Source organism: Streptomyces sp. NPDC006134, from assembly GCF_040628835.1.
Taxonomy (GTDB): domain Bacteria; phylum Actinomycetota; class Actinomycetes; order Streptomycetales; family Streptomycetaceae; genus Streptomyces.
In genome coordinates this window covers 1-55803 of sequence record NZ_JBEXTV010000041.1, presented here as the reverse complement: position 1 = coordinate 55803, position 55803 = coordinate 1, and the positions used below count along the sequence as shown (strand labels likewise).

Genomic DNA, 55803 nt, shown 5'->3' with positions numbered 1-55803 from the left:
GGGTGAGCGTGCCGAGATTTCCGATGACGCCGAACCCTGGGGCACTCACAGAACGTCACAACTGGTCGGGGGCGTGTAGAACCCGCCCACGTGCGCGCAGAAACGCTCTGCCGGAACGGGTGGCCGGCCCGGAACGCCGGATTGCGGCTGGAAGGGCCCGGGACCAGCCTCTATGATCGGCACACTTTCCTGCACGGACAGAGATCGAGTGCACTGCGGGAGCGAGCGGTGAGCGGAACGTCCGAAGGGCCGACGCCCGCGGCAGACCTCATCCGGTCAGCCGTCACAGAGAGTGACTTCAGTGCGGCTCCGGGTGCCGAGCCGCCGCCGGCGTACGAGAGTCCCGGCGCCGAGCCACTCCCCTACGGCACCCTCGGCACGGACCTGCCGGCGCTCGACGCCGCCACCACCACCGTCACCGCCGTCACCGCCGCCGTCGGGTCACCGGCCCTCGGTCTCCCCACCGCCGAACCGCCGGTGGCCGACACCCCCACCACCGAACCGCCGGTCTCCGGCTCCCCGGCCACCGAACCACCGCCGCCTCTCGGCGCCCCCGCCTCCCTCGGCGCCCCCGGCGCCCCCGGCGCCCCCGAAGCCCTCGTCCCCGAAGCCCCCGCCTCCGCCCCCACCTCCCTCGCCGACGAGCCGCTCCCCTACCGCTCCGCCTTCACGGCCGCCCCGCTCGCCATGGCCCTCGTCGACTCCGAGGGGCTGGTCGTCAGCGCCAACGAGACGCTCACCGCGCTGCTCGGCGCCGCCCCGGGAACGCTCACCGGCTGCGCCGCCGCCGACCTGGTGGACCTCGCCTCCGACGCGCGCACCTGGCACGCCTACCGCGAGGTGCTGTGCGGCGGGCGGAACAGGCTGCGCTGCACCCGGCGCCTGAAACGCCCCGACGGCCAGGTGCTGTGGGCGCAGATCACTGTGGCGCCGCTGGCGGAAGAAGGAACCCCCGGACTGCTGCTGTCCGTCGCCGACATCAGCGCCCGGCGCGAACTCCAGGACCGGCTGCGCCACCTGCGGATGCACGACCCGGTGACCCGGCTGCCCAACCGCACCCTGTTCTTCGAGCGCCTGACGGCCGCGCTGGAGGCGGAGTCGTACGAGCGGGGCGGCACCGGCCGGATCGGCCTGTGCTACCTGGACCTGGACGGCTTCAAGGCGATCAACGACACCCTCGGGCACCGCGTCGGGGACCGGCTGCTGGCCGCCGTCGCCGAACGCCTCACGCGCTGCGCCGAGGAGGCCGGCGGTGTCCGGGCCGCCGGGGCCCCGCTGGTGGCCCGGCTCGGCGGCGACGAGTTCGCCCTGCTGGTCGAGAACTCCACCGGCACCGACCAGCTCGCCGACCTCGCCGAGTCGGTGCTGACGGCCCTTCAGGAGCCGTTCGACCTCGCGGACCGGCGGCTGTCGGTCTCGGCGTCGATCGGCGTCGTGGAACGCCACGCCGCCGGGACGACCGCCACCGCGCTGATGCAGGCCGCCGACACGACCCTGTACTGGGCGAAGGCCGACGGCAAGGCGCGCTGGACGCTGTTCGACCCCGAGCGCAACGCCCACCGCATGACCCGGCAGGCGCTCGCCTCCACCCTCCGCCCGGCCATCGAGCGGGGCGAGTTCGCCCTGGAGTACCAGCCGCTGGTGGGCATGGAGGACGGCCGGGTGCACGGCGTGGAGGCGCTGATCCGCTGGAAACATCCTCAGTTCGGCGTACTGGCGCCGAATCGGTTCATCACATTGGCCGAGGAGGACGGGTCGATCGTCCCGCTGGGCCGCTGGGTGCTGCGCACGGCCTGCCGGCAGGCCCGCCGCTGGCAGCTGGACCACCCGGACGAGGCGCCGATCTTCGTCAGCGTGAACGTGGCGGTGCGCCAGGTCTGGGACTCCGACCTGGTGGCCGACGTGGCCGCCGTGCTCGCCGAGACGGGCCTCGCGCCGCACCTGCTCCAGCTGGAGCTGACGGAGTCGGCGGTGATGGGCTCGGCGGGCCGCCCGCTCCAGGCGCTGAAGGCGCTCAGCGACATGGGCGTGCGCATCGCCATCGACGACTTCGGCACCGGCTACTCCAACCTCGCCTACCTCAGCCGCCTGCCGGTGTCCGTCCTGAAGCTGGACGGCTCCTTCGTCCGCGGCTTCCAGTACGACAAGCGCGAGGCGTACGAGGAAGGGGACGCCGCCGCCGACGAGGTGATCGTCGAGGCGATGGTGCAGCTCGCCCACCGGCTCGGCCTGACCGTCACCGCCGAGTGCGTGGAGACGTCGGCGCAGGCCACGCGCCTGCGCCGGATCGGCTGCGACACCGGTCAGGGCTGGCTGTACTCCCGTCCGGTGTCGCCGGACCGCATCTCCGAGCTGCTGGGCTCGCCCGGGGCCGGGGTTCAGGCGGGCGTCGGGAACCCGTAGGCGTCGGCGATCAGCTCGTAGGAGCGCAGGCGCACGTCGCCGCCGTGCGCGTTGGCGGTGATCATCAGCTCGTCGGCGCCGGTGCGCTTCTGCAGGTCGTCGAGGCCGGTGCGGACCGCGTCGGCGGTGCCGTGGATGACGTTGGCGTTCCAGGAGTCGACGAACTCCCGCTCCATGGGGCTGAAGTCGTACGCCTCCGCCTCCTGTGGCGTCGGCACGAGACCGGGGCGGCCGGTGCGCAGCCGCACCATGTTCAGCGCGGCGGCCATGACCTGCCGCCGGGCCTCCTTCTCCTCGTCGGCGGCGAGGGCGGAGACGCCGATGAGGGCGTACGGCTCGTCGAGGACCTCGCTGGGCCGGAAGGACTCCCGGTACAGGTCGAGGGCCGGGAGGGTGTTCTGCGCCGAGAAGTGGTGGGCGAAGGCGAAGGGCAGGCCGAGCGCGCCGGCGAGGCGTGCGCTGAACCCGGAGGAGCCCAGCAGCCAGATCGGCGGGCGGTGCGGCGACTGCACGCCGCCCGGCGAGGTCGCCTGCACCGGGCCGGGGACGGCGTGGATACGGCGGTAGGGGTGCCCGTCGGGGAACTCGTCGTCCAGGAACCGGGTCAGCTCCACCAGCTGCTGCGGGAAGTCGTCGGCGCCCTCGTGGAGCCGTTCGGTGCGGCGCAGGGCGGCGGCGGTGGCGCCGTCCGTGCCGGGAGCCCGGCCGAGGCCGAGGTCGATCCGCCCGGGAGCCATCGCCTCCAGCGTGCCGAACTGCTCCGCGATGACGAGCGGGGCGTGGTTGGGCAGCATCACGCCGCCGGAGCCGAGCCGGATGCGCTCGGTGTGCGCGGCGAGGTACGCCAGGATCACGGCCGGTGAGGACGAGGCCACACCGGGCATGGAGTGGTGCTCGGCGACCCAGTACCGGTGGAAGCCGCGCGCCTCGGCGAGGCGGGCCATGTCCACGCTGGTGCGCAGCGCGTCGGTGGCGGTCCGGCCGGCACCTACGGTGACCAGGTCCAGGACGGACAGCGGGACGGGAGCGGTGCCCTGGGTCGTCCCCCGGATCTCGTCTACGGCGTCTGCGGCCACGGTGGGGTGCCTCCTGATTCGTACGACGTTCGCCGAGCGGTCAACAGGAGACGGTCTCCGGTTATTCCCCGGGGCCGGGGAACCCGCCGGGGCCGACGGGGCGGATCTTCAGCGCGGCGACGAAGGCGGTGAAGGCGGGGGCGGAGAGGGTGAGGGGGCCGTGGGCGGGGCGCTTGGAGTCGCGGACGGCTATGCGAGTGCCGAGGTCCGCGATCTCCACGCAATCGTTGCCCTCGCCGCCGCCGGAGTAGGACGACTTTCGCCATCGGGTGGGGATGGTCATGGGCTTCCTCACAGCTCCTTGGCCAACTCGTGAATCAAGTCACGGGAACGTTCCGGAGAGAGCGACCTCTCCCTCACCCTACGGAAGAGTTTTCGAAAGTGTTCCAATTGGGCTTCGGAGTCGAGGAACGCGGTCCCGTGGGGCGCGTCGCGCACCACGGTGTCCAAGCGAGGCACCGTTCCCCCCAGGTGCACCATGGTGCTTCCGGCTCCCGCGAAGTCGTCCAGGGCGAAGGGGATGACTCGGACGGTGACATGGTCCGCATCAGACGCCTCCAGGATTCGGGCGAGCTGGGTCCGGGCCGCAGCTCGCCCGGCCACCTTGATGCGGAGAGCCGCCTCGTGGATCACCGTCTCGTACGGGATGGGCTCCGGTCCTTCGATGATGACCTTGCGTCGCATCCTGTGGTCGACCCGGTGCTCGATCTCCCCGCCAGGGAACTCAGGATTCATGTAGGCGAAGAGGGCGCGAGCATAGTCCTCCGTCTGAAAGAGCCCCGGCACATGGATGACCGCCACATCACGGCGGAACGTCGCATGGTGTTCCAGCTCGGCCAGGTCCTGGTATGCGGCGGGCAGCACCCCCCGGTACTCCTCCCACCACCCCCGGGTCCGGTCGGTCGCCATGCGCACCAACGCGTCGATCAGCTCCGCGTCCGTACAGGCGTAGTTCGCGGCGAGACGACGCAGCCGTTCCTCACTCACTCCCGCGAGAGCCGACTCGATGTGGCTGATCTGGACGGGGCTCACCCCCAGCAGCGCCGCCGCCTCCCGCGCGGCAAGGCCCGCCGCTTCCCGGAGTCTGCGCAGCTCAGTCGCCAGGCGAAGCTGACGTGCCGTTGGCTCGCGCCTCAAGGCCATTGACCGCTCCCCGCTCCAACGCGCCCGAGAGCGCGACCCGTTCGGGGACAGATTACGCGACCGGCTTGCGGGACATGAAGAATTAGACCTACCGTCGGTGACGCGACGCACACGCTGCGCACCCGGGCCACCGGAAGCGCACCGCTCCGTCCTGCCACGACGGCTGCGGCATTGACACCGGGCCCCCTCCGACACCCCCACCCCGGACTGGAGTTAGCCATGCCCGAAACCGAATCCTGGGAGTACTCCCTCTCCATCCCGCACGACCCGCGCGCCGTCACCGTCTGCCGCCGCACCCTCCGCCTGATCCTCACGGTGCACGGCCTGATCCGCCTGGTGGACACGGCGGAGCTGCTCGCGACGGAGCTGGTCTCCAACGCCGTACTCCACACCAAGGGCCCGGCCGCCCTGCGCGTGCGCTGGCCGGGGAACGGCACGCTGTGGATCGGCGCCTGGGACGCGGACCCGTCGCCGCCGGAGCCGCCGCAGCCGTTCGACCAGGCCGCCGAGGCGGAGGGCGGGCGGGGGCCGGCGCTGGTGCGGGCCTGCGCCGACGTGTGGGGCTGGCAGCCGCGGGCCCGCGAGGGCAGCCGGGGCAAGTACGTGTGGTGCGAACTGGGCACCGCGCAGGGGGCCGTACGGCATACGGCGTGAGTGGCGAACCCCGCCGGAGGGGCCGCCCCGGCCGCTCCAGGCTCTCGCCCCGGCCACCTGCCTGCGGCAACTCGTCGAGCACAGAGCCCTCGGCCGACACCGGGGAAGGGGCGTGACGGCACGCCTCCGCCAGAGGCAGGCCGGGCGCCCCTGCGCGGGCACGGACGACACCGCACCTGCTCCAGCGGCCGACTCGTTGCACCGGAGGTGACCGTACGAGGCGGTACCAGTCAGCAGAGGGAGTGGCATTCGTGATCCAGGTCTCCGTCGAGAACGTGGACATCGCCCCGGGACACGCCGTCGAGTGGACGGTGGTCTCCCCGTCATCGGCCGGCTCGGCCGACGGGACGCACCAGGGCGGGAGCACCACCTACAACCAGGCGAAACACTTCGCCGTCGCCCGCAGCGCCCGCGAGGCCGACGACACCGTCTGCGCCTACGTCGCCGGTACGTTCGACCTGCCCGGACCTGTCGACCAGGACGCGCTGGAAGCCGCGTTGCTGCACCTCGTCCGGCGGCACGAAGTGCTGCGCTGCACCTTCCGGCAGCTCGCCGGCGACGTGAGCTGTGATGCCATCGCGCCGAAGGACGTGGAGCTCAAGAGGGAGGACCGGGGGTTCATCGGCTCATCCGCCGGGGTCCGGGAATATCTGCATCAGGCGTTCCAGCGGATCGACCCGCTGTCCTGGCCGCTGATCGTCATGGGCGCCGTGCTCAGGGAGGACGGTGCGACGGTCTGGTTCGCCTGCGACCACCTGGTGACCGACGGGCTGACCACCCCTGTCGTCGTGCGTGACATCGCCACCGCCTACGAGGCGTACGCTACCGGCCGCGCTCCCGACCTCCCGGAGGTCGGCAGCTACCTGGAGTACAGCCGCAGGCAGCGCGACCGCAACGCGTCCCTGCACATCGACGACCCGCGGCTGGAGCACTGGAAGAAGTTCGTGGCGGACGGCGGCAGCTTCTTCCCTTCGTTCCCCCTGGACATCGGGGTGGAACAGGGCCGCCTGTATCCGGCGGTCAACGAGACCGAGCAGCTCCTCGACGCCGACCGGACCAGGGACCTGGAGGCTGCCTGCCGCGACGCCGGCGGAAAGCTCTTCATGGGGCTCCTGGGCGCCGTCGGTGTGGCACTCAGGAAGGAGGGCGGCCCGGACGTCTACCGCGGCATCATGCCGGTCAGCGAACGCGGCGACGGCCGCTACGAACACACCATGGGGTGGTTCATCAACACCATGCCCATCACCTTCTCCGTCGCCGACGGCCAGGATCTCCCCGCCGTCCTGCGCAACGTGGCCGCCGCCTGGGCCGAGGTCCGGCTCCACCTCGACGTGCCGTTCGTGAAGGCTTGGGAGTTGCTGGCCCCGGTGGAGTACAGAACGATCCGTACCTGGCCGTATGCCGTCAACTTCTTCTCCTACCTCGACTTCCGCCGCTCCCCCGGAGCGGAGCACCACCTGACGCGCAACGCCAGGAAGCACGTATGGCTGGCGCGCAGCAACGGCTTCTGCTTCTGGCTGCACCGCTGCGACACCGGCCTCTACATGAACACCATCTACGCCGGCACGCCCCGGGCGCAGGCCACCAAAGCCTCACTCGCGGCGACGCTCGGACGCACGGTGGGGAATCTGGCGCAGAGCGGCACTTTCTGACGGGGTCCCACCGCGCCGCAACGCCCCATGCCGGATGCCGGATGTCGGAGCCGGACGTGCGCCCCGGCGACGTTCTTGCGGAACGCCGAGGAGGTGGCCCGGGGGGCGGCCGACACCGTCCACAGCGTCCGGTCCCCGGCCGGGGAGAGGTTTTGCCGAACGGTCGACCAATGAACGCCCCCGCCCGGATAGCTTCCTGGCATCCACGGAAGGTGACGGACGGGTTGCCCGCGCCCTGGCGGAAGCAGCCCGTGGGGAGGCATGTGATGAGTTCGATCGACCTCGCGGGGACGGCAGCCGCGCTGCCGGCCGCCTGGAGCTCCCGCCCCCTGGGGCGGGTGGGGACGGCCTGCGTGAAAGTCCTGCGCATGGACGGCAGCCCGGTCCGGGAAGAGTCTCACGGGGCCGACGAGGTGCTGCTGGTGCTCGACGGGCGGCTGGAACTGGTGGTGGAAGGAACCGAAGTCACCGTGGAGGCGGGCGAGATGTACCGGGTGCCGGCAGGCGCGCGGCACGCCGTCCGCCCCGGCAGCCGCGGCACGCTGGTGATCGTGGAGGAACCCGGGGCATGAAGGCGCGCGCCTTGAGCTCCGGCCGCCCGATGTGCGCCCCGGCCACCGCTGCGGTACGATCATCATGCGCTGGTCGACGGAACAACTCCGGAAAACCGGCACTGCGTTGGTGGTCCAAGGAAAGACGCCCCGCTTCCTGCGGGGAGATGCAGGTGCAAGGCCTGCCCGGCGCTCGGTGAGGAACCCCGGTCCCGCTTCGGCGGGGCCGGGGTTCTTCTGCTTTCTCCTCTTCTGCGGGCGGGGGCGCGGACGTCCTCGCCTCTCCCACGGAAGAGAGCCGGATCAGCCGAGCTCGGCCGCCTGCGCGTCGGTGATCGCGGCCGGCCGGACGGACGCCTCGCCCCGGCCGTCCGCCGCGATGTCGAAGGACGAGAACCCGGCGAGCGTGGCGTCCTGCCGGAAGACGACGGCCTTCGTCCCGGCCGAGGAGTCGTCGATCTTCGTCCCGGCCGTCCAGGCGACGGCCTCCTCACCGGCGGTGACCTTCTCCTCGGTGACCTTGGTGACCTGCGGTTTCTCTCGCCCGGGGCGGGCGGTGGGTCCAGCGCCGCCGGGCCCCGCGCCTCACACCTGCACGACCGGCTCCCGGGTGAACAGCGCCCCCAGCTCGGGCGCGTTCACCCGGCGGTCCGCCAGGCGCAGCGCCTCCCAGACGGTGACCTGGTTGGCGGTGAGGACCGGCTTGCCGAGCTCCTTCTCCAGGACGGGGATGTGGGCCGCGGTGTGCAGGGCCGTGCCGGGCAGGAGGACCGCCTGGGCATCGGGGTGATCGGCGGCACGGGCCAGGGACAGGACCTCGGGCTCGCCCCAGGCGCCGGTCTCGGCGGCGGTGGCGACACCCGCGCCGTGGACGCCGGTGACCTCGATGCCGTCGGCGCGGAGGAAGCCGGCGAAGAGGGCGGCGACGTCCTGCGGATAGGTGGCGCCGACCGCGACCCGGCGTACGCCGATCTCCCGGATCGCGTGCACGAAGGCGAAGGAGGTGGAGGAGGCCGGCATGCCCGCCGTACGGGCCAGGGTGCGGACCTGCTCGTGGGCTCCCTCCCAGCCGTGTACGAAGCCGCCGCTGGTGCACGCCCACACCACGGCCTCCGCGCCCGCGTGCCGCAGTTCCTGCACGCCCGCCGCGAGCCGTTCCGGTGCGCCGATCTGACGCAGCACGTCCACCCGGTGCGCGTCCTCGCCGAGGTCGGTGTGCACCAGGTCCACCCGGATGTCGCTGCCCAGCAGCTGCTCGATGCGGGGATAGTCGTCCTCGGCGGAGTGGCCCGGGTAGAGGAATCCCAGTGCTGTCATGTCCACCCTTCCTGCTGCTGTTCCTCGTCCGGAACGTCCGGCACCACTGGCGCGTCCCAGTCTGTCCGGTCCGCCCGGTCCGTCCGGCAGTGGAGGGCCGCGGCGCACCACGGGATGCCCCGGCGTCCGGCACGGCCCCACGGCACGGGTACCCCGTCGGCGCCGTGCTGCCCACATCGTCACTTGGTTGGCCGAGATCACCGGGGCGCGGACCGGAGCGTGTGGGCGAAGCCGCCCCGCATGATCGGGGACACCATGGGACGGAGGGACGAACCGGCCGTCCAGTTCGTGGAGTTGTTCCAGCGGCGGCGCAGCCGAGGCCACCCGGATGGCACACAGGTCCGAAAAGAATCCGCATAACTCGCGTGCCTTCGGGTAGCCGCGCGCCCATGGCTGCACCACACAGAACGTCACCGGACCTCATAGGCGGTCCCCGCTCCCGGTCCGGGCCGCCGGGGGCCGGGCCCACCCGCCGGTCGCTGCTCGCGGGGGTCGCGGCGCTCGGCGCGCTGGGCGCCGCGGGCTGCTCCCGCGTGGCCACGGCGGGCACGGACGGCGGTGACCTGCTGGACCGGCTGCGCGCGCAGGGCGTCGTACGGCTCGGGATCGCCGGTGAGGTCCCCTTCGGGTACATCGACAAGGACGGCGAGCTGACCGGCGAGGCGCCCGAGCTGGCCAAGGTGATCTTCAAGCGGCTCGGGGTGGACCGCGTGCAGCCGGTGCCGACGGAGTTCGGCTCCCTGATCCCGGGTCTGGCCTCGCAGCAGTTCGACGTCGTGGCCGCCGGGATGTACATCAACCCCGAGCGCTGTGAGCAGGTCGTCTTCTCCGACCCGGACTACCAGATGCTCGACGCGTTCATCGTGCGCAAGGGCAACCCTCTGGGGCTGCACAGCTACCAGGACGTCGTCGAGAAGAAGGCGAAGTTCGCGACCGGGACCGGGTACGCCGAGATCCAGTACGCGATCGAGGCCGGGTACAGGCGGGGCGACATCCTCATCGTCCCCGACCAGGTGGCGGGGCTGAACGCCGTGGAGGCCGGGCGCGTCGACGTCTTCGCCGGTACGGCGGTGACCACCCGCGAGGTGGTGAAGAAGTCGCGCAAGGCGGAGGTCACCAAGCCGTTCGCGCCGCTCGTCGGCGGCAAGCCGCACATCGACGGGGGCGGCTTCGCCTTCCGGCCGACCGAGACGAGGCTGCGGGACGCCTTCAACGCCGAGCTGCACGAGCTGAAGAAGAGCGGGGAGCTGCTCCGCATCCTCAAGCCGTTCGGGTTCACCGAGGCCGAGATGACCGATCTGACCGCGAAGGAGCTGTGCGGCGGATGACCTCGGGACTGTGGGAACTGGTACTCCAGGGCGTCTGGGTCACGATCCAGCTGCTCGTCCTCAGCGGGCTGCTGGCGACGGCGGTCGCCTTCGTGGCGGGCGTCGCGCGCACCCACCGGCTGTGGATCGTCCGCTTCCTCGCGGGCCTCTACACCGAGGTGTTCCGCGGCACCTCCGCCCTGGTCATGATCTTCTGGGTGTTCTTCGTGCTGCCCCCGGCCTTCGGCTGGCAGCTGGTGCCGCTGTGGGCGGGCACGCTGGCCCTGGGGCTGACCTACGGGGCGTACGGCGCGGAGATCGTACGCGGGGCGCTCGGTGCGGTCGATCCGGCGCAGAAGGAGGGCGGCATCGCGCTCAGCTTCACGCCCTGGCAGCGGATGCGGCTGATCCTGCTGCCGCAGGCGGTGCCGGAGATGATCCCGCCCTTCTCCAACCTGCTGATCGAACTGCTCAAGGGCACCGCCCTGGTGTCGGTCATGGGCATGGGCGACCTGGCGTTCAGCGGCAACCTGGTGCGCCTGGCGCTCCAGGAGAGCGCGGAGATCTACACGTACGTCCTGCTCATCTACTTCGTGATCGCGTTCCTGCTGACGCGGGTGATGCGGGGTCTTGAGAAGCGGCTGAAGGCGGGGGTCGGGAAGGCGCCCGCGCCCAAGGCGGAGACGGTCGCGGCGGAGCCCGCCGGTGCCGGGGGTGGTCTGCGGTGAACTGGGACTGGAACGCGGTGGCCGAGTTCATGCCGCACTTCTGGGACGGCCTGCTGGTCACCCTGGAGATCCTGGTGCTCGGCTCGCTGATCTCGTTCGTGCTGGGCCTGGTGTGGGCGCTGCTGATGCGGCTGCCGACCCGCTGGGTGCGGTGGCCGGTCGGCGCGGTCACGGAGTTCGTGCGGAACACACCGCTGCTGGTGCAGCTCTTCTTCCTCTTCTACGTGCTGCCCGAGTGGGGCCTGACCTTCTCGGCGCTGGCCACCGGCGTGGCCGGCATCGGCCTGCACTACTCGACGTACACGATGCAGGTCTACCGGGCCGGCATCGAGGCGGTGCCGGCCGGCCAGTGGGAGGCCGCGACGGCGCTGAACCTGCCGCGCCGCCGGACCTGGACGGCCGTCGTCCTGCCGCAGGCCGTGCGCCGGGTCGTGCCGGCCCTCGGCAACTACGTGATCTCCATGCTGAAGGACACGCCGATGCTGATGGCGATCACCGTGCTGGAGATGCTCGGCGAGGCCCGGCTGTTCTCCCAGCAGAACTTCCACTTCACCGAGCCGCTGACGGTGATCGGCGTGGCCTTCATCGTCATCTCCTACCTCGCCTCCCTTCTTCTGCGCACCCTGGAGCGACGCCTTGTCCACTGACACCCACCCTCACCCCCATCCCCACCCCGGAACCGGCCCCGAGCGGCACACGAACGAACTGGTGCGGCTGGAGCAGGTCAGCAAGCGGTTCGGGGACAAGACGGTCCTCGACCGGCTGGACTTCTCCGTGGACGCCGGCAAGCACGTCACCCTCATCGGGCCGTCCGGGTCGGGCAAGACCACGATCCTGCGGCTGCTGATGACGCTGACCAAGCCCGACGAGGGCACCATCACCGTCGACGGGGAGCAGCTGTTCCCGGCGCCCGAGAAGCGGGTCCGCGAGATCCGCAAGAAGATCGGGATGGTGTTCCAGCAGTTCAACCTGTTCCCGAACATGACGGTCCTCAGGAACATCACCGAGGCGCCGGTCACCGTCCTCGGCATGTCCAAGGACGCCGCCGAGGAACGGGCACGGGAGCTGCTGGAGCTGGTCGGGCTGACCGAGCACCTGGACAAGCACCCCGGGCAGCTCTCCGGCGGGCAGCAGCAGCGGGTGGCGATCGCCCGGGCGCTGGCGATGCGCCCGCAGGTGCTGCTGCTGGACGAGGTGACCTCGGCGCTGGACCCGGAGCTGGTGGCCGGTGTCCTGGACGTGCTGCGGGACATCGCCCGCTCCACCGACATCACCATGCTCTGCGTGACCCACGAGATGAACTTCGCCCGGGACATCTCCGACCAGGTCCTGATGTTCGACTCGGGGCGGGTCATCGAGTCCGGCCCGCCGGAGAAGATCTTCGGCGATCCGGAGCACGACCGGACCCGGGAATTCCTCGGCGCGGTGCTCTGACCCCGGGGGCGCGCCCGTGCGCCAACGACCGAGGTCCAGGTTCCGGTGCATGCTGGTGGCATATACCAAGGGATCAGCGTCCCAGTCGAGGGGCGCCGATCTCGCCGACCACCGCCCCTCGCGGGCCCGCCGGCGGCTATCGTGAAGAAGGATTCGCCGTCCGGACTACGGCCCTACGAGCGAGCGCGAGGGGACACCACCGTGGCGCTGAAGCACGAGCCGACCACGCCGCACCACTCGGCCCAGGACGCCCTGCGCGTCCTGGAGACGGTGGCGCGGCACAGCACCGGAGTCACCGACACCGAGCTCGCCCGGCACACCGGCCTCGGCCCCGAGCGGCTGACCGCGCTGCTGCGGATGCTGCGCCGCGAGGGGTACGTCGAGCAGGTCGGCGACGGGGCCTACGTCACCGGTGAGACGCTGGCCCGGCTCGGCTCCGCGCACGGCCGGGAGGACGCCCTGCGCGACAGGCTCCAGCGCACCCTGGACCGGCTGCGCGACTCGGTCGGCGCCGCGGTGTACATCAGCCGGTACCTCGACGGCGAGGTCCGCGTCACCCAGTACGCCGACGGCCCGGCCACGCCCCGGGTGCACGAGTGGGTCGACTTCCGCTCCTCGGCCCACGCCACCGCCGTCGGCAAGAGCCTGCTGGCCCAGCTCGACCACGCCGCCCGGCGCGACCACCTCGCCCGGCACAAGATGGCCCGCCTCACCTCCCGCACCATCACCAGCCGCCGGGTCCTGCTGTCCCGCCTGGAGGCCCAGCCGCCCACGGCGCCCGTGCTCGACCTCCAGGAGTACGCCGTCGGCACGGTCTGCGCGGCCGTCCCGATCACGGCCGGCTCCGCCGCGGGCTGCCTCGCGCTGTCCCTCCCCGTCGAGCACGCCCACCGCCTGCGCCAGGCCGCGGACACCCTGAACCGGAACGCCGCCCCCGTGCTGCTCTCCCTGGCGATCTAGGGCCCACCGCCCGGATCACGCCCGGATCATGCCCGGAACGCGCCCGGGCCACGTGCAGGCCGCACCCGGGTTCCGCACGGTGGTCGGAAGCACCCCTGGGGACCAGGTAGTATTTACCTCGTCGCCGACCGCGGAAAGCGGAAGGCGGGAGTCATGCGCCGCTAGCTCAGTTGGTTAGAGCAGCTGACTCTTAATCAGCGGGTCCGGGGTTCGAGTCCCTGGCGGCGCACAGAAGAGGGGCCCTCGCTTCGAGCGAGGGCCCCTTTTTTTCGTCGTCCGTGCCCGGCCCGCCGGTCAGAAGGTGACGTCCGAGCAGGCGTAGAACGCGTTGCCCGTGTCGGCGATCGTCCACACCGCGAGGATCACGTGGCGCCCGCTCAGCCCGGTCGGCAGCGTGCCGCTGTGGGAGAGCGTGGACGGCGGGCGCTGCCCGTTGTACGGCACCGTCAGGAACGGGGTCAGGTTGAGGTCGGACCGGGCCAGGTTGTGGTTCTGGTTCCAGCCCGGCTTGGTCACGTAGTACTTGAAGTCGGTCGTGGCGTGCATGGCGGTGAACTGCCAGCGGAAGGTGTAGCTCTGGCCGCCGGTGACCTTGGTGGCCGGCCAGGCGCCGCCCGAGGGGGTGCGCGGGCTGTCGAGCGGGGCGAAGCCGGTGTTGCCGGCGGAACAGATCCGCCCGTCCGCCGGTCCCGCGGCCGGGAAGCCCTTCGGGCCCTCGACGCTCTGCGGCTCCCACTGGATGGCGCCGCAGTTGGTGACCGTGCCGTTCTGGCAGAGCTTCTGCCGGCTGATGGGGAGGTCGGTGTAGCCGTGGCCGCTGGCACCGCCGGAGGAGAGCGCGAGGGCTCCGGTGGTCGCCAGGCCCACCACGGCGGCGGACAACTTGGTCCTGGTACGCATGCTGCCGCTCCTGGAGAACGTGGGGGTTCGTGAGCCGTGCAGGTCTAGACCAAGTCTCAGATTATGAGCAGTAGTTGAACATGTCCATACCAATAGCGGAGCGGATTTCACCGTCCGTTCGCCCGCTCCGGGCCGCCGCCGGCCCCGGGAGATCCACCTTCAGGAAACCCGCCCCCAGGGCCCCTCGGGTCCCTGGCCCGCCCTCAGGGACCGGCCTCCCCCCGCCCCACGCAGAACGCCACCGTCAGGTCCCTCACCAGGACCTTCCGCTCGTAGTCGTCGAGCTCGACCAGCCCGCGCATGGTCAGCCGGGTCACCGTGTCCTCCACCGAGTCCACGACCGAGGTGAGCACGCTCGCCCGCCGCTGGGCGTCCAGCGCGGCGATCCGGCGGCGGTGCATCGCCGCGGCGACCTCCGGGGCGTACTCCACCCGTACCGCCCGCACCGAGAACACCTCCAGTCCCACCGGCTCCGCGTCCGCCGCCACCAGCCGGGTCAGCGCCTCACCGGTCGCCTCCGCCGAGCCCCGCGCGCCGCCCGGCATCTCCACCGGCACCCGGGCCAGCGCCGCCTCGACGCACTCGCGCAGGTACCGCTCGTGGTCCTCGACCGCGAGCGTCGCCCGCGCGGTGTCCCGCACCCGCCACACCACCAGCGTCACCACCCGGAGCGCGACCCCGCTGCCGTCGACCGCGGGCATCGGCTCACTGCGCCAGTGCCGCAGCCGCACGTCGACCCGGCGGCGCAGCACCAGCGGGTTGACCCACATCAGGCCGGTGCGCCGGACCGTCCCCCGGTAGCGGCCGAACAGGCCGAGCACCCAGGCCCGCCCGGTCCGCCCCCGGGCCAGTCCGCCGAACCCGAACAGCCCGAGCGCGCCCGCCGCCGCGTACGCCGCCCACTGCGCCGGGCCCAGCCCGGCGCCCGGGTACGCCGGCAGCCGCAGCACCGCCGCCGCGAGGGACGGCAGGACCCCCGCCCACCAGGACGTGACCAGGCAGCCGGCCACGCCGCAGACCCCGGCGAGCACGCCCGCCGCGCCGGGCAGCACCCGGGCCGGATGCTCCACCAGGTCCGGGTCGGCCCGCACGGCGGGCTCCGGCCGCGCCGCCGGCGGGTGGCACAGCCGCGGCTGCTCCCCCGTGCCCTGCCGCCGGCCCACCACCGCGGGCCGCAGCGGCACCGGCGCCGGGTCGGGGTCGTCGCGGAACAGCAGGTGGACGGGGATCTCGGTGGTGGCCTCGTTCCGGATGAGCCGATCGGGCCGGACCGCCCCCTCCGCGGGGCCGCCGGACTCGGGCGTGTGTGACGTGGTCGTACTCATGCGTGCTCCAGCCTCCGCGCCAGATGCGCCATGAACGGGTGAACGACGTGGGGGGCCGCGCGGCGCCGGCGAGTGGCTGCGCGCGGGCGGTCCGGGTGACCTTCGAGTGATACAGGTGATCTTCGGGTGGTTCAGGTGACCTTCGGGTGGTTCAGGTGATCTTTTAGCGATTCAGGTGGTTTTCAGTGGCTTCAGGTGGCCTTCGGGGGCCTCAGGAGAAGAGCCGCCGCCAGGTCTCCGGCCCCGGATAGCCGTCCGCCGCGCCGCCCCGCCAGCCCTGGGCGCGCTGGAACGCCTGGACGCTCCGCCGGTCCGCCTCGCCCCAGCGCGGTCCGGGCCCGGTCCTGTAGTACGCGCCGAACCCCTTCTTCACCAGCTGCTCCCCCAGCCGGGTGACGTGCGCGTTGCGCGCGCCCGGGCGGAACATCGCCCGGCCCGGGTAGCGGGGCACCCCGTGCGAGACGTGCCCCGTGGCGGGCCTCGCGGCGGGCCCTGCGGCGGGCCGCTCGGCGCGCGCGCCCGGTGCGCCGTGGTGGACGGTGGCGGGCAGCTCGTCCGCCGTGCCGGTCACGAGGCCCTTGTAGCGGTAGGGGAGGTAGCGGGAGGAGTTGGTCCAGTAGGCGTAGGGGGTGGTCTGCCGGCGAGTGTGCGGGCGGGTCTGCTCGTAGGCGACGTAGGAGGTGTACGTGGAGTCCGTCCAGCCGCCGAAGATCACCACGTGGGACCCCTTCTCGGGGTCCGCCGGATTGTGGAACAGCAGGATGTCGCCGGGCTGGAGCTCCTCTTTGGTGATCCGGTCCGCGTACTGGCCGAGGCTGCCCGTCCATTCGTTCCTGGGCAGGCTCCAGGCCATGGACACATACCCCGAGCAGTCCTGCCGGTAGCCGTCGGTCCAGTAGGCGCTCATGCTGTACGGCACCTTCGCGGCGACCCACTTCTGCGCCCGGTCGATGATCTCCGCGCGGGTCGTCGCGCGGATCTTCGTGCCGACCGCCGAGGTGGCGGGTCCGGCGTTGGGGCCATAGAGCGGGGCCTTGCCGCCCTGGGGGGTGTCGGGCTCGTCACCTGCGGAAACGCCCGGGTGGTGAGAGGCGTGGGCGGTGTCCGGGGCCGCTGCCGCGGGGCTCGCGGCGAGCGCGGCGCCGGTGGTGGCGGCCGCGGTCGCCACGATCAGCGCGCGGTGGGCGGCCGGGCGGCCCGGAGCGCGGCCCGCCGGGGACCGGGGGGAAAGCGGCAGAACGTGCCGCCGGTGCCGGCAACCCGGGCAGTCGCAGTCGCTCGCGGGATCGAATTCTTCGAATACCGGAGTATCCATGCGACCTACCTCACACTTCAGGTGGACATGTCCGCGTCTGTGCACGAGCGCCAGTTTTCCAACTGTCTTCCGGACGCGCATGTTGACGGTCCGAATGATGTACGGAGGGGTGGTCCGGGCCCCGGGGTGGCGCGGGCGGTGGTCGGGAGCACCCCGCGGCGTCGGGTAAAGTTAATGACGTCAGCAGGCGCCGCTAGCTCAGTTGGTTAGAGCAGCTGACTCTTAATCAGCGGGTCCGGGGTTCGAGTCCCTGGCGGCGCACCGACAGCCGAAGGCCCCTCGCACACGCGAGGGGCCTTCGGCGCATTCGGGCGAACGTTCGATGCGTGGTCCGGTCCCCGCACCTCGTGCGGCCCGGTCCGTCCACAGCCGCTCCACACGGCCCTCACATGCGCCACAATGAACGCGTATGACCGGTAAACACCGCGTTTCGTGTCTTGCGATCATGACGGACGACGTAGAACCCTGTGTTCTGGTTTTTCAAGTTGCTGCGTTTTCGCGGCAGTTGGGGGGCAAGGAACCGGTTGCCGAGCCACGGGGAGAGGGGCCCCGTTCGTGAGCGGATGCCGAGGGGGGCATCATGCAACCGGAAGGTCGCCGAACCGTGTCTATAGGGTGTGGATGGCGTGGTGACAGCGACCCACCACCGATTGCGCCTGTGAACGTCTAGGGGGACCGCAGCAGGCGGAGGAAGCGACACGACACGCGACGCGCCGCGTGTGGGGGGATGACTCATGACGTCGACGCCGACGGGCGCCCGGCAGGACTTCGACCCGTCACAGACCACCCAGCTCAGGGTGCCAGCGCACCGGAACTGGAACACGGGTGCGTTCCGCCGCATCAAGAAGACCCTGCCGAAGTACGACTACGAGCACTACAGCCGGCTGGCCGGCCCCCTCACCCAGCCCGATCCTGACAAGCCGTACAAGGTCCGCTACCGCTCGCTGATATCCCAGGAGCCGCACCGCATCCGGGTCGCCCTGATGCTGGCCGCCGCGCCCCTGCTCTCCCTGGTCCTGCTGGTCTGGCTGCTCCAGCCGCAGCACTGGACCGAGCGCGACTACCCGGCCTTCGACTGGCTGCCCGCGCTCGACGTCGTGATGCTCGTCTCGATCGGCCTGATCGAGTTCTTCCGCTGCATGAACGTGCTGTCGAACGCGCACGCCACCCTGGTCGCCCGCGACCCGATCCCGGTGGTGCCCGAGTCCGGCACCAAGGTCGCCTTCCTCACCTCCTTCGTGCCCGGCAAGGAGCCGCTGGAGATGGTGACGAAGACCCTGGAGGCGGCGGTGAAGATCCGCCACCGCGGGGTCATGCACGTCTGGCTGCTGGACGAGGGCGACGACCCGGAGGTCAAGGCGGTCTGCGAGCGCCTCGGCGTGCACCACTTCTCCCGCAAGGGCGTCGCCAAGTGGAACCAGCCCAAGGGCCCGCACCGCGCCAAGACCAAGCACGGCAACTACAACGCCTGGCTGGAGGCGCACGGCGACGACTACGACTTCTTCGCCTCCGTCGACACCGACCACGTGCCGCTGCCCAACTACCTGGAGCGGATGCTCGGCTTCTTCCGCGACCCGGACGTCGGCTTCGTCATCGGCCCGCAGGTCTACGGCAACTACGACACGTTCGTCACCAAGGCCGCCGAGTCGCAGCAGTTCCTCTTCCACGCCCTGATCCAGCGCGCGGGCAACGCCTACGGCGCGCCGATGTTCGTCGGCACCTCCAACGCGGTGCGCATCAAGGCGCTCAAGCAGATCGGCGGCCTGTACGACTCGATCACCGAGGACATGGCGACCGGGTTCGAGATGCACCGCGCCAAGAACCCGGCCACCGGGAAGAAGTGGAAGTCGGTCTACACCCCGGACGTGCTCGCCGTCGGTGAGGGCCCGAGCGCCTGGACGGACTTCTTCACCCAGCAGATGCGCTGGTCCCGGGGTACGTACGAGACGATCCTCAAGCAGTACTGGAAGGGCTGGTACTCGCTGCCGCCGAGCAAGCTCTTCAACTACACGATGATGATCATCTTCTACCCGATGTCGGCCCTGAACTGGATCCTGGCGGCGCTGAGCTGCGCGCTGTTCCTGGGCCTGGGCGCCTCGGGTGTGAACATCGACCCGGCGGTCTGGCTGATGCTCTACGGCAACGCCTCCGCGCTCCAGATCGGCCTGTACGTCTGGAACCGCCGCCACAACGTCTCCCCGCACGAGCCGGAGGGCTCCGGCGGCGTCGCCGGCATGGTGATGTCCGCGCTGTCGGCGCCGCTGTACGCCAAGGCGCTGACCGACTCCGTACTGCGTCGCAAGAGCAAGTTCGTGGTCACGCCCAAGGGCGACTCGGCCAGCCCGGACACGCTATTCGGAACCTTCCGCTACCACTGGTACTTCATCCTGATCTTCGGCGCGTCGATCGCCGCCGGGTTCGCCTTCGGCCACTCCCACCCCGCGATGATCATTTGGGCGACGTTCGCCATGCTGATCACCGCCACGCCGCTCTTCGTCTGGTGGCACTCGCTGCGGGAGGCGAAGAAGAGGCCCGCCGCCGCTGCCGCGGAGACCGAGCAGCAGGAGCGGCCTCAGGATCGGCCTCAGGGCCGGTCTCAGGACGCGCCGCTCTCGGTGCCGTACCAGCCGCAGCCGCTGCCGGCGCAGCAGACGCCGCCGGGGGCGCACGGGGCGCACGCGCCCCAGCAGAAGCCCCGTTGGGCGGCCTCCGGCGAGGGTGACGGAGGCAGTGACCAGACCATGCAGATCGCCCTGGGCGGACTTGGGGGACGTAAGGAATGAAGGACCGTGCCGGCCGCCGTCGTGCCCGTCGCCTCGCGATAGGCACGGCGGTGGTAGTCGCGCTGGCCGGGATGAACGGGCCGTGGCTCTACCGCTTCGGGACCGAGAAATACCACCAGTACAAGATCAATCAGCCCGAGTACAAGGCCGCGAACGGCAAGTGGGAGATCGTCGAGTTCCCCGAGGAGCTGCGCCTCAACACCATCCACGCCGCGCTGCTGCACACCGGCAAGGTGCTGCTGGTGGCGGGCTCGGGCAACAACCAGGACAACTTCGACGCCAAGAAGTACGACACCCGGATCTGGGACCCGGTCAAGGGCACCGTCAAGAAGGTACCGACGCCGACCGACCTGTTCTGCACCGGCCACACGCAGCTGGCCAACGGCAATCTGCTGATCGCGGGCGGCACCAAGCGGTACGAGAAGCTCAAGGGTGACGTGAAGAAGGCCGGCGGCCTGATGATCGTCCACAACGAGAACCCGGACAAGCCGATCACCCTGCCCGCGGGCACCAAGTTCACCGGCAAGGAGAACGGCAAGACCTTCGTGTCGAAGGACCCCGTCCTGGTGCCGCGCGCGAAGAAGAACTTCGACCCGCAGACCGGCCGGTTCCTCGGCAACACCCCGGGCTACGGCCGGGTCTACGTCGAGGCGCAGAAGGAGGGCCGGCAGTACGAGACGGGAACGCAGGACAACTACCGCATCCAGGGCCTGACGGGCGCCGACGCCCGCAACACTTACGGCATCGCGGAGAAACTCGCCCTGGACAAGAAGGACTTCCAGGGCATCCGCGACACCTACGAGTTCGATCCGGTCGCCGAGAAGTACATCAAGGTCGACCCGATGCACGAGGCCCGCTGGTACCCGACGCTCACCACCCTGAGCGACGGCAGGATCCTCAGCGTCTCCGGCCTGGACGACATCGGCCAGCTCGTGCCGGGCAAGAACGAGGTCTACGATCCGAAGACCAAGAAGTGGACGTACACGGAGAAGGTCCGCCAGTTCCCGACCTATCCGGCGCTGTTCCTGATGCAGAACGGCAAGGTCTTCTACTCGGGGTCGAACGCGGGCTACGGGCCCGACGACGTGGGCCGCGACCCGGGCGTCTGGGACGTGGAGACCAACAAGTTCACCAAGATCCCCGGCATGAGCGACCCGAAGCTGCTGGAGACGTCCGGCACGGTGCTGCTGCCGCCCGCGCAGGACGAGAAGTACATGGTGATCGGCGGCGGCGGGGTCGGCGAGTCCAAGGAGTCCAGCAAGCGGACCCGGATCGTCGACCTGAAGGACGCCGACCCGCGCTTCGTGGACGGGCCCACGCTGGAGAAGGGCACCCGCTACCCGCAGGCGTCCGTCCTGCCCGACGACAGCGTGCTGGTCTCCGGCGGCTCGGAGGACTACCGGGGCCGCGGCGCCTCCAACATCCTCCAGGCGCGGCTGTACCACCCGGAGACGAACGCGTTCGAGCGGGTCGCCGACCCGCTGGTGGGCCGCAACTACCACTCCGGGTCGATCCTGCTGCCCGACGGCCGGGTGATGTTCTTCGGCTCCGACTCGCTCTTCGCCGACAAGGCCAACACCAAGCCGGGCAAGTTCGAGCAGCGCATCGAGATCTACACCCCGCCGTACCTGTACCGGGACGGCGCGCGGCCGGACCTGGGCGGCGGGCCGCAGACCATCGAGCGCGGCGGATCGGGGACCTTCACCTCCACGACGGCCTCGTCCGTCAAGAAGGTCCGGCTGATCCGCCCGAGCGCCTCCACGCACGTCACGGACGTCGACCAGCGGTCCATCGCGCTGGACTTCGAGGCGTCCGGTGACAGGCTCACGGTGACCGTGCCCGAGAACAAGAACCTGGTCCAGTCGGGCTGGTACATGCTGTTCGTGACGGACGCCGAGGGCACGCCGAGCAAGGCGCAGTGGGTGCGGGTGCCGTAAGGTCCGCTGCCGTCGTCCGTCCCGTATGTGCCCGGGGGCGCCCTCCGTCGTGGAGGGCGCCCCCGGTCGTGTGCGGGACGGCAGGTGCTAGCGGCCGGCCCGGGCCAGTTTCAGCGCGTACTCCTCCCACCACTGCCCGGCCTTGGGGCCGCCCTTGCACTCGCCGTCCGACTCGCCCGGGCGCTTGATCCACAGGTAGGCGTCGACCAGCGGGTCGGCCGTCTTCGTCGTCGGTGTCTCGCCCAGCGCGCGGCCCGGCGGGTTGCACCAGCGCTCGCCCGGGTCTCCCTCGGTGTAGGGGCCGTTGCCGTTGCGGCTGGTGTCGATGACGAAGTGCTTGCCGCCCACCTTGGCGGAGAGCTCCTTGCCGTAGGCGATGGAGTCCTCGGTGGTGTAGAAGTTCGAGACGTTGACCGAGAAGCCGTCGGCCTGGTCGATGCCCGCCCGCTTCAGCGGCTCGAAGATCTGGCCGGGCTCGCCCCAGCCGGCGTTGCCGGCGTCGAGGTAGACCTTCGTGTTCTCCAGCGCCGTCAGCTTGGCGACGGCGCCCTTGAGGAGGTCGTAGCGCTCCTCGTGGAACTCCTGGGGCGTGCAGCCGTCCACCAGGTGCAGCACGGCGTCCGGTTCCAGGATCACCGTGGCGGAGCGGTCGCCGATGCCCCGGGCCACCCCGTCGATCCAGGCACGGTAGGTGTCGCCGTCGGCGGCGCCGCCCTGCGAGTACTGGCCGCAGTCGCGGTGCGGGATGTTGTAGAGGACGAGCAGCGCGGTGCGGCCCGCCTTCTCGGCGGCCTCGGTCAGGCCGCGCACCTGCCGCTCCGGGTCGTCCGGGGTGACCCACTCGGCGACCGGGTACTCGGCGATCCGGCGGATCAGCCGGGCCTCCTCCTTCTTGCCGGCCTTCTCCAGGGCCGCGACCTGCCGGGCCGCGGTGCCGTCGGGGTTGACCCAGAACGGGTCGGCCTCCTTGGGCTGCTGGGTGATCCGGGCCCCCCGGTCCTCGCCCTCCTCCCCTCCCCCGGAGGAAGAACAGCCCGCGATCAGCAGTGCCGCCCCCAGCACCATCGCGGACAGCCGCGCCGCGGCCGACGGTCCGGCCCCCCTGCTGCCGTACATCCAACCCCCCCTTGGGTGTACCGTTCCAAGTCTCAATCCTGACATACGCCGTGGGTGCCCACGAGGTTCCAGGGCTTCCGGTCCCCCCGGCGGGTGGGCGGTTCCCGCGGTTCGTGCGGTGGTTCGTGCGGTGGTTCATGCGACGGTTCGTGCGGTTCCCGCGGTTCACCGGCCGGTCCCGGTCAGGTTCACCGGCCGGTCCCGGTCAGGTACGCGGAGACGACCACGTTCGCCGTGTAGGCGCCCGCCGTCCGGTCGAAGGTGCCGCCGCAGGTGATCAGCCGCAGTTCGGCCCGTCCCGAGGCGCGCGGCCCGTAGGCCTGATGGGCGTCGAAGCGGTCGCGGGCGAGGACCTGGACGTCGTCGACGGTGAACTCGGCGACCTCGCGGTCGGCCCGGAGCACCCGGATCGTGTCACCGGGCTTCAGCGTGCTCACCTTGTAGAAGACGGCGGGCCGGGTGTCGGTGTCGACGTGTCCCACCATCAGCGCGGTGCCGGCCGCGCCGGGCGTCGCGCCGGCGGCGTACCAGCCGACGGAGCCCGCCTGGCCGAAGGGCGGCGGGTCGAGGGCGCCCCGGGCGTCGAGGCCGCGGGCCACCACCGGCGCCTGGATGCCGAGGCCGGGGATGTCCAGGCGTTGCGGGAGCGCCGTGCCGAGCGGCCGGTGCGGCGGCGGCAGGGTCACGTCGGGCGGGCGGCCGGCCGCCGCCATGTCGCCGGTGGCCGGCCCGAGGGCGCGGTCTTCCGGTCCGTCGGTGGTGGCCCGGCCCCACAGCCACAGCCCGAGCAGCAGCACCGCCCAGGCGACGCCGGTCACCAGCCGGCCGGTGCCGCGGGAGGATTCCTGACCGGACACCGGTCACTCCGTTCCGGAGCGCCGGCGGGCACCGCGCAGGGCGACGGCCACCGCGGCGGCCCCCGCGAGGAGCAGGCCGGTCACGGTGTGCGCCGTGCCGGGGCCGGTCGTGCGGCCGTCGTCGTCGGTGGCGGTGGTGAGGCGGGCGGTGCCGCCGCCGCCCGCGTCGACGGGGGCGACGGGTGAGGCGGGGGCGGCGGGGCGGGCCGACGGGGGTGTCCGTCCGGCCACGGTCAGGGTGCCCGTCCGCCGGTCGGCGCCGCAGTGGACCTTCACCTCGTGCGCCCCGGCCGTGGCCGTGGAGCGGACGCGACCGGAGCCGACGAGGGTGCCGTCCGTGCTCACCAGGGCGAGCCGTACGTCCGAGACGAAGGCGGCGGAGGTGGCGACGGCCGCCTTCCCGGCGCAGTCGGCGGCGCGGAGCGTGATGTCGGTGCCGGGGGCGGGGGTGGCCGGGGACACCGAGACTCCGCCTCCGTCCCCCGCGTCTGCCGCATCCGCCGCGTGTGCCGCCGGGGTGAGCAGTGCGGCGAGTGCGGCTCCGGCGCAGAGAGTGACGCTGAGTGAACCCATCGTGTACCTCCCGTTGTCCGGAGACTCCCCCGTCGGCCCCGTTCCCGCATCCGGGGCGGGGCGGGGTTGCTCCGAACGGGTGGTGGCGGGGGGTGGCACGTTTCAGGTTCGACAGGTCTCGCCAGATCCCACCAAAATCGGCCAAAACCGGTCAGGTGCGACCGGTCCGGGTCAGATCCGGTCGACGAGGTCCGCGATGGAGTCCACGACCTGGGACGGCCGGTAGGGGAAGTCCTCGATCTGCGCGGGGCCGGTCAGGCCGGTGAGGACCAGGAACGTCTGCATCCCGGCCTCGATGCCCGCCAGGACGTCGGTGTCCATGCGGTCGCCGATCATCGCGCTGGTCTCGGAGTGGGCGCCGATGGCGTTGAGGCCGGTGCGCATCATCAGCGGGTTGGGCTTGCCCGCGAAGTACGGCTTCTTGCCGGTCGCCTTGGTGATCAGTGCGGCCACCGCGCCGGTCGCGGGGAGCGGGCCCTCGGTGGAGGGGCCGGTCTCGTCGGGGTTGGTGCAGATGAAGCGGGCGCCGCCGTTGATGAGCCGGACCGCCTTGGTCATGGCCTCGAAGGAGTAGGTGCGGGTCTCGCCGAGGACGACGTAGTCGGGGTCGTGGTCGGTGAGGACGTACCCGATGTCGTGCAGGGCGGTGGTCAGGCCCGCCTCGCCGATGACGTACGCCGAGCCGCCGGGCCGCTGGTCGTCGAGGAACTTGGCGGTGGCCAGCGCCGAGGTCCAGATCGACTCGATCGGCACGTCCAGGCCCATGCGGCGCAGCCGGGCGTGCAGGTCGCGCGGGGTGTACATGGAGTTGTTGGTCAGGACCAGGAAGGGCTTGCCGGACTCCCGCAGCTTCTTGAGGAAGGCGTCGGCTCCGGGGATCGGCACTCCCTCGTGGATGAGGACGCCGTCCATGTCGGTGAGCCACGATTCGATGGGCTTGCGGTCTGCCATGTGCTGCGAACTCCTGGCGTGCGTACGGACAAGGACAGGGGCGCCGGGACCACGGCGTACCGACGCCCCCAGCCTAGTCAGGAGAGCACGGCGACCTTGATCCCGTCGATCGCCCAGTACCAGTTGTTCGCCCCGGTGTACCGGAAACGGAAGCTCACGTTCGAAGCTCCGGCGGGGACGGGGACGGTCAGCGACTGGGGCTGCGAGACGACGTCGGAGGTGTAGCTCTTGACGACGGTGGGCGTACCGCCGTTGAAGGAGGCGAGGACCTGGGCGGTCTGGCTGCCCTCCTGCCGGTAGTGGGTGGTGAAGTCCAGCCGGACCGCCGACGCGCCGGTGACGGCGTACGCCGGGGTCACCAGGGTCGAGTCGTACGTGCCGGAGAAGGACTTGTCGGCCCACTCGTCGGAGTCGGCGACTGCGAACACGCCGCGCGAGCGGACGTTCAGCTCCCGGGACTGGTCGCGCTGGGCGCGGGACCAGAACTCGTCGGTGGTGAACGCCCAGCCGCGCCACTCGGTGATCCCGCCGGTGCCCATGGCGTTGCCGATCACCGACCAGCCGCTGGGCGGGGTGTGGGTGAAGCCGAGGACGGAGGCCGGGATGCCGGTCTCGTCGACGCGGGGCGCCAGGGAGCCGTACAGCGTGTCGAACGGGTCGGCGGAGCGCTCCTGGATCGGCTTGCCGTCCAGGCCCCACGCCGGGTCGACGGGGATGCCGAGCTGCTTCAGGACGGTGGGGACGACGTCGACGAGCCGGGTGTCGATCGGGCGGGCGCCGGCGGCGATGCCGGGGCCGGTGGCGAGGACGAAGGTGCGGCGCTCCTCGATCGCGGACCCGCCGTGGCCGCCCGCGTCCAGGTGGCCGTGGTCGGTGGTGACGATGACGGTCCAGCGCTCGGTGGCGTAGGTGGGCCGGGCCTGGATGGCGGCGCGCAGGCGGCCGACGTAGGCGTCCTGCGTCGCGATCACGTTCAGGTACGCCTGACTGGCCGCGCCCTGGTTGTGGCCGACGATGTCGGACTGGCCGAAGTAGACGAACAGCACGTCCGGGTTCTGGTCGCGCAGGACGGCCTCGGCCTCGGCGGCGATGGTGGCGTCGTGCGCGGCGTAACCGTCGGCGTCGCCGTCCAGGACCAGCTTGGCGTCGGCGCCGGGGGTGACGGTGCCCTGGGTGTCCAGGGCCTTCCAGTCGACGGCGGCGTACGTGGACAGTCCGGGCCGCACCTGGGCCAGGCGGGCCAGCAGGCCCGGGTACTGGTCGTAGTTCTTGCCCGTGAAGCTGTTGTCCTTGACGCCGTGCTTGTCGGGCCAGACGCCGGTGGAGATGGTGGACCAGCCGGGCCCGGAGGAGGTGGCGGCCATCGGGTTGGCGTACAGCAGGGAGGTGCCGTACGTCCCTTCGCGCATCATGGCCTTCAGGTGCGGCGCGTTCGCCGCGTCGATGCGGTCGTGGCGCAGGCCGTCCATGCCGATGACCAGGACCTTGTCCTTGCTGATGCCGTTCGGCAGGGTGGGCGCGGCGTACGCCGGGGCGGCGCCGACCGCGGGGACCATGCCGAGGGCGGCGGTGGCGGCCGTGACGGTCGTGACGGTCGTGGCGGAGAGGACGGTACGGCGGGTGAGGTGACGGGACGACACGTGATACTCCGGTGGCGTAGGGGTATGCGGTGGTCGTGCTGGGGCGGTGCGGTGGTGCGGTGGTCGTGCTGGGGTGGCGCGGTGGTCGTGCTGAGGTGGCGCGGTGGTCGTGCTGAGGTGGCGCGGTACCGGTGCTGGGGTGGTGCGGGTGGTCGTGCTGGGGTGATGCGGTGGCCGCGCTGGGCGGTGCGGGTGGTCCGGAAGGGTCTCAGCTGCCGGTGGCCGACTTCCAGGCCTCGATGTGGGACGAGAGGTTCTTGTCGATGGCGGCCCAGTCGGGTTCGAAGACCTCCACACCGTCCATCAGCTTGGCGAGCGCGATCGCGTTGGCGTCGGTGCCCTTGACGTCCCGGCGGGCCGCGAAGCCGCCGCCGATCTCGCTGACCTGCGCCTGTGCCTTCTGTCCGAGCAGGTAGTCCAGGAGCTTCCTGCCGTTCTCGCCGTGCGGTGCCTTGGTGACCAGGCCGGCCGCGTACGGCAGGGCGAAGGTGGTGGGCTTGCCGCCCTCGCGGGCCGGGAACCAGATGCCGAGGTTCGGCATGGTCTTGGACTGGGCGTAGTTCATCTGGACGTCGCCGTTGGCGACGAGCAGTTCGCCCTTGTCGACCTTGGGGGCGAGCTTGCCGGTGGACGCGGACGGGCCGACGTTGTTGGCCTGGAGCTTCTTGAGGTACTCCATGGCCTGCTTCTCGCCGCCGAAGTCGTGCATGGCCTTGATGAGGACGGCGGTGCCGTCGCCGGCGACGCCCGGGGTGGAGTACTGGAGCTTGTTCTCGTACTTCCCGTCGAGCAGTTCCTCCCAGGTGGTGGGGGGCTGCTTGAGCTCCTTCTTGTTGTAGATGAACCCGAAGTAGTTGTTGACGACGGCGGTCCAGGTGCCGTTCGCGGCCTTGTCGGCGCCGTCGACCTGGTCGGCGCCCTTCGGGGTGTACTTCTGCAGCAGGCCCTTGCCGTCGGCCTGCTGGATGAACGGCGGGAGGGTGACGAGGACGTCGGCCTGCGGGTTGGCCTTCTCGCGGGCGGCGCGCTGCACCATCTCGCCGGAGCCGCCTTCGACGTACTCGACCTTGATGCCGGTCTCCTTCTCGAAGTCCTTGAAGACCTGGTCGTACCAGCCGTCGCCGTTCTCGCCCTTGAGGCCGTCGGCGCTGTAGACGGTGACGACCTTCTCGTCGGAGGCGGCGGAGTTGCCGCCGCAGGCGGTGAGGGGGAGGGCGAGGACGCAGAGGGCGGCGAGCGGCTTGAGGGCGTTTCTGGGCATGGCGAGGTGAACTCCTGGGAGGGGAGGGGTGTTGTCGGTGGCTCGTCGTGGTCGGCGGTACGCCGCGATCGGCGGTGTGCCGCGGCGCGGTACGTCGTGGTCGCGGTACGCCGTGGTCAGCGGTACGCCGTGGTCAGCGGTACGCCGTGGTCAGCGGTACGCCGTGGTCAGCGGTACGCCGTGGTCAGCGGTACGAGGCTCTGGTGCGGATGCGGGAGACCGCGAGCAGCACCAGCAGGGTCGCTGCCATCAGGACCACGGCGACGGCGGAGCCGGTGAACAGGGCGCCGCGGTCGGTGGCCGCGTAGATGAGGACCGGCAGCGGGGTCCAGTCAGGCGGATACAGCATCATCGTGGCGCTCAGCTCGCCCATCGACAGGGCGAAGCACAGGCCGGCCGCGGCGGTCAGGGACGGCAGCAGCAGCGGCAGCTTCACGCGCCACAGGACGTGGGCGGGACTGGCACCGAGGGACGCGGCGGCCTGTTCGTAGGCCGGGTCCAGGCGGGCCAGCGCCGCGGACACCGACTGGTGGGCGAAGGCGGTGACCAGCACCGCGTGGGCGGTGATCACGATCCAGCGGGTGCCGTTGAGCAGGAACGGCGGCTGGGAGAAGGCGACCAGGATCGCCAGGCCCACGACGACGGAGGGCACGGCGACCGGCAGCACGAACAGGGCGTCCATCACCTTGCGGTACCGCTTCTTCAGCGCGGCGGCGGCGAGCGCGGCCCAGGTGCCGGCGGCCAGCGCGAGCAGGCTGGCGGTGAGGGCGGTGACCAGGCTGGTGGTGAGCGCCTGGAGGGCCTCGCCGCGGGTGGCGGCCTGATAGTGGGCGGTGGTGAAACCGGAGGGCAGGACGCTGGACCAGTGGGTGGCGAAGGAGGCGCCGAGGACGACGAGGAGGGGAAGGGCGAACAGGGGCAGGAAGAGGACGAGGAAGACCGCCCACACGGCCCACCTCGCGCTGCGGCTATGCACCAGCACGGCGGCTCACCACCCGGTACAGGCCGTACAGGCCCACGGAGATCAGGACGTTGACGACGGCGACGACACAGGCGCCCGGGTAGTCGGACTCCAGGATCGCCTTGCCGTAGACGAGCATCGGCAGGGTCGTGACGCCCTTGGCGCCGGTGAAGAGGACGATGCCGAACTCGTTGAGGCACAGGACCAGGACGAGGCTGCCGCCGGCGGCGAGCGCGGGCAGCGCCTCGGGCAGGATGATCTGCCGGATGATGCGGGGCGCGCGGGCGCCGAGCGAACTGGCCGCCTCCAGCTGGGCGGTGTCCAGCTGGGAGAACGCGGCGAGCAGCGGGCGCATCACGAACGGCGTGAAGTACGTGATCTCGGCGAGCAGGACGCCCCAGGGCGTGGTGAGGAACCGGAAGGGCCCCTCGGCGGCCCCGGTGACGTCCGTCCACAGGCCGTTGGCCATGCCGACCGATCCGTAGATGAACAGCAGGGCCAGCGTGATCAGGAAGGACGGGAAGGAGAGGAAGACGTCGATGAACCGGGACACCGCCCGCGCCCCCGGGAACGGCACGAACGCGATGACCAGCGCGAGGACGAACCCGAGGACCAGGCAGCCGGCGGTCGATCCCGCCGCCAGCCACACGGTGGTCCACAGCGCCTCCCGGAACGCCTCGGAGGCGAACACGTCGGCGTACGGCTGGACGGAGGTGCCGCCGGTGTCGGGCTGGAAGGACTGCCGGACGACCAGGGCGAGGGGGTAGAGGAAGGCGAGGGCGAGGAGGGCGACCGGGGGCAGGGCCCACACCCACGCCGGGACCGTCGCCCGCTTGCTCTGGGCGGGGAGACCGAGGGTCGCGCTAGCCATGGCTGACCGCCTTGGCGGGCTTGGCGGCCGGCTCGGTGGATTCCCCGGCGGCCTTGGCGGGCTTGGCGGGCTTGTCGGGCTTGGCGGCCGGGCCGGTGGGTTCCCCAGTCGGGCCGGTGGGCTCCCCGGTCATTTCGGCGGACAGCAGGACCGCGTCCTCGGGGGCAAAGTGCAGGGTCACCGTCTCGCCGAGAGCGGGAGGGTTCCGCAGTTCGCGCAGGTCGGCCATGATCTTGTGGCCGGCGATGTCCACGTACAGCCGGTGGGTGGCGCCGCGCCACTGGATCTCGGCGACCGTGCCGGTGAGCCGGTTGGGTCCGTCGCCGAGCCCGATGAGGTGCGGCCGGACGCACAGGGTGGCCCGCGCGCCGGGCGCGGCGCCCGCGGTGCCGACGGTCAGCCCGGTGCCGCCGAAGGTCACTTTCCCGGTGTCACCGACCGTCACCGGCAGCAGGTTGGCGTTGCCGACGAAGGACGCGGTGAACGCGTCGGCCGGGGCCCGGTACAGCTCCTGCGGGGTGCCGCAGGACCGGAGGCGGGCCTTGTCCATCACCGCGATCCGGTCGGCGAGGGTGAGCGCCTCGAGCTGGTCGTGGGTGACGTACAGGATCGACACGTCGGGCAGTTCGCGGTGGAGGCGGGCCAGTTCGGCGAGCATCCCGGAGCGCAGCTGCGCGTCGAGCGCGGACAGCGGCTCGTCCAGGAGGAGGACGCCGGGGCGGATGGCGAGGGCGCGGGCGATGGCGACGCGCTGCTGCTGGCCGCCGGACAGCTCGCGCGGGTGGCGGCGGGCGTAGGCGGCCATGCCGGTCATCTCCAGCGCCTCGGCGACGCGCGTGCGGATCTCGGACTTGTCCGCCTTGCGGGCCTTGAGCCCGAACGCCACGTTGTCCTCGACCCGCAGGTGCGGGAAGAGGGCGTACTGCTGGACGACCATGCCGATGCCGCGCCGGTGCGGCGGCAGGTCGGTGACGTCCCGGTCGCCGAGGTAGACCCGCCCCGAGGCGGGCCGGACGAACCCGGCGACCGCCCGCAGCGCGGTGGTCTTGCCGGATCCGGACGGCCCGAGCAGCGCCATGACCTCGCCGGGGGCGACGGTCAGGTCGAGGGCGTCGAGGACGACGTTGCCGCCGTAGGCGACGGTGACCGCGTCGAAGCGGATGCCGCCGGCCGTGCTGGTGGCCATCAGCCGGCTCCCTGGAGGAGGGCGGGCAGGTCCGCGACGGAGTCGAGGACGTGGGTGGCGCCCGCCGCGCGGAAGGCGTCGTCCCCGTGCGCCCCGGTGCGCACGCCGGCGACCAGGCCGGCCCCGGCGCGCACTCCGCTGAGCACGTCGTAGGAGGTGTCGCCGACGACGGCGACCTGCGCCACGCTCTCGGCGGCCTTGGTGCGCAGGAACGCCTCCAGCACCATGTCGGGGTACGGCCGTCCGCGCCCGCCCGCGTCGGCGGGGCACAGCGTGAGCGGCACCAGGCCCTGCCAGCCGAGGGCGCCGAGGATGGCGTCCTGCGTGACGCGGGCGAACCCGGTGGTCAGGACGACGGTCCGGCCCTGGGCGGTCAGTTCCTCGATGGTCTCGCGGGCGCCGGGGACGGGGGCGATCAGGCCGCCGTCGACGAGTTCGCCGTACGCCTTCTCGAAGGCGGCGTTGGCGCGCTGGGCGCGGTCCTCGTCGCCGAACAGGTGCCGGAAGACGGAGATCTTGGACTCGCCCATGGTGGCGCGGACGTAGGCGAGCTTCTCGGCGTGGTCGTCGGTGCCGGGCTCGACGCCCAGTTCGCGGGCGGCGGTGTCGAAGGCGCGCTCGACGAGGCCGCCGTCGGCGACGGTGGTGCCGGCCATGTCGAGGACGACGAGGCGGATGTCGGTCGTGGTCGTGGTCATGGAGGTGGTCACCAGCCCAGTTCGTTCGCGGTGGTCTCGGCTATCGCGGGCGAGCAGGTCATGCCGCGCCCGCCGGGCCCGGTGACCAGCCACACGCCGTCGCGTACCTGCTGCCGGTGCACGACCCGGCTCGGGTCGGTGCACTGGGCGTACACCCCGGCCCAGCGGCGCCGGATCTTCGGCAGGGGGCGGCCGAGGAGGGACTCGACGACGCCGGTGAGGTGCTCGTAGGGGTCTTCGAGGGTGTCGAAGGCGAAGGGGTGCTCGTACTCGTGGGTGTCGCCGATGGTCAGGCCGCCGTCGGCGCGCTGCACCATGAGCAGCTGCATCTTGTGCTCCGCGGCCGTGGCCGGCTGCGGCTGCCGCGCGTTGAGCTCGTCCAGGGCGGGCGAGCGGTAGGCGGGGTAGTAGCGGAAGCTGTCGGCGTCGGCGACCGAGGTGGTCAGCGGCTCGCCGAGCGGGTCGGTCTGCATCATCTGGAGGCGGACACGGCGCACCGGCAGGTCCGGTCCGGCCAGTTCGCGGACGAGGCCGCCGAGCCAGGCGCCGGTGCACAGGACGACGACGTCGCCGGTGTGGACGTCGCCGTGGTCGTCGCGGACGGCGTTCTCGCCGACGACGTCGCGGACCTCGCGGCCGGGCAGGAAGGTGTAGTGCGGGGACTTCAGCAGCTCGGCGCGGAGGGCGCGCTGGGCGGTGCGCGGCTCGACGGCCGCGTCCCGCTCGCAGTACAGGGCGGCGTCGAACGCGCCGCGCAGGGCGGGGTTCAGGGCGCGGGCCTCGTCGGCGGTGAGCAGCTTGTAGCCGCGGGCGGCGGCGTCCGGGCGGGCCACGGCGGCCTCGGCGACGGCCCGTTCGAGGTCGCCGCGGACGGGGGTGAGGGAGCCGTTGGGGCGGAAGCCGAGGGCCGGGACCCGGCCGCCGATCTCCTCCCACAGCTCCCGGGCCCGCAGCGCGGTCTCCAGCTCCTCGCCGCCTGCCCGGCCGCTCACCCAGATCTGGCCGAAATTGCGCAGTGACGCGCCCCGTGCCTCCGTCTCGCGTTCGATCTGTACGACCTCGTGGCCGCGTTCCACTGCGTGCCAGGCGTGCAGGGTGCCCACCACGCCGGCTCCGACGACTATCACTCTCACGTCCGTCACACTCCTCGCTGCCGGGGAACCGGAAGGGTCCGGCTGACAACGAGAGCGTGAACTGAGCATCACGTTTGGGCTAGACCCGTTATCTTTTTGTGATCTTCGGGGGTGGGTGAAAAGGGCCGGCGGGGGTGGTTTTCAGCCGCCGAGGTGGGTGGTGAACGAGAAGCGGTCGCCCCGGTAGAGCGTGCGCACGCGCTCCAGCGGACGGCCCTCGGTGTCCCGGGAGACGCGGTGGATGAGCAGCATCGGCAGGGCGGGCGGGGTGCCGATGAGGAGGGCTTCGCGCGGCGTGGCGAGGACGGTCTCGATCCGCTCGTCGGCGTCGCCGAAGGCGATGCCCTGGCCGTTCAGATAGCCGTAGAAGGAGGAGTCGGGGTCGAAGTCCCGGTCCAGGTACGGCACCCGGGCCACGGCCACGTACGTGCTCTCCAGGCCGACCCGCTCGTCGTCGGCGAGCAGCACGCGCTCCAGATGCCAGACGGGCTCGCCGCGTCTGAGGCCGGTCTCGGCGGCGAGCGCGTCGGGGCACGGGAAACGGTCGAGCGTGACGAGCGTACGGCCGGGGGTACGGCCCTGACGCCGGACGCCCTCGGTGTAGCTGGCCAGCGACAGCGGCTGCTCCAGCTTGGGGCCGGCGACCACCGTGCCGCGTCCCTGCCGCCGCAGTTTGCCCTCCAGCACCAGCTCGCGCAGGGCCTGCCGGACGGTCTCGCGGGCGACGCCGTACCGCTCGGCGAGGTCGCGTTCGGTGGGGATGAGGCCGCCCTCCCCCAGCTCGCCGACGAGCCGGTCGATGCGTGCCTTCACGGCGTAGTACTTCGGGACGCGGCCGTGCTCGGGGATGCCGGAGCGGACGGGGGCGCCGGGGGCCTGGTCGTTCGGGTAGTCCACGCAGGGATGGTCGCAGACGGGGGTTACCGGGGCCGGGGTGGTCGGTGAGGTGAGGTGAGGGGGCGGGGGTGGGGGTGGGGGTGGGCTGAGGAAGGGGGCGAGGGGGTGAGCGGAGGAAGGAGGGTCGAGGAGGGAGAGTCGTGGAGGGGGAGCCGAGGTGGGGAGCCGAGGTGGGAGACGAGGAGGGGGCCGCGCCCTGGGGCGGGGTCGTCACCGGCGTCCGCGGGGTTCCGTCAACGGCGTCCGCGGGGTTCCGTCAACGGCGTCTGCGGGCCAGCAGGACGGCCGTGGCACCCGCGGCGACGAGCAGGGCGGTGGTCGTCAGCGCCGGGAGGACCCGGCCGAGCCCGGTACCGGCGAGCTGGTCGACGAAGGGGAACCGGCCGTCGGGGGCGGTGGGGGTGAGGCTGGGAGTGAGGTTGGGGGTGAGGGCGGGCACGGACTGTTCGGCGGATGGCCCGGCGGACGGCCCGGTGGATAGCCCGGTGGATGGCCCGGCAGTCGATCCGGCGGACGGTGTGGCAGAGGGGTGGCCGGATCGTCCGGCGGGCGGTTCGCCGGGCCGTCCGGCGGACTCGATGCGGAAGCGGTAGTCGTTCGACTGGCCGACCCAGTCGCCGTCGTCCTCCCGGCGCTGCACGATCGCGGCGTTGGCGGTGACCTCGTCGGGTACGGCGCCCGGGACGACCGTCAGGCGCACCGTCACCGTGAGGGTGCTGCCGGGCCCGACGGTGAAGCCGGGGAAGCCGTCACCGTCGGCGGCGAACGCGCCGATCAGTTCGTCCGCGTCGGTCGCCGCGAGGCGGACGGGGTGGAAGCGGGTGCCGTCGTGGAACTCCAGGCGGAGCCGCGCCGGGTCCAAGGACCGTCCCTCGTCGACGAGGACGACGACGGGGTGGATGCCGGAGCAGGTGCGGGTGGTGGTGTTGGTGAGGTCCAGGTACCAGGTGCCGTGGCCGCCACCGGCCCCGTAGACGGCGGGACCGCCGTGGATGCGGGTGGCGAGGGGGAAGTCCCGGTCACCGGGGGTGGCACAGGCGGGGGCGGGGGCGGGGGCGGGGTCTGGAGCCAGGGCTGGGGCTGAGGCTGGGAGGTCGGTGCGGGTGCCGGTGAGGGCGGGGGCAGGGGCGTGCGCGGGGGCGCTCTGGGTGGCGTGCGCCGGGGCAGGCGCCGTCGCGGTCGCGGTCGTGATCGTGACCGTGGTGAGGAGGGCGGCTGCCGCCATCAGGCAGGGGGACACGGGCGTACACAGTCGCATGAGCACATAAGCGTCCCGGAGGCCCCGGCCGGCGGGAACCGCCATTCGGGGCGACCGCCCCCAACGATCCCGTGCGTCCACCCGACCGGCGGAGTCGTCAGGCGTCTCCCCGCCGTCAGGCGTCCCCCCGTCCGAACAAGGGCGCGAGCAGCAGCTGAGCCGCGCCTTCCGCGACCCCGCGCGCCCCGCCGGGCGCGATCCGTACCGGTACGGCGCCCGCGCGCCCTCCCTCGCGCCGGGCGCGCGCGTCGAGGACGGCGCCGACCCCGCGGACGAACGCCTCGGGCGCGGCGGCGACGGTCCGGCCGCCGAGCAGGACCAGGTCGATGTCGAGCAGCCCGGCGAGGTTGGCGGCGCCCGCGCCGAGCACCCGGGCCGCCTCGTCGAGGTCGCCGCGGGCGACGGCGCCCAGGCACAGGGCCTCGACGCAGCCCCGGCCGCCACACGTGCAGGGCGGGCCGTCCAGCTGCACGACCTGGTGCCCGAACTCGCCGGCCCCGGTCCGGGCCCCCCGGTGCACGCTCCCGCCGATCACGAGCCCGGCCCCCAGCCCCGTACCCAGGTGCAGGTAGGCGAAGGAACCGCCCGAACCGCCCTCGCCGCCGACCGCGAGGCCGAGCGCGGCGGCGTTGGTGTCCTTGTCGACGACGACCGGCATCCCGAGCCGCCGCGCCAGCGCGTCCCGCAGCGGGAAGCCGTCCCACTCGGGGAATCCGGTGACCCGGTGCAGTACCCCGCGCGCGTGGTCGAGCGGGCCGGGGAGCGCGACGCCGAGCCCGAGGAGAGAGGAGGGCCAGGGAAAGGAAGGGGAGCCGGGAGGGGAAGAGGAGTCGGAAGGGGAGCCGGGAGAGAAGAGAGGGTCGGGAGGGAAGGAGGAACCGGAGGCGCCCGGCCGCAGTGCCTCCGCCGCCAGCCCTTCCGCCTCCCGGGCCACCGCCGCGACCACGGCGTCCGCCCCGGCCCCGAGGTCCAGCGGTGCCCGCCGCTCCCCCACCACGGCGCCGTCGAGGTCGACCAGGACCGCGCGCAGCTCGTCCCGGTCCAGATGGACGCCGAGGGCGTGCCCCGCCTCCGGGACCAGCCGCAGCACGGTACGCGGCTTGCCGCCCGTGGATGCACGGCGCCCGGCCTCGGCGGCGAGGCCCTCCTGCCGCAGCCGTGCGGTGATCTTGCTGACCGCCTGGGGGGTGAGCCCGGTCCGCTCGGCGAGTTCCAGGCGGCTGATGCCCTCCGGTCCGGCGGTGCGCAGCAGGTCGAGCACGAGGGCGGTGTTGTGGCTGCGCAGCGCGAGCAGATTGACGCCGGCCGCCCCGCGCCGCACGCCGGACACCGCACCCACCGCGTCCCCCGCACCCCCCGCTCCACCCGTACCGCTCACGCCGCCCGCACTGCCCGTCCTGCTCACACCGCCCGTACCGCCTGCACCACCGTTCGCGCTGTTCACACCCCCTATTGTCGCCTCCGCTTGCACTTTGGCAACAGCGTTGCGAAAGTGGGGGCATGACTGGTACTTCCCCCGGCACCTCCTCCGGCACTCCCGCGCGCGGCCCGCTCCGCGTCGGCCTCGTCGGCTACGGCCTCGCGGGCTCCGTCTTCCACGCCCCGCTGATCGCCGCCACCGAGGGCCTGACCCTGGACACGGTCGTCACCTCGAACCCCGAGCGGCAGCGGCAGGCCCGCGCCGAGTTCCCGGACGTACGGATCGCCGCCACCCCCGACGAGCTGTTCGACCGGGCCGCCGAACTGGACCTGGTCGTCATCGCCTCGCCGAACAAGACGCACGTCCCGCTCGCGGCCACCGCCCTCAAGGCCGGTCTGCCGGTCGTGGTGGACAAGCCGATCGCGGGCACGGCGGCCGAGGCGCGCGAGCTGGCGGCGCTCGCCGAGGAGCGCGGCGTCCTGCTGTCGGTCTTCCAGAACCGCCGCTGGGACAACGACTTCCTGACCCTGCGCAAGCTGCTCGCCGAGGGCGCCCTGGGCGACGTATGGCGGTTCGAGTCGCGTTTCGAGCGGTGGCGGCCCAAGCCGAAGGGCGGCTGGCGGGAGTCCGGCGACCCGGCGGAGATCGGGGGTCTGCTGTACGACCTCGGCAGCCATGTCGTCGACCAGGCGCTGGTGCTGTTCGGCCCGGCCACGCAGGTGTACGCCGAGTCGGTGGTGCGCCGCGCGGGCGCGGAGGCCGACGACGACACGTTCATCGCCCTCACGCACGCGAACGGGGTGCGCTCGCACCTGTACGTCTCGTCGACCGCCGCCCAGCTCGGCCCCCGCTTCCGGGTGCTGGGCTCGCAGGCCGGCTACGTCAAGTACGGCCTGGACCCGCAGGAGGCGGCGCTGCGCGAGAGCAAGCGGCCCGGCCCCGGCTGGGGCGAGGAGGACGAGTCGCTGTGGGGCCGGGTCGGTTCCGGCGAGTCGCCGCTGACCGGCGGCGGCCGGGTGGAGCCGTCGCTGCCGGGCGACTACCCCGCCTACTACGCGGCGGTGGCGAAGGCCCTGCTGGAGGGCGGCCCCAACCCGGTGAGCGCCCACGAGGCCGCCGCCGCGCTGGACGTCCTGGAGGCGGCCCGCCGGTCGGCCCGGGACGGGGTGACGGTGGCTCTGTGACCTCTCCCGACCAGTCCGGCCGATCCGGCCAGTCCGACCGATCCGACCAGTCCGACCGATCCGGCCGATCCGGCCGATCCGGCCAGTCCCCGACCCGGAAGGCGGCCCCCACGATGACCACCCCGACCCCGACCCCGACCCCGACCCCGACCCCGGACCCCGGCTCGCCCCCGAGCGTGGAGGAACTGGAGGCACAGCAACGCCGTCTGGTCTTCCGCCGGTTCACGTACGACGACGCCTGGGCGCTGGGCTCGCTCCTGGTCGAGCTGGCCCGGGAGCGGCAGGCCCCGGTCGCCATCGACATCCACCGGGCCGGACAGCAGCTCTTCCACGCGGCGCTGCCCGGCTCCACCCCCGACAACGACGCCTGGATCGCCCGCAAGCGCCGGGTGGTGGAGCGCTACGGCGCCCCCTCCTACCTGGTGGGCGCCCGCTTCCGCGCCAAGGGCTCGACGTTCGAGGAGTCCTCGCGCCTCGACCCCGACACCTACGCGGCGCACGGCGGGTCCTTCCCGATCACCGTGGAGGGCGTGGGTGTGGTCGGCGCGGTCACGGTGTCCGGGCTGCCGCAGGTGCAGGACCACCGGCTGGTGGTGGAGGCGCTGGAGCGTTTCCTGGAGGGGTCCCCGGGCCGGTAGGCCGACCGGCACACCGGCTCACCCGCTCGTCGACTCACCCGTTCACCTGCTCACCCGCTCACCTGCTCCCCCGCTCCCCCGCTCCCCCGCTCACCCGCTCACCCGCTCACCCGCTCACCGCGGTGGGAATCACCGTCGCGCCCCTCCGGTTGGCACGCGGTGTACATGTACAAGGAATGACCACGGTCGTCACGGCACGCGCACCCGGCTGGAGGGAACGAGAAACCGATGAGCGAGTACGCAGGGAACCTCAAGCAGCAGGTCGGCCGGTACGGCATCTGGAGCGTCGGACTGCGCGCGGAGGACCCCGAGCGGCGGGACGAACGCGCCGAGGCGGTCGCGGAGTTGGAGCGGCTCGGTTTCGGCGCCGTGTGGCTGGGCGGCAACAGCTCCGCCCGCAACGCCGTCCCGCTGCTCCGGGCGAGCGAGCGGATCGTCGTGGGCACCAGCATCCAGAGCATCTGGGAGCACGGCGCCGACGCCGCCGCGGCGGACTTCACCGAGGTGGAGGCGGCCCACCCGGGCCGCTTCGTCCTCGGCCTCGGGGTGAGCCACGGCCCGCGGGTGACGGGCTACCGGCGCCCGTACTCGACGATGGTCGAGTACGTCGACGCCCTGGACAAGGCGGGCATGCCCGCCGGCCGCCGGGTGCTGGCCGCGCTCGGCGCCAAGATGCTCCGGCTGTCCCGGGACCGGGCGGCGGGCGCGATCCCGTACCTGGTCACACCCGAGCACACCGCGCAGGCCCGGGAGATCCTCGGCGTCGACGCCCTGCTGGCCCCGGAGTTCAAGGTCGTCCTCGACTCCGACCCGGTCCGCGCCCGCGCGACCGCCCGCGCCTACCTCGCCCGCTACCTGGAACTCCCGAACTACGTCCGGAACTTCCTCCGCATCGGCTTCACCGAGGCCGACGTGACGGGCGGCGGCAGCGACCGCCTGATCGACGCGGTGTTCGCCTGGGGCGACGAGGACGCCATCCGCCGCCGTATCACCGCCTTCCACGAGGCGGGCGCCGACCACGTCGCCCTCCAGGTGGTGGAGGAGGGCCCGCAGGACGTCCTGCCCCGGGAAGGCTGGCGCAGACTGGCCGCCCTGCTGGGATGAGCGCGCCCTCTCGGCTTCCCTGTGAGGAATGAGCTGAGGAATGAGCGCGCCCTCTCGGCTTCCCTGTCAGGGATGAGCGCGCTCCCTCGGCTTCCCTGCCGGGGTTGCCGGGGTGAGCCGACCGGCGTTCCAGGGGCGCGGGGAACTGCGCGACCGGCCACCCACAACCCGCGGCCGACAACGCACCGCAGCTCCCCGGCCCCCCTCCCCACCTCAGCCCACCCCGCTCCACCCCCCAGCGGAGCGCCTACGCGTCCTTGAGCTCCTGCCGCTGCCGCCCCAGCCCTTCGATCTCCAGCTCGACGACGTCCCCCGCCCGCAGGTACGGCTTCGGCTCGGGCTGCCCCATCGCCACCCCCGCCGGCGTCCCGGTGTTGATGACGTCACCGGGGTACAGGGTCATGAACCGGCTGACGTACCGCACGACCTCCCCCACCGGGAAGATCTGGTCGGCGGTCGTCCCGTCCTGCCTCAGCTCGCCGTTGACCCACAGCCGGAGCGTGAGGTTCTGCGGGTCGGGCACCTCGTCGGCGGTGACCAGCCACGGCCCGAGCGGGTTGAACGTCTCGCAGTTCTTGCCCTTGTCCCAGGTCCCGCCGCGCTCGATCTGGAACTCGCGCTCGGACACGTCGTGGGCGACCGCGTACCCGGCCACGCACGCGAGCCCCTCCTCGGCCGACTCCAGGTAGCGGGCCGTACGCCCGATCACGACCGCCAGCTCCACCTCCCAGTCGGTCTTGACGGATCCGCGCGGTACGAGCACGGTGTCGTCCGGCCCGACCACCGTGTCCGGCGCCTTGAAGAAGACGACGGGCTCGGCGGGCGGCTCGGCGCCGACCTCGCGGGCGTGGTCGTGGTAGTTCAGCCCGATGCACACGATCTTTCCGATGCGCCCGAGCGGCGGCCCGATCCGCAGCCCCGTCGCGTCCAGCGCGGGCAGGTCACCGGCGTCGGCGGCGGCGCGGATCCGGCGGAGCGCCGCGTCGTCGGCGAGCAGCGCGCCGTCGACGTCCGGCACGAGGCCCGACAGGTCCCGCAGTGTTCCATCGGCGTCGAGCAGCGCAGGGCGCTCCGCACCCGCCGTACCGACTCGCAGCAGCTTCATGGTCCAACTCCCTCGATCGCGGGCAGCCCCACCGATGAGGTGCGACGGGGTGCGGCCGGCGCAGCCATCGGAGGACTTGGTCGATCCTCCAAGGTGCGGGTGCGCTCCGCAATACCGCGTTCACGTACTGGACCGTAACCGGTGGGGCCGGAGGCCGCCGCTCACCGGTACAGCACGGCCCGTTCGACGGCGCTCCACGTCGTACTGGTCACCATGTACAGCGCGGCGGCCAGCGGCACCACGGCGACGGTGACGAGCGTGAAGAAGGACAGGAACGGCATGACCCGGCCGACCGCGGCCAGTCCCGGCACCTGCTCCCCGTCCCCGGCCGGCACCAGGGGCTGGGCGGCCGTCATCCGCTTGGTCAGCCGGTAGCTGAAGGTGGCGACGGCGGCGACGACCACGAACAGCCCGGCGTAGACGAGCCCCGCGCCCCCGAACATCCCGCCCTCGCCCAGGGCGTCGGCCCACCGGCCGCCGAGCGGGGCGGCGAACAGCCGGTGCGTGAGCAGTTCGTTCGCCCGCCCGCCGATCGTGGTGCTGGAGAACAGGTGGTAGAGGAGGAAGAAGGCGGGCAGCTGGAACAGGGCGGGCAGGCAGCCCGACAGCGGTGACACCTTCTCCTTCCGGTGCAGTTCCAGCATGGCCCGCTGGAGCTTTTCGGGGTTCTTCCCATGCTTGCGGCGCAGTTCGGCGATCTTCGGCTGGAGCGCGGTCCGCGCCTTCTGCCCGCGCGCGGCGGCCCGGGACAGGGGCAGGACGAGGAGGCGTACGAGGGCGGTGAAGAGGACGATCGCGGCGGCGGCGGCAGTGGCGCCGAACAGCGGCTGGAGCAGGTCGGCGAGGCGCTCGACCAGGCTGGCGAACACGGACATGGGTGGGTGAGCCCTCCGGGGGTCTCGTCGTGCCGGTGACGTGGGTGTGCGGCATGACGACCCGCGTGGGGCGCGGCCGGGCGGTGGAACCCGCCGGAGAAGTGGGGTGGAGCGCGCCCTACGCGGTGGTCGCCGGGAGGGCGTGACCGGGCGCCCGGGGCCGCCGGCGGCCGGGGGCGTCGGGGTCGCGTTGCGGCAGGAAGGCCGTACGGCGGGCGCGGTCCCGTATCGCGGTGCGTACGCGCGTGGGCGGCACGACGGGAACGCAGCGGGCGGCGATCACCGCGCAGGCGGCGAGCGCGGCCCCGGCCGCGGCGGTCGCGGCGAGCGCGACGGTGACGGACAGCAGACCGGCGTCGAGCAGGGCGGCCTGGAGGAACAGGAGCACCAGCGCGAGGACGGGACGCGGATCGGCCCAGTCGCGGAACATCGGCGGCCCCTCCCCTCTCGTCTCGGTCGGTCGTACGCGCGGTCGTACGTACGTCAGTTGTACAGCATCGGTCCGTCAGTCATCAGTCCGGATCGACGGCCAGCGGTTGCAGCAGCCGCTTCGGCCTGAGCAGCGCGCGGCTGACCGGATCCGCCGGGTCCGGATCGAGTCCCGGCCCCGGCACCATCTCAACGTCCGCGACGGGCACGGAGGTTCCGCAGGTGGCGCATGCGCCGTACGGGCCGAGCTCGGTACCGCACTCCGCGTGCCGGAAGATCCGCAGCGGGGCGGTGCCGTAGTGCTCGCGCCCCCACAGCCCGAGCGCCCACAGGACCGGCCACAGCGTGATGCCCCGGTCCGTGACGACGTACTCGTCCCGGGGCGGCGACTCCTGGTACCGGCGCCGTTCCAGGATGCCCTCGGCGGTGAGCGCCTGGAGGCGGTTGGCCAGGACGGCGCGCGGGATGCCCAGGTGCACCAGGAAGTCGTTGTAGCGCCGGATGCCGTAGAGCGCGTCGCGGATCACCAGCAGTGTCCACCGCTCGCCGACGACCTCCAGCGCGCGGGCGATCGAGCACTCCTGCGTCGCGTAGTCCTTGCCCAGTGCCATGCGGACCACTGTAACCACTCGCCGGCAAATCGGTTCAGTCAACGAACCGTCGCTGCTAAGGTGACGCCGCACGCCAGTTCATTCACTGAACCTACAAGTAACCGGCCCCGTACCGCGGCCTCCGAAAGGACGCACAGCGATGCCCGACACCGGAACCGACCCCACCGCGGCAGCAGCCGCCCCTCCCACCGCCCCCGCCCCACGGGAGGGAGCCCGCGCAACCGGAGGAACCGGCAAACCGGTTGGACCGATCGGACCGACCGGACCGGGCGGGTCCGCCGAACGTCCCCCGCACCCCGGCCGCACCCTCGCCCTGACCAGCGCCGCCACCGCCACCGCCCTGATGATCTACACGGCGCCGATGGTCACGCTCCCCGCCACCGCCGCCGCCCTGCGCACCCCGCTGTCCGCCCAGGCATGGCTGCTGAACGGCACCCCGCTCGGTCTGGCCGCCGCCCTGCTGGTGGCCGGCAGCCTCGCCGACGACCACGGCCGCCGCCGGATCTTCACCGCGGGCACGCTGGCCCTCGGCGTCACCGCCCTCCTGAGCGCCTTCGCGACGACGACGTGGCTGTTCACGGCGGCCCGTGTCGCCCAGGGCGCGGCCAGCGCGGCCCTCCTGGCCAGCAGCCTCGGCCTGCTGGTGCACGCCTTCCCGACGCCGGGCGGACGCCTGCGGGCGACCGGCGTGTGGGGCGCGTTCGTCAGCGGCGGCATCGCGGTGGGCCCGCTGCTCGCCGGGGCGTTTTCGAGCTGGCGGGCGGCGTACGCCGTCCTGGGCGCCGTCGCCCTGCTGCTGGCCGGGCTCGGGGCGCGGGGACTGGCGGAATCGCGCTCCCCGCGCGGTGGCCGGCCGGACCTCGCCGGTGCGCTGGCCTTCGGAGCGGCGCTGCTCTCGCTGGTGGCGGCGCTGACCCTGGGCCGGGACGGCTGGCTGCGCGCCCCCGTGGGCGTACTGCTGGCGGCGGCCGTCCTGCTGCTGGCCCTGTTCGCCCTGCTGGAACGCCGCGCGGACGCACCGATGATCGACCTCGCCCTGCTGCGCCGCCCCCGCTTCCTGGCCTCGTCCGCCGGCGGCCTGTTCACGGGCCTGGGCGTGATCGGCCTGTTCAGCTACCTGCCGGCGCTGCTCCAGCAGGCCTTGGGCCTGTCCCCCATGGACACGGCGTGGCTGTTCCTCATCTGGTCCGGCCTCTCCTTCACCGTCGCCCTCCAGGCCCGCCGCCTCGCCGGCCGCGTCCCGCCCCGCCACCAGCTCGCCCTCGGCTTCGCCCTGCACACCGCCGGTGTCCTGGCCATGCTGGGCGCGGTCGGCGCCGGCTCCTGGCCGCGCCTCCTGCCCGGCCTGGTCGTCGCCGGGATCGGCAGCGGCCTGCTCAACGCCGCCCTGCCCCTGCTCGCGGTGGAGTCGGTCCCGGCGGCACGGGCCGCGATGGGCTCGGGCGCCCAGCAGACCTTCCGGTACGTCGGCTCCTGCGCCGGGGTGGCCCTGACGATCGCCGTGGCGACCTCGGCGGACGGCCCGGGACCGGGCGCGGACCTCGCCCTGTGGGTCTCGGCGGCACTGGGGACGGCGGGGGCGGCGGCGGTGCTGGGGCTGCGGGAACGGGGGTGAGCGGGGACACCGCGGACGACCCACGAGAACAGGACCACGGGCCCGCAAGGACAGGATCGCGGCCCCGCAGGAACAGGGCCGCGGCCCCCGAAGAACAACAGGACCACGGCCCCACGAGAACAGGACCACGGCCCCGCGAAAACAGGGAGGCACCCGCCGCCCCCGGGGATACGGCTCCACCCCCACGGGTACCTCACCTTTGTCACCGCTCGGCAGTACGGTGTCCCCCATGCGCCCCGACACGCCTGCCGAGAACGTCGACCACACCGCCGAGGCGGCACGCCTGGAGCGGACCGCCGGCCTCTACCCGGAGGACTCCGAGGCCCTGCTCCTGCGGGCCGCCGCCCACCTGGAACTGGCCGGCGACCGCCCCGCCGCGACCAAGCTCTACGACCGCCTGCTGTCCACGCCCGCCGCCCTGGAGAACCCCGCCCTGGTGCGCGCCCTGAAGGCGTCGAACCTCTGGGAGTACGGCCACGAGGCGGAGGCCCGGGCCATCATCGAGGGCATCCGCACGGCGGCCCCCCGCGACCCGGCCCCCTGGGTGATCGTCGCGGAGGCCCTGGAGTCCCACGACGAGCTGGAGGCGGCCCACGAGACGTTCACGGAGGGCGCCCGCCTCCTCCTCACCGACGTACCGGAACCCCCGTACGCCACCCGCCCGCTCCTCATCGGCCGCCACCGCGTCCGCCGCATGCTGGGCGTGTCCCACGACCAGTGGGACACCCTGGCGGACACCCTCCACTCGATGCCGGTCTCCCTGGACGAGCTCCACGACCCCAAGCGGGTCTGGTCCCTCGGCTCGGACAACCCGGCGGAGCTGGAGGCGGAGATCTCCCGCCTGCGCGCGGAACTCGGCGCCTACCGCGAGGCCCTCTCCCGCCCCTTCCCGGTCGCGATGCTCCACTGGCCGGCCGGCGAACTGGCCGAGCTGGTCGCCGCCTACCCGGAGCTGGCCGCGGAGTACCCCTCCCACGAGGAGCACCTGGCCACCCTGGAGGCAGCCCTGCGCGAACTGGCCGCCTCCGGCACCGCGAACCTGGGCATCGTCACGGGCACGGTGCCGTCCTACGAGGCGTTCGCCGCCTCGGAGGGCACCTCCCCGACCGACACGACCCTGCTGCCGCAGTACGCGACGGTCCTGGCGGCCCGGGGAAGGGCCGTGTCCTGGCCACCGGAGAGGGGGGCGGGGTGCTGGTGCGGGTCGGGGCGGGTGTACGGGGAGTGTCACGGCGCCACGCCCTCCGACGCCCCCACCGATGGTGTGGCCTGACCGAGTTCTTAGGCCTGGCGGGCCCCGGTTGGTCGGGGCGCAGACCTACGCTCCCCCTCGCTTGTCAGTGGTGCCTGTTAGAACAGACCCACATTTGACGCGTGATGAGGGGGTTGTGGTGACGGAGACGGAGAATCCGGCTCAGCCGGTGGCCGGGGTGTACGAAAAGCTGATCACCCAGGACGTGCGCAACGAGCTGGAGCAGTTGGAGGCCGCGGGTTGGAAGGCCGTCGACGCGGAGGTCAGTGCCGAGTCATCGCCTCACGTGCTGGCCCGTCACATCGGCGAGGTGGTCGCTCGCAGGCTCCAACAGCTCCCGCCCGACCAGCAAGTTCCGTTCGCCAATCAGGTCCTGGAGTCTCTGACCACCGAGGCATCCGATCACAGCAATGCCGATCCGATAAGCAAGGTCATCGAGGGTCCCCGACAGTTGCTCGCGCTCGCCGAGCAGGAAGCGGCCGGGGTTTATGCCATCCGTCCGCTCACTCCGCTCTCCGAAACGTCGCTGCTGACCAACTCGTCCGAGGACCTCAACCTGGGCGCAGAACTACGTGCGGAACTCGCGACCGCGGATCGCGTCGATCTGCTCTGCGCATTCGTGAAGTGGTACGGCCTGCGGGTCCTGGAAGATTCCCTCCGCGCCGCCAAGGAGCGCGGCGTACCGATCCGGGTCATCACGACCACCTACATGGGCGCCACCGACCGCCACGCGCTCGACCGTCTGGTCCGTGACTTTGGTGCCACCGTCAAGGTGAACTACGAGATCCGCTCCACCCGCCTGCACGCCAAGGCATGGCTGTTCCGGCGCAAGACGGGGTTCGACACCGCCTACGTCGGCAGCTCGAACCTGTCGAGAGCAGCCCTGCTCGACGGTCTGGAGTGGAACGTCCGTCTGTCGTCCGTCGCCACACCCGCGGTGCTGGACAAGTTCGAAGCCACCTTTGACGCGTATTGGAACAACACCGCTTTCGAGACGTACGACCCCGACCGGCACAGTGAGCGTCTCGATGAAGCGCTGGCACAGGCGAGTGGCGGTACCCGGACCACTGACCTGAAGATCAACCTCTCCGGCCTTGAGGTGCGCCCCTTCCCACATCAGCGGGACATGCTGGAGCGGCTCCGCGTCGAGCGGGAAGTTCGCGGACGGCACCGGAACCTGCTTGTCGCAGCCACCGGCACGGGTAAGACGGTGATGGCCGCGCTGGACTACCGAGACCTGTGCAAGAAGTGGGGCAGCGAGCGACCCCGGCTCCTGTTCGTGGCGCACCGTAAGGAAATCCTCAGGCAGTCTCTGCGCACCTACCGCGAGGTATTGGACGATGCCTCGTTCGGGGAGCTCTTGTACGGCGGGGAAGACCCTCGCGACTGGAACCACGTCTTCGCCAGTGTTCAATCCCTGAACGTCCGGCGGTTGGAGCAGTTGGGGCGCGACCACTTCGACGTCATCGTCATCGACGAGTTCCACCACGCCACTGCCACAACGTATCGACGGGTCATCGAGCACTTCGAACCGAAGGAATTGCTGGGTCTGACCGCGACCCCCGAGCGGATGGACGGGCTGAATGTCCAAGACGAGTTCTTCGATGGACGCATCGCAGCGGAGATGCGTCTGTGGGAAGCCTTGGAGAACGATCTTCTGTGCCCTTTCCACTACTTCGGCGTCCCGGACGGCACAGATCTGAGGAACCTGACCTGGCAGAGGGGTGCGTACGCCGACCAGGATCTCGACAAGCTCTACACGGGCAATGACGCTCGCGCACGGATCGTGGTGAAGCAGATCCGCGACAAGGTGTCCCATCCGGGGGCGATGCGCGCGCTGGGCTTCTGCGTCAGCAAGGCGCACGCCCACTTCATGGCGGACTTCTTCCGCAGGGCCAACTTCCAGGCCGTAGCGCTGGACAGCGATTCTCCTGCCGATGTACGCGCCCAGGCGCTGAGCGACCTGCGTGACGGAAAGCTCCAGGTGATCTTCTCCGTCGACCTGTTCAACGAAGGGCTCGACATCCCCGATGTCGACACCCTGCTCCTCCTCCGCCCCACCGGCAGTGCCACTGTCTTCCTCCAGCAGTTGGGCCGAGGGCTTAGGCGCACCGAGACGAAGCCCGTGCTCACCGTGCTCGACTTCATAGGACAGCACCGTGCGGAGTTCCGCTTCGAAGAACAATTCCGGGCCTTGACCAACCTGTCGCGGAACCGGCTCGTCAACCACATAGAGAATGACTTCCCCCAATTGCCCTCCGGCTGCCAAATCATCCTTGAAGGCAAGGCGAAGGAGCTCGTACTCGGAAATATCCGCACTCAGCTAAATGCCACGGTGAATACGCTGGTCAAGGAGGTGAAGGACTACAGCACACCGCGGCTCGCCGACTACCTCCGGGAAAGCCGCCGGGAGATCAAGGAGTTGTACAAGAGCGACAACTCCTGGACAACCGTTTTGCGTCGAGCCGGGTTCATCGAGAGTGCCGCCCCATCGGAAGAAGCACCTCTCCTCAAGCGCGTGCACGCTTTCCTCCACGTAGACGATCCAGAGCGCGCCCAGACCTACATACGTCTGCTCAGTGACGACGCTCCACCGTACGGCGAGCTGAGCCACACCGAGCAGGCTTACGCCCGCATGCTCTTCTTCAACATCTGGGACAACGCAGGCGGCTTCACCAGCTACGAGGAAGGCCTTGAGTCGCTGCGCCCACAGTGGGCGTTCCGTGACGAGCTCAGGCAGGTGCTCTCCCATGTCATCGACCAAGCGGACCACTTCCCCATCCCCTTGTCCGGTCACCTCAGCCGGGTCCCCTTGAAGGTCCACAGCTCGTACAACCGCTCCGAGATCCTGGCCGCCCTCGGCGTGGCCCGCTTCGGCGGCCAGATGCCCCGGTCCTTCGCGCAAGGTGTGCAGTGGGTCGAGGAGCTTCAGACGGATGCCCTGCTGATCACGCTGGAGAAAAACGAGAAGGACTTCTCACCCACCGTCCGCTACAAGGACTACGCGTTGAGCCCGACCCTCTTCCACTGGGAGTCCCAGAACGCGACAGCTGCCAATTCACCTACCGGCCTGCGATACCAGCAGCACGCACAGAGGGGCAGCCAGGTACTGCTGTTCATGCGGCGCTACAAGAACAGTGACATAGGAAAGTCCCAGCCGTGGATGCTCCTCGGTCCGGCGACCTACGAGAGCCACACCGGCAGCAAGCCAATGTCCATCAAGTGGCGCTTGAAGCACGAGCTTCCGGCCGACGTGTGGACGTACTCCGCCGTCGCGAGCGGGAGCTGAACCAAAGGGCTGTACCCTAAATGATCTTTTGCGGTGCAGCCCTCAGGTCGGCTGCCGACCGGCACCGACCTGGCCAGGCCTGACCCCGATACCCTGCCCCCATGATTCGCGCAGTGGTCTTCGACGTAGGCGAGTGCCTCGTGGACGAGACGCGTGAGTACGGCACCTGGGCCGATTGGCTCGGCGTACCACGCCACACGTTCCACGCGATGTTCGGTGCCGTGATCGCCCAGGGCCGGGACTACCGGGAGACGTTCCAGGAGTTCCGGCCCGGCTTCGACCTCTATGAGGAGCGCGAGAAGCGGGCCGCCGCCGGGCAGCCGGAGACCTTCGGGGAGGAGGACCTCTACCCGGACGTGCGCCCGGCCCTGGCCGAGCTGCGGGCCGAAGGCCTCTGGCTCGGTATCGCCGGAAACCAGACCGTCCGGGCGGGGCGAATCCTGCGGGAACTGTTCTCCGAGGACGTCGACCTGATCGGCACGTCCGACGACTGGGGGGCGAGCAAGCCCGACCCCGAGTTCTTCAAGCGGGTCGCACACGCCGTGCCGTTCGAGGCCGGTGAGATCCTGTACGTCGGTGACCGCTGCGACAACGACATCCGGCCCGCCCGCGAAGCGGGGATGCACACCGCGCTCGTACATCGCGGGCCGTGGGCCACCATCCAGTGGAACAGTGCCGAAGCCAGGGAGTTGCCCACCTTCCGTGTCGAAGGGCTTCACCAGCTTCCGGAGAAAGTTCGCCACTTCAACGGCTGAGCGCACTGACCGTCGTGGACCAGTCGTACAGGCGGTCGTCCAGGTCGCGGACACAGCGTTCGTGCTGGTGCGGGGTGAGGGCACGGCGGACCTCGCGTACGCGGTCCATGCCGGCCGCGTACCAGGTCACCGCCAGTTGATCGAGGGCCTGTCCCGCGTACGCGCAGGCCGCTTCCGGATTTCCGGAGGCCGCTTCGACGGCCGCCAGGTCGGCGCAGACAACCGTGCGCTGCTTCTCCTCGCCGGGTGCCATGGCCTCCAAAGCCGCGAGCAGTGTCTCCCGGGCCTGCGGGAGGTGGCCCGCCAGCAACTGGGTATTGCCCTTGAAGGCCGCGAGGCGGGCCGGGGAGAACCAGTCCATCCACTCGGGCGACGGGTGTTCGTTGCCGTCGTTCAGGACATCCTCCGCATGGCCGATCAGGTGCAGGGCGGTCCGCGTGTTGCCGCACCTGGTCTCACACTCGGCCTCCACGGCGTCCAGCCAGGCCAGGAACTCGGCCGAGGCCGGGGCGCGACGGGCGTAAGTCCGTGCCGCGATCATGCGTTCCAGCGCGCCGTCGCGGTCCTGTCCCCACCCCGGGATGAAGGCCATGTGCGCGAGGATCGCCGAACCGAGGAGCGCGTCGTCGGCCTCCCCCGCCGCCTGTAGGGCCAGGAGCAGAGTGTCGTGTGCGGCGCTCGGTTCCCGCAGGTCGAAGAACTCGATCCTGCCCGCCAGGAGATACGTCTCCGCCAGTGCCGCCGCGAGCACGCGGCGCGTCGAGTCCTCCGTTTCCGGCAGCAGAGCGCAACCCAGTGATGCGTGGGCCATGACAGCGGGATGCAGCCTGGCTGGTGCGACCGACCAGTAGAGCCGCCGGTGCGACCGGGTGACCGCCTCGAAGTCCGTGCCGGCCGTGGCGGGCTGGGGCGCGGCGACGGCACGTCCGGGGCTCATCGTCACTCCCAGGGCTGCCACCCCTCCGGCCACCAGCGTGCGCCGCACGGGATCGGGGTGGTGGCTTTCCGGCCCCCAAGGGGGCGTGAACCCCAGCGACTCCATGCTCTGTCCCAGCAGGTGGGCCAGTACACGCTGACAATCCGGCTGCGGCCAGGGCGGGTTGTCCGACTCCCAGCGGCGGACCTGCCGCACTCCGATGGACAGGCCACGGATACCCATGCGTTTCGCGTGCTCCGTGAGAGCGTCGGCCAAGACCTGCTGAGAGTTGAATCCGGCCGCCAGACGGGCGGCCTTGAGCCGGACATTGCCTGCGGGCCTCGGCATGGGGCACCTCCTGGTCTCGACTGCTTCAACCATGACATAAAAGGTCCGGTACTAGGCACCGCTTCACCCTTAGGCGGCTTTCTGAGACCTCTTCAAGCCCTTCAGATGTCCTCTCAAAGTCCTCGTTTATGGAGGGTGGTGGGTGGACTCTGAGCGACGTACCTGACCGCACGAGGCAGCAGGGAGCAGGGAACGACCGTGTATACGCAACAGGCCCTGGACCGGGCGATCGCCGAGTGGCTCGCCCGGACCCACCCGGCGCCAGAAAACGTCTGGAGGGAGTGGGACACGCAGGGTGTCGCGCTCTTGCCGCTCGGCGAGCGGTTCGCCGCAGTGCGGCTGCCGGGCGGGATCGTCCACGCCGCCGTCGATTCCGAGGACAGGGATCGCGTCGCCGCGGCTCTGGGCGAGCGGCTCGGCGGATCGATCATTCATGACCGCCGTGTGGCGGGAGGCACCTACTACGCCCTGATCCAGGCGCATGCCGGTCTCGTCTGGGCCTACGGCGACGCCGCGGTCTGTCTCGGCCACGGAACGTACCTGGGTGTGCCGCGGATTGACCGGCAGCAACCGCCAGGCACGTACTGGGTCGTCCCGCCTCGTTACGAGGGTGACCTGTGCGCGCCGCGAGCGATCGTCGACCTGGTCGAGACGGGGCGTTCGCAGGTGGCGGCACGGGAGGAAGTGGCTGACGATGCTCACCGGCTGTGAGAGTGACGCGGCTCGCCTGCGCGAGTCCATGGTGAAGAGGCTCGTCCAAGCCGGTGTTCTAGAAGATCCGGCCTGGCGGGCGGCGGTGGAAGAAGTGCCGCGGCACCGATTCGTCCCGGGTTTCTACCTGCCCGCCGACCGGTGCGACGCCCGAGGGCTGACGGTTTGGGAGCCGATCACCGCTGAGCTGGACCGGGACCGATGGCTGACCGCCGCCTATTCCGACATGTCACTGGTCACGCAGTTCGTCGGCGAGGAGCCCGACTGGAGTGACCCGCACGTCCGCCGCGGAGGGACCCCCACGTCATCGTCCGCCCCGCCGTCGTTTGCCCTGCGCATGTGGGAGGACGCCGAAGTCACTGAGGGCCACACGGTGCTGGAGATCGGTACGGGGACCGGCTACTCGACGGCATTGGCCTGTGAGCGCCTGGATTCCTCGCACGTCACGAGCGTCGACGTCGATCCGCGGCGGCTGGCGGCGGCGTCGAACGCGCTCCACGACTGTGGGTACGCGCCGACACTGGCCGCGGCGGATGGGACGTACGGCTACTGGCCCGAGGCCTGGTTCGACCGAATCGTGACCACCTGTTCCTTCCGCACCGTGCCGCCCGCACTGATCGCCCAGACCCGGCCGGGCGGAAAGATCCTGCTCACGCTGTCCGGTTGGCTGCACGGACACGCCCGCGCCCTGCTCACCGTGGCCGAGGACGGTACGGCCGAAGGCCCGCTGGTCCCGGGCACCGTCTCCTTCCTGCCCGCCCCCTCCCACGCGGCTCCACCGTTCGGCAACCCCGGCGACTGGGCCGCGGGTCTCTCCGGTAAGCCCAGAGCGGCCCGGCACCGCCCCGAGCGACTCACGGCCATGGATGAGGATGCCTCCCACCTGCGCTTCTTGGTCCAAAACGCTGTGCCCGCCGCGCAGATGCTCACCGTCGACGGGATCGTGCATGTCATCGACGTCAGCACAGGCTCCGCCGCCACCCTCACCTCTGCCGACGGATGCTGGCAGGTTCGCGAAGGCGGCCCGGTGAAACTGTGGGAACGCGTAGAGCAGATCGTGGATTCCTTCGACGACGCCGACAGGCCGGGCCCCGAGAGCTTCACACTGCATGTGCGAGGTGGGGAACAACGCCTGTGGCATCCGCAGATGCCCGCGTTCCCATGGTTCGGCATCAGATGAACGTCTCACGGTTCACGTTCCAGCAGTCGCTCCAATGTCCCCGTCGCCCCCTGGGCGCTCCTCCAGCACCCAGGTGCCCCAGGTCCTCCAGCATCGTCAGTTCGGCGGCGGTGGTCGGACGAGGCCCGCGTTCAGTCCGCGAGATTGCCGTTGCCGCCGAGATTGGCGACCGTGCGGCGGAGGACGTCGATCGTCGTGGCGTAGGCGGACGGGGCGATGCCCTCGTGCATCTGCCGGTGCACCCGCGCGTTGCGGTCCCGGGCGCGGATACGGGCCGCCTCGCCCGCCTCGGTGAGGGTCATGGCGCCCGGGAGCCGCGGGCCCTCCGGGTCCTGCGGGGCGTCAGGGTTTTCCGGGGCGTCAGGGTTTTCCGGGGCGTCAGGGTTTCCCGGGGCTTCGGTCAGCCAGCCGCGGGCCATCAGGTCGTCGTAGACCGTAGACCGTGTCGAAGTCGATGCCCAGGTCCTCGTACGGGGTCAGGCGCGCGGTGAGGGTGGCGCGGGTCCAGGTGCCGGGGGCGCCGGCGACGTGGTTGAGGGTCCACCAGTGGGGCTGGGTGGGGTTCTCGGCGGCCAGTCGGGCGCGGAGGGCTCCGACTGCCCGGCGGTGGATCTCACCGCTCCACGCGCTGATGGGCTGGGCGGCCGGTTCTTCCCGCGGGTAGTCCCTGAGGGGTGGGTGGCTCATGTGCCGTCTCCGTTCCGTGGGTCACCGGTGGCCCGGTGGGACGAGAGCCGACGTAGAAACTCAATTTTGGTTCAGGTCAAGGTCTTTCCGGGTGCGCAGGAAGGCGGTGACGGCCTCGTGGAGGCGGGCCGGCTGGTCCAGGTGGACGTCGTGGCCCGCGTCCGGGATCAGGGTGTGGCGGGTCCGGGGGCGGCGGGTCAGCATCTCGGTCGTCTCGTCGTCGCCCAGGGTTCCCTTGTCGCCGCGGACGAGGAGGGTGGGGTGGGGGATGCGGGACCAGTGGGACCAGTACGACGTCGTCGCCAGCTCCGCCACGCAGGCGACGATCCTGTCGTGGTCGAAGCGGGGGTGCCAGCCGTCCGCTCGCCGCTCCAGGCCCCTCGCCCATGCCTCGTGGCCGAGGAACTCCCTGGCCGCGTCGAGGGTTTCGAACGGGGTCGGCCAGCTGTCCAGCCAGGAGGCGATCCGGGTGGGCAGGTCCGGGTTCGGGCCGCCCGGCCCGGCCTCCACGAGGACGAGGGACGCCACCCGGGCGGGGTGCGCGGCGGCCAGCAGCAGGGCCGTGTGGCCGCCCAGGGACTGGCCGATCAGGGTCGCCGGGGTGAGGGAGAGGTGGTCGATCAGGGCCAGGGCGTCCTGGACGTGGGAGGCGCGGGTCGTCGTGGCGGGGCGGCGGGTGCTGTCGCCGTGGGCGCGGGCGTCGTACGTCACCACGCGGTGGCCGTCGGCCAGGAGGCGGTGGGTGAGGTCGTCCCATTCGCCCTGGTGTCCCGCCAGGCCGTGGAGGAGCAGGATCGGGGGCGGGGCGGGGACGGAAGCGGGGGTGGCGGGCCCGGTGGGGCGGTGGTCCCCGTATCCGGTGGGGCGGTGGTCCCGGTAGGCGATGCGGGTGCCGTCCGGGGTGGTGAGGTGGGTGGGCATTGGTCCGGTCTCCACGAGGACGGCTGACGTACGCGGCTGTCCCAGGGTGGCAGCGGGCGGCCGGCCACCGCCACCCCGTAAAGGCCCGTAAGGGAAGGGGCTGGTGGTGGCCGGCCGCCGGGTCTCTACGGACGGTCGTGCCGGCGGGGTGTCACGGCGCCGGGCTCAGGTCCGCCCGCCCGAACAGGAGGGCGTAACCGGGCGGGAGCTGGGCGAGGATGCGGGTGATCAGGTCGTCACCGACCAGGGGCGGCAGCACGCTGAGGACCGAGCTGACGTCCCAGCGCGCGGTGGCCGGGGTGGATCCCTCGATGCGGGCCGCGACCGAGTCGACGAACTCGGACGCGGTCAGCGGGCGGGTCGCCGGGATCTGGGAGGCGACGACCCTGGCCGCCTCCTCGGGCAGGGCCTGGGCCAGGTCGACGCGTTCGTCGCCGATCACGTGCCCGCCGAGGGCCGAGAGGACGATGCGGGTGACCCGTTCCGCCTCCGCCCTGGTCGCGTACTGTCCGGCCGCCCGGACCTCCTCGACCATGTCGGTCCAGCGGGGCCGCGCCGGAAGCGTCGGCGCGGACACCGTGGACACCGTGGACGGCGCGGGTGCGGGCATGGCCGGCGACACCGTCACGCTCGGCTCCATCGTCGTGCTCATCTACGGGCTCCTCCTCCAGGTCGGTCCCAGGTCGGGTTCCCGGTTGAAGCCGGACCGGGCCTCGGATCAGGTTCCGGATCGGTCACGAATACGTGATCTCGCCGGTCCCGGCCGGTCAGGGCCCGGTGGGCCGGGTCCCGGCCGGCGCCAGGTCCCGCCCGGCTTCGGTCGGTCCGTCGCTCCGCCGCGGTGGGCGGACAGGTGGCCGCGTCCCGCAGGCGGCGTACGGTGCCCGCGGGACGCTTCTCGTGGGGTGCTGTGTGCTGTCAGCTGTTGAGCTGCTTGCGGCCGTCGCCGCCGGTGATCTGGATGCGGCGCGGCTTGGCCTGCTCGGCGACCGGGATGCGCAGGGTCAGGACGCCGGCTTCGTACGAGGCGTCGATCCGGTCCGTGTCGAGGGTCTCCCCGAGGAACAGCTGGCGCGTGAACGTGCCGGTCGGCCGTTCGGCGACCAGTACCTCGGCGCTCTCGGGGGCGGGAGAACGGCGCTCGGCGCGGACGTTCAGGACGTTGCGCTCGACGTCCAGCTCGATGGTCTCGGGGTCGATGCCGGGCAGGTCGAAGTGGACGAGGAAGTCGTCCCCGGACCGGTAGGCGTCCATCGGCATGGCACCCGGGCGGGCGGACCCGAAGACCTGCTGCGTGAGCCGGTCGAACTCGCGGAACGGGTCCGTGCGCATGAGCATCACAGGTCACTCCTTCCCTCAGGCGCTTCGTGTGCGATGCCCTACTGCTTCTTCTTATATAGCTCGGGGGAGGAAAGTTGACAAGCCCCGACTCAGGTAAGGGTTGAGCTGCGGTTCCGGGATTAGCCTCGGTGCCGGAAGCGAAGCCGGCTCGGGCCGGAAGCGAGCACGGAGGAGGAGGTCGGTCGGCATGGTGAAGGTTCCCAGCGCGGTCGTGGCCGCGAGCGGACTGGTCGGCGGGTACGGCGTCGCCCGCTGGACGAAGAAGCGGCAGCTCGGCGGGGCGGTGCTGGCGGTCGCCGGGGCCGCCGCCGCGCAGCAGTGGCGGCAGCGGGCCGGCGGGCCGGCCGCGGGTGCGCTGTCCGCGGCGTACGTCGCGGCCTTCGCCGGGTCGCATCCGCTGGCCAAGAAGGTCGGCGCCTGGCCGGCGGTGTTCGGGGTGGCGTTGGGGCTCTGGGCGGCGAGGGCGTCGAGGGTGAGCCTGACGTCTCCTTCCTCGGGCTTCCAGTGCAGGTAGCTTCCCTGATTGGTGTGCTGC

The 55803-nt window shown here is 71.7% G+C and carries 52 protein-coding genes and 2 tRNA genes; 23 read left to right on the top strand and 31 right to left on the bottom strand.

Translation table 11 applies throughout. The annotated features are described in order from the left end of the window. Nucleotides 1–228: 228 nt before the first annotated feature. A complete protein-coding gene (locus ABZ340_RS24920) occupies nucleotides 229–2403 on the top strand; it encodes an EAL domain-containing protein (RefSeq protein WP_358784038.1) in 2175 nt (724 codons plus the stop codon). Here ABZ340_RS24920 and ABZ340_RS24915 read toward each other — a convergent pair. The 3 genes from ABZ340_RS24915 to ABZ340_RS24905 form a co-directional block, all read right to left on the bottom strand. Continuing rightward, nucleotides 2379–3479: an LLM class flavin-dependent oxidoreductase gene (locus tag ABZ340_RS24915; protein ID WP_358784037.1), complete on the bottom strand. Its 1101-nt coding sequence runs from the start codon at nucleotides 3477–3479 to the stop codon at nucleotides 2379–2381. The two genes, ABZ340_RS24920 and ABZ340_RS24915, sit on opposite strands and share 25 nt — an antisense overlap. 61 nt (nucleotides 3480–3540) lie before the next feature. Beyond that, a complete protein-coding gene (locus tag ABZ340_RS24910) occupies nucleotides 3541–3762 on the bottom strand; it encodes a DUF397 domain-containing protein (protein ID WP_358784036.1) in 222 nt (73 codons plus the stop codon). 8 nt (nucleotides 3763–3770) lie between these two features. Further along, nucleotides 3771–4622, bottom strand: a complete 852-nt coding sequence (locus ABZ340_RS24905) for a DUF5753 domain-containing protein (RefSeq protein ID WP_358784035.1) — start codon at nucleotides 4620–4622, stop codon at nucleotides 3771–3773. A 219-nt stretch (nucleotides 4623–4841) separates the two neighbouring features. On the opposite strand from ABZ340_RS24905, the gene ABZ340_RS24900 reads away from it, so the two are divergent. The 3 genes from ABZ340_RS24900 (at nucleotide 4842) to ABZ340_RS24890 (ending at nucleotide 7500) form a co-directional block, all read left to right on the top strand. Then, nucleotides 4842–5276 (top strand): ATP-binding protein, encoded by a 435-nt coding sequence (locus ABZ340_RS24900; RefSeq protein ID WP_358784034.1) that lies wholly within the window; start codon nucleotides 4842–4844, stop codon nucleotides 5274–5276. A 251-nt stretch (nucleotides 5277–5527) separates the two neighbouring features. Then, nucleotides 5528–6928 (top strand): condensation domain-containing protein, encoded by a 1401-nt coding sequence (locus ABZ340_RS24895; protein ID WP_358784033.1) that lies wholly within the window; start codon nucleotides 5528–5530, stop codon nucleotides 6926–6928. Between the two features lie 266 nt (nucleotides 6929–7194). Next, nucleotides 7195–7500, top strand: coding sequence for a cupin domain-containing protein (locus ABZ340_RS24890; RefSeq protein ID WP_358784032.1), 306 nt, complete (start codon nucleotides 7195–7197; stop codon nucleotides 7498–7500). 564 nt (nucleotides 7501–8064) lie between these two features. Here the strand turns inward: ABZ340_RS24890 and ABZ340_RS24885 are convergent. Next, nucleotides 8065–8796 (bottom strand): aspartate/glutamate racemase family protein, encoded by a 732-nt coding sequence (locus ABZ340_RS24885; protein WP_358784031.1) that lies wholly within the window; start codon nucleotides 8794–8796, stop codon nucleotides 8065–8067. Between the two features lie 389 nt (nucleotides 8797–9185). On the opposite strand from ABZ340_RS24885, the gene ehuB reads away from it, so the two are divergent. The 6 genes from ehuB to ABZ340_RS24855 all read left to right on the top strand — a co-directional run bounded on the left by ehuB (nucleotide 9186) and on the right by ABZ340_RS24855 (nucleotide 13454). Continuing rightward, nucleotides 9186–10124, top strand: coding sequence for an ectoine/hydroxyectoine ABC transporter substrate-binding protein EhuB (gene ehuB / locus ABZ340_RS24880; RefSeq protein WP_358784030.1), 939 nt, complete (start codon nucleotides 9186–9188; stop codon nucleotides 10122–10124). Next, nucleotides 10121–10831 (top strand): ectoine/hydroxyectoine ABC transporter permease subunit EhuC, encoded by a 711-nt coding sequence (ehuC, locus tag ABZ340_RS24875; protein WP_358784029.1) that lies wholly within the window; start codon nucleotides 10121–10123, stop codon nucleotides 10829–10831. The genes ehuB and ehuC overlap by 4 nt, the downstream gene beginning before the upstream one ends. Continuing rightward, a complete protein-coding gene (gene ehuD, locus ABZ340_RS24870) occupies nucleotides 10828–11478 on the top strand; it encodes an ectoine/hydroxyectoine ABC transporter permease subunit EhuD (protein ID WP_358784028.1) in 651 nt (216 codons plus the stop codon). Before ehuC ends, ehuD begins: the two co-directional genes overlap by 4 nt. Before the next feature lie 58 nt (nucleotides 11479–11536). After that, nucleotides 11537–12265, top strand: coding sequence for an ectoine/hydroxyectoine ABC transporter ATP-binding protein EhuA (ehuA, locus tag ABZ340_RS24865; protein WP_358784054.1), 729 nt, complete (start codon nucleotides 11537–11539; stop codon nucleotides 12263–12265). Nucleotides 12266–12466: 201 nt separating this feature from the next. Then, the gene (locus ABZ340_RS24860; protein ID WP_358784027.1) at nucleotides 12467–13225 is read left to right on the top strand and encodes an IclR family transcriptional regulator C-terminal domain-containing protein; all 759 of its coding nucleotides are present in this window, start codon (nucleotides 12467–12469) and stop codon (nucleotides 13223–13225) included. 155 nt (nucleotides 13226–13380) lie between these two features. After that, nucleotides 13381–13454, top strand: a tRNA-Lys gene (locus tag ABZ340_RS24855). A 65-nt stretch (nucleotides 13455–13519) separates the two neighbouring features. Here ABZ340_RS24855 and ABZ340_RS24850 read toward each other — a convergent pair. From ABZ340_RS24850 to ABZ340_RS24840, 3 genes are all read right to left on the bottom strand, one after another. Beyond that, nucleotides 13520–14125 (bottom strand): lytic polysaccharide monooxygenase, encoded by a 606-nt coding sequence (locus ABZ340_RS24850; RefSeq protein WP_358784026.1) that lies wholly within the window; start codon nucleotides 14123–14125, stop codon nucleotides 13520–13522. 203 nt (nucleotides 14126–14328) lie between these two features. After that, nucleotides 14329–15450, bottom strand: a complete 1122-nt coding sequence (locus ABZ340_RS24845) for an SPFH domain-containing protein (RefSeq protein ID WP_358784025.1) — start codon at nucleotides 15448–15450, stop codon at nucleotides 14329–14331. A 211-nt stretch (nucleotides 15451–15661) separates the two neighbouring features. Next, entirely contained in the window at nucleotides 15662–16765 is a 1104-nt protein-coding gene (locus ABZ340_RS24840; protein WP_358784024.1) for a peptidoglycan-binding protein, read from the bottom strand. A 187-nt stretch (nucleotides 16766–16952) separates the two neighbouring features. Here ABZ340_RS24840 and ABZ340_RS24835 point away from each other — a divergent pair. From ABZ340_RS24835 to ABZ340_RS24825, 3 genes are all read left to right on the top strand, one after another. After that, nucleotides 16953–17026: transfer RNA gene (locus ABZ340_RS24835), tRNA-Lys, on the top strand. Between the two features lie 473 nt (nucleotides 17027–17499). Continuing rightward, entirely contained in the window at nucleotides 17500–19548 is a 2049-nt protein-coding gene (locus tag ABZ340_RS24830) for a glycosyltransferase family 2 protein (RefSeq protein WP_358784023.1), read from the top strand. Beyond that, nucleotides 19545–21485, top strand: a complete 1941-nt coding sequence (locus ABZ340_RS24825) for a kelch motif-containing protein (RefSeq protein WP_358784022.1) — start codon at nucleotides 19545–19547, stop codon at nucleotides 21483–21485. The genes ABZ340_RS24830 and ABZ340_RS24825 overlap by 4 nt, the downstream gene beginning before the upstream one ends. Nucleotides 21486–21572: 87 nt before the next feature. On the opposite strand, the gene ABZ340_RS24820 is transcribed toward ABZ340_RS24825, so the two are convergent. The 14 genes from ABZ340_RS24820 to ABZ340_RS24755 all read right to left on the bottom strand — a co-directional run bounded on the left by ABZ340_RS24820 (nucleotide 21573) and on the right by ABZ340_RS24755 (nucleotide 36226). Further along, nucleotides 21573–22601: a glycoside hydrolase family 6 protein gene (locus tag ABZ340_RS24820; protein ID WP_358784021.1), complete on the bottom strand. Its 1029-nt coding sequence runs from the start codon at nucleotides 22599–22601 to the stop codon at nucleotides 21573–21575. Nucleotides 22602–22789: 188 nt separating this feature from the next. Continuing rightward, nucleotides 22790–23458, bottom strand: a complete 669-nt coding sequence (locus ABZ340_RS24815; RefSeq protein WP_358784020.1) for a class F sortase — start codon at nucleotides 23456–23458, stop codon at nucleotides 22790–22792. A 3-nt stretch (nucleotides 23459–23461) separates the two neighbouring features. Further along, nucleotides 23462–24031, bottom strand: a complete 570-nt coding sequence (locus ABZ340_RS24810) for a hypothetical protein (protein WP_358784019.1) — start codon at nucleotides 24029–24031, stop codon at nucleotides 23462–23464. A 171-nt stretch (nucleotides 24032–24202) separates the two neighbouring features. After that, on the bottom strand, nucleotides 24203–24982 hold the full coding sequence (locus ABZ340_RS24805) for an HAD-IIA family hydrolase (RefSeq protein ID WP_358784018.1): 780 nt from the start codon (nucleotides 24980–24982) through the stop codon (nucleotides 24203–24205). Between the two features lie 77 nt (nucleotides 24983–25059). Next, the gene (locus ABZ340_RS24800) at nucleotides 25060–26622 is read right to left on the bottom strand and encodes an alkaline phosphatase family protein (protein WP_358784017.1); all 1563 of its coding nucleotides are present in this window, start codon (nucleotides 26620–26622) and stop codon (nucleotides 25060–25062) included. Between the two features lie 208 nt (nucleotides 26623–26830). Beyond that, entirely contained in the window at nucleotides 26831–27883 is a 1053-nt protein-coding gene (locus ABZ340_RS24795) for a 2-aminoethylphosphonate ABC transporter substrate-binding protein (protein ID WP_358784016.1), read from the bottom strand. Between the two features lie 184 nt (nucleotides 27884–28067). Further along, nucleotides 28068–28865, bottom strand: coding sequence for an ABC transporter permease subunit (locus tag ABZ340_RS24790; protein WP_358784015.1), 798 nt, complete (start codon nucleotides 28863–28865; stop codon nucleotides 28068–28070). Further along, nucleotides 28852–29715 (bottom strand): 2-aminoethylphosphonate ABC transporter permease subunit, encoded by an 864-nt coding sequence (locus ABZ340_RS24785; RefSeq protein ID WP_358784014.1) that lies wholly within the window; start codon nucleotides 29713–29715, stop codon nucleotides 28852–28854. Before ABZ340_RS24785 ends, ABZ340_RS24790 begins: the two co-directional genes overlap by 14 nt. Continuing rightward, nucleotides 29708–30901: an ABC transporter ATP-binding protein gene (locus ABZ340_RS24780; RefSeq protein ID WP_358784013.1), complete on the bottom strand. Its 1194-nt coding sequence runs from the start codon at nucleotides 30899–30901 to the stop codon at nucleotides 29708–29710. Before ABZ340_RS24780 ends, ABZ340_RS24785 begins: the two co-directional genes overlap by 8 nt. Next, nucleotides 30901–31599, bottom strand: a complete 699-nt coding sequence (locus ABZ340_RS24775; protein ID WP_358784012.1) for a phosphonatase-like hydrolase — start codon at nucleotides 31597–31599, stop codon at nucleotides 30901–30903. The genes ABZ340_RS24780 and ABZ340_RS24775 overlap by 1 nt, the downstream gene beginning before the upstream one ends. A gap of 8 nt (nucleotides 31600–31607) precedes the next feature. Next, nucleotides 31608–32732, bottom strand: a complete 1125-nt coding sequence (locus ABZ340_RS24770; protein WP_358784011.1) for a TIGR03364 family FAD-dependent oxidoreductase — start codon at nucleotides 32730–32732, stop codon at nucleotides 31608–31610. Nucleotides 32733–32873: 141 nt separating this feature from the next. Beyond that, nucleotides 32874–33629 carry a GntR family transcriptional regulator gene (locus ABZ340_RS24765; protein WP_358784010.1) on the bottom strand — a complete coding sequence of 252 codons (756 nt, stop codon included), beginning with the start codon at nucleotides 33627–33629 and terminating at the stop codon, nucleotides 32874–32876. Nucleotides 33630–33885: 256 nt separating this feature from the next. Then, entirely contained in the window at nucleotides 33886–34854 is a 969-nt protein-coding gene (locus tag ABZ340_RS24760) for a hypothetical protein (protein ID WP_358784009.1), read from the bottom strand. A gap of 148 nt (nucleotides 34855–35002) precedes the next feature. Next, complete coding sequence (locus tag ABZ340_RS24755; RefSeq protein WP_358784008.1) at nucleotides 35003–36226, bottom strand: ROK family transcriptional regulator; 1224 nt, start codon at nucleotides 36224–36226, stop codon at nucleotides 35003–35005. 161 nt (nucleotides 36227–36387) lie between these two features. Between ABZ340_RS24755 and ABZ340_RS24750 the strand changes: the two genes are divergently transcribed. The 3 genes from ABZ340_RS24750 to ABZ340_RS24740 all read left to right on the top strand — a co-directional run bounded on the left by ABZ340_RS24750 (nucleotide 36388) and on the right by ABZ340_RS24740 (nucleotide 39233). Continuing rightward, entirely contained in the window at nucleotides 36388–37491 is a 1104-nt protein-coding gene (locus ABZ340_RS24750; RefSeq protein ID WP_358784007.1) for a Gfo/Idh/MocA family oxidoreductase, read from the top strand. A gap of 113 nt (nucleotides 37492–37604) precedes the next feature. Continuing rightward, the gene (locus ABZ340_RS24745; protein ID WP_358784006.1) at nucleotides 37605–38129 is read left to right on the top strand and encodes a heme-degrading domain-containing protein; all 525 of its coding nucleotides are present in this window, start codon (nucleotides 37605–37607) and stop codon (nucleotides 38127–38129) included. 228 nt (nucleotides 38130–38357) lie between these two features. Beyond that, nucleotides 38358–39233, top strand: coding sequence for an LLM class F420-dependent oxidoreductase (locus tag ABZ340_RS24740; protein WP_358784005.1), 876 nt, complete (start codon nucleotides 38358–38360; stop codon nucleotides 39231–39233). Between the two features lie 247 nt (nucleotides 39234–39480). On the opposite strand, the gene ABZ340_RS24735 is transcribed toward ABZ340_RS24740, so the two are convergent. From ABZ340_RS24735 to ABZ340_RS24720, 4 genes are all read right to left on the bottom strand, one after another. Continuing rightward, on the bottom strand, nucleotides 39481–40338 hold the full coding sequence (locus ABZ340_RS24735) for a fumarylacetoacetate hydrolase family protein (RefSeq protein ID WP_358784004.1): 858 nt from the start codon (nucleotides 40336–40338) through the stop codon (nucleotides 39481–39483). 161 nt (nucleotides 40339–40499) lie between these two features. Next, nucleotides 40500–41213 carry a YidC/Oxa1 family membrane protein insertase gene (locus ABZ340_RS24730; RefSeq protein ID WP_358784003.1) on the bottom strand — a complete coding sequence of 238 codons (714 nt, stop codon included), beginning with the start codon at nucleotides 41211–41213 and terminating at the stop codon, nucleotides 40500–40502. Nucleotides 41214–41331: 118 nt separating this feature from the next. After that, entirely contained in the window at nucleotides 41332–41643 is a 312-nt protein-coding gene (locus tag ABZ340_RS24725) for a DUF6412 domain-containing protein (RefSeq protein ID WP_358784002.1), read from the bottom strand. An 82-nt stretch (nucleotides 41644–41725) separates the two neighbouring features. Further along, complete coding sequence (locus ABZ340_RS24720; protein ID WP_358784001.1) at nucleotides 41726–42253, bottom strand: helix-turn-helix domain-containing protein; 528 nt, start codon at nucleotides 42251–42253, stop codon at nucleotides 41726–41728. 139 nt (nucleotides 42254–42392) lie between these two features. On the opposite strand from ABZ340_RS24720, the gene ABZ340_RS24715 reads away from it, so the two are divergent. The 4 genes from ABZ340_RS24715 (at nucleotide 42393) to ABZ340_RS24700 (ending at nucleotide 49164) form a co-directional block, all read left to right on the top strand. Continuing rightward, on the top strand, nucleotides 42393–43868 hold the full coding sequence (locus ABZ340_RS24715) for an MFS transporter (RefSeq protein WP_358784000.1): 1476 nt from the start codon (nucleotides 42393–42395) through the stop codon (nucleotides 43866–43868). Between the two features lie 229 nt (nucleotides 43869–44097). Further along, nucleotides 44098–45141 (top strand): SEC-C domain-containing protein, encoded by a 1044-nt coding sequence (locus ABZ340_RS24710; RefSeq protein ID WP_358783999.1) that lies wholly within the window; start codon nucleotides 44098–44100, stop codon nucleotides 45139–45141. A gap of 118 nt (nucleotides 45142–45259) precedes the next feature. Next, a complete protein-coding gene (locus ABZ340_RS24705) occupies nucleotides 45260–48409 on the top strand; it encodes a DUF3427 domain-containing protein (protein WP_358783998.1) in 3150 nt (1049 codons plus the stop codon). A 101-nt stretch (nucleotides 48410–48510) separates the two neighbouring features. Next, nucleotides 48511–49164, top strand: a complete 654-nt coding sequence (locus ABZ340_RS24700; protein WP_358783997.1) for an HAD family hydrolase — start codon at nucleotides 48511–48513, stop codon at nucleotides 49162–49164. On the opposite strand, the gene ABZ340_RS24695 is transcribed toward ABZ340_RS24700, so the two are convergent. After that, nucleotides 49154–50428, bottom strand: coding sequence for a transcriptional regulator (locus tag ABZ340_RS24695; protein ID WP_358783996.1), 1275 nt, complete (start codon nucleotides 50426–50428; stop codon nucleotides 49154–49156). The two genes, ABZ340_RS24700 and ABZ340_RS24695, sit on opposite strands and share 11 nt — an antisense overlap. 198 nt (nucleotides 50429–50626) lie before the next feature. Between ABZ340_RS24695 and ABZ340_RS24690 the strand changes: the two genes are divergently transcribed. Together ABZ340_RS24690 and tgmC are read left to right on the top strand one after the other, a co-directional pair. After that, nucleotides 50627–51139, top strand: coding sequence for a hypothetical protein (locus tag ABZ340_RS24690; protein WP_358783995.1), 513 nt, complete (start codon nucleotides 50627–50629; stop codon nucleotides 51137–51139). Then, nucleotides 51123–52319, top strand: coding sequence for an ATP-grasp peptide maturase system methyltransferase (tgmC, locus tag ABZ340_RS24685; RefSeq protein WP_358783994.1), 1197 nt, complete (start codon nucleotides 51123–51125; stop codon nucleotides 52317–52319). The genes ABZ340_RS24690 and tgmC overlap by 17 nt, the downstream gene beginning before the upstream one ends. A gap of 131 nt (nucleotides 52320–52450) precedes the next feature. On the opposite strand, the gene ABZ340_RS24680 is transcribed toward tgmC, so the two are convergent. The 5 genes from ABZ340_RS24680 to ABZ340_RS24660 form a co-directional block, all read right to left on the bottom strand. Beyond that, on the bottom strand, nucleotides 52451–52621 hold the full coding sequence (locus ABZ340_RS24680; protein WP_358783993.1) for a hypothetical protein: 171 nt from the start codon (nucleotides 52619–52621) through the stop codon (nucleotides 52451–52453). Between the two features lie 76 nt (nucleotides 52622–52697). After that, complete coding sequence (locus ABZ340_RS24675; RefSeq protein WP_358783992.1) at nucleotides 52698–53006, bottom strand: hypothetical protein; 309 nt, start codon at nucleotides 53004–53006, stop codon at nucleotides 52698–52700. Between the two features lie 60 nt (nucleotides 53007–53066). Beyond that, a complete protein-coding gene (locus tag ABZ340_RS24670; RefSeq protein WP_358783991.1) occupies nucleotides 53067–53927 on the bottom strand; it encodes an alpha/beta hydrolase in 861 nt (286 codons plus the stop codon). 151 nt (nucleotides 53928–54078) lie between these two features. After that, nucleotides 54079–54579, bottom strand: coding sequence for a DUF2267 domain-containing protein (locus ABZ340_RS24665; RefSeq protein WP_358783990.1), 501 nt, complete (start codon nucleotides 54577–54579; stop codon nucleotides 54079–54081). A gap of 266 nt (nucleotides 54580–54845) precedes the next feature. After that, the gene (locus tag ABZ340_RS24660; RefSeq protein ID WP_358783989.1) at nucleotides 54846–55265 is read right to left on the bottom strand and encodes an Hsp20/alpha crystallin family protein; all 420 of its coding nucleotides are present in this window, start codon (nucleotides 55263–55265) and stop codon (nucleotides 54846–54848) included. Nucleotides 55266–55455: 190 nt separating this feature from the next. Between ABZ340_RS24660 and ABZ340_RS24655 the strand changes: the two genes are divergently transcribed. Continuing rightward, complete coding sequence (locus ABZ340_RS24655; RefSeq protein ID WP_358783988.1) at nucleotides 55456–55782, top strand: hypothetical protein; 327 nt, start codon at nucleotides 55456–55458, stop codon at nucleotides 55780–55782. Nucleotides 55783–55803: the final 21 nt, after the last annotated feature.

Coding starts and splice junctions, on each gene's coding strand:
- ABZ340_RS24910 (WP_358784036.1), bottom strand. CDS start 3,762: ATGACCATCCCCACCCGATGGCGAAAGTCGTCCTACTCCGGCGGCGGC.
- ABZ340_RS24905 (WP_358784035.1), bottom strand. CDS start 4,622: ATGGCCTTGAGGCGCGAGCCAACGGCACGTCAGCTTCGCCTGGCGACT.
- ABZ340_RS24900 (WP_358784034.1), top strand. CDS start 4,842: ATGCCCGAAACCGAATCCTGGGAGTACTCCCTCTCCATCCCGCACGAC.
- ABZ340_RS24890 (WP_358784032.1), top strand. CDS start 7,195: ATGAGTTCGATCGACCTCGCGGGGACGGCAGCCGCGCTGCCGGCCGCC.
- ABZ340_RS24885 (WP_358784031.1), bottom strand. CDS start 8,796: ATGACAGCACTGGGATTCCTCTACCCGGGCCACTCCGCCGAGGACGAC.
- ehuB (WP_358784030.1), top strand. CDS start 9,186: ATGGCTGCACCACACAGAACGTCACCGGACCTCATAGGCGGTCCCCGC.
- ehuC (WP_358784029.1), top strand. CDS start 10,121: ATGACCTCGGGACTGTGGGAACTGGTACTCCAGGGCGTCTGGGTCACG.
- ABZ340_RS24850 (WP_358784026.1), bottom strand. CDS start 14,125: ATGCGTACCAGGACCAAGTTGTCCGCCGCCGTGGTGGGCCTGGCGACC.
- ABZ340_RS24845 (WP_358784025.1), bottom strand. CDS start 15,450: ATGAGTACGACCACGTCACACACGCCCGAGTCCGGCGGCCCCGCGGAG.
- ABZ340_RS24840 (WP_358784024.1), bottom strand. CDS start 16,765: ATGGATACTCCGGTATTCGAAGAATTCGATCCCGCGAGCGACTGCGAC.
- ABZ340_RS24830 (WP_358784023.1), top strand. CDS start 17,500: ATGACGTCGACGCCGACGGGCGCCCGGCAGGACTTCGACCCGTCACAG.
- ABZ340_RS24825 (WP_358784022.1), top strand. CDS start 19,545: ATGAAGGACCGTGCCGGCCGCCGTCGTGCCCGTCGCCTCGCGATAGGC.
- ABZ340_RS24820 (WP_358784021.1), bottom strand. CDS start 22,601: ATGTACGGCAGCAGGGGGGCCGGACCGTCGGCCGCGGCGCGGCTGTCC.
- ABZ340_RS24810 (WP_358784019.1), bottom strand. CDS start 24,031: ATGGGTTCACTCAGCGTCACTCTCTGCGCCGGAGCCGCACTCGCCGCA.
- ABZ340_RS24805 (WP_358784018.1), bottom strand. CDS start 24,982: ATGGCAGACCGCAAGCCCATCGAATCGTGGCTCACCGACATGGACGGC.
- ABZ340_RS24795 (WP_358784016.1), bottom strand. CDS start 27,883: ATGCCCAGAAACGCCCTCAAGCCGCTCGCCGCCCTCTGCGTCCTCGCC.
- ABZ340_RS24785 (WP_358784014.1), bottom strand. CDS start 29,715: ATGGCTAGCGCGACCCTCGGTCTCCCCGCCCAGAGCAAGCGGGCGACG.
- ABZ340_RS24780 (WP_358784013.1), bottom strand. CDS start 30,901: ATGGCCACCAGCACGGCCGGCGGCATCCGCTTCGACGCGGTCACCGTC.
- ABZ340_RS24775 (WP_358784012.1), bottom strand. CDS start 31,599: ATGACCACGACCACGACCGACATCCGCCTCGTCGTCCTCGACATGGCC.
- ABZ340_RS24760 (WP_358784009.1), bottom strand. CDS start 34,854: ATGGCGGCAGCCGCCCTCCTCACCACGGTCACGATCACGACCGCGACC.
- ABZ340_RS24750 (WP_358784007.1), top strand. CDS start 36,388: ATGACTGGTACTTCCCCCGGCACCTCCTCCGGCACTCCCGCGCGCGGC.
- ABZ340_RS24745 (WP_358784006.1), top strand. CDS start 37,605: ATGACCACCCCGACCCCGACCCCGACCCCGACCCCGACCCCGGACCCC.
- ABZ340_RS24740 (WP_358784005.1), top strand. CDS start 38,358: ATGAGCGAGTACGCAGGGAACCTCAAGCAGCAGGTCGGCCGGTACGGC.
- ABZ340_RS24735 (WP_358784004.1), bottom strand. CDS start 40,338: ATGAAGCTGCTGCGAGTCGGTACGGCGGGTGCGGAGCGCCCTGCGCTG.
- ABZ340_RS24730 (WP_358784003.1), bottom strand. CDS start 41,213: ATGTCCGTGTTCGCCAGCCTGGTCGAGCGCCTCGCCGACCTGCTCCAG.
- ABZ340_RS24725 (WP_358784002.1), bottom strand. CDS start 41,643: ATGTTCCGCGACTGGGCCGATCCGCGTCCCGTCCTCGCGCTGGTGCTC.
- ABZ340_RS24720 (WP_358784001.1), bottom strand. CDS start 42,253: ATGGCACTGGGCAAGGACTACGCGACGCAGGAGTGCTCGATCGCCCGC.
- ABZ340_RS24715 (WP_358784000.1), top strand. CDS start 42,393: ATGCCCGACACCGGAACCGACCCCACCGCGGCAGCAGCCGCCCCTCCC.
- ABZ340_RS24710 (WP_358783999.1), top strand. CDS start 44,098: ATGCGCCCCGACACGCCTGCCGAGAACGTCGACCACACCGCCGAGGCG.
- ABZ340_RS24700 (WP_358783997.1), top strand. CDS start 48,511: ATGATTCGCGCAGTGGTCTTCGACGTAGGCGAGTGCCTCGTGGACGAG.
- ABZ340_RS24695 (WP_358783996.1), bottom strand. CDS start 50,428: ATGCCGAGGCCCGCAGGCAATGTCCGGCTCAAGGCCGCCCGTCTGGCG.
- tgmC (WP_358783994.1), top strand. CDS start 51,123: ATGCTCACCGGCTGTGAGAGTGACGCGGCTCGCCTGCGCGAGTCCATG.
- ABZ340_RS24680 (WP_358783993.1), bottom strand. CDS start 52,621: ATGACCCTCACCGAGGCGGGCGAGGCGGCCCGTATCCGCGCCCGGGAC.
- ABZ340_RS24675 (WP_358783992.1), bottom strand. CDS start 53,006: ATGAGCCACCCACCCCTCAGGGACTACCCGCGGGAAGAACCGGCCGCC.
- ABZ340_RS24670 (WP_358783991.1), bottom strand. CDS start 53,927: ATGCCCACCCACCTCACCACCCCGGACGGCACCCGCATCGCCTACCGG.
- ABZ340_RS24665 (WP_358783990.1), bottom strand. CDS start 54,579: ATGAGCACGACGATGGAGCCGAGCGTGACGGTGTCGCCGGCCATGCCC.
- ABZ340_RS24660 (WP_358783989.1), bottom strand. CDS start 55,265: ATGCTCATGCGCACGGACCCGTTCCGCGAGTTCGACCGGCTCACGCAG.
- ABZ340_RS24655 (WP_358783988.1), top strand. CDS start 55,456: ATGGTGAAGGTTCCCAGCGCGGTCGTGGCCGCGAGCGGACTGGTCGGC.